Origin of the sequence: Kitasatospora sp. NPDC001261, assembly GCF_042896795.1 — a bacterium.
GTDB lineage: Bacteria > Actinomycetota > Actinomycetes > Streptomycetales > Streptomycetaceae > Kitasatospora.
Genome location: NZ_JBIAXP010000039.1, coordinates 56,563 through 98,633, shown reverse-complemented (window position 1 = coordinate 98,633; position 42,071 = coordinate 56,563). Strand labels below are relative to the sequence as shown.

At 72.2% G+C, this 42,071-nt stretch carries 39 protein-coding genes (1 of these 39 running past the window's edge); 6 read left to right on the top strand and 33 right to left on the bottom strand.

Annotated elements, in window-relative coordinates:
* Positions 1-186 precede the first annotated feature (186 nt).
* The 9 genes from ACFY4B_RS38445 to ACFY4B_RS38405 all read right to left on the bottom strand — a co-directional run bounded on the left by ACFY4B_RS38445 (position 187) and on the right by ACFY4B_RS38405 (position 10,724).
* Positions 187-1,710 carry a CoA-acylating methylmalonate-semialdehyde dehydrogenase gene (locus ACFY4B_RS38445; RefSeq protein WP_049660358.1) on the bottom strand — a complete coding sequence of 508 codons (1,524 nt, stop codon included), beginning with the start codon at positions 1,708-1,710 and terminating at the stop codon, positions 187-189.
* A 272-nt stretch (positions 1,711-1,982) separates the two neighbouring features.
* On the bottom strand, positions 1,983-2,756 hold the full coding sequence (locus tag ACFY4B_RS38440; protein ID WP_387975835.1) for a nucleotidyl transferase AbiEii/AbiGii toxin family protein: 774 nt from the start codon (positions 2,754-2,756) through the stop codon (positions 1,983-1,985).
* 123 nt (positions 2,757-2,879) lie between these two features.
* On the bottom strand, positions 2,880-3,311 hold the full coding sequence (locus tag ACFY4B_RS38435; RefSeq protein ID WP_049651908.1) for a hypothetical protein: 432 nt from the start codon (positions 3,309-3,311) through the stop codon (positions 2,880-2,882).
* A 226-nt stretch (positions 3,312-3,537) separates the two neighbouring features.
* On the bottom strand, positions 3,538-4,932 hold the full coding sequence (locus ACFY4B_RS38430; protein WP_375877701.1) for an NAD(P)/FAD-dependent oxidoreductase: 1,395 nt from the start codon (positions 4,930-4,932) through the stop codon (positions 3,538-3,540).
* Between the two features lie 63 nt (positions 4,933-4,995).
* Positions 4,996-5,799: an ABC transporter permease gene (locus ACFY4B_RS38425; protein WP_375877700.1), complete on the bottom strand. Its 804-nt coding sequence runs from the start codon at positions 5,797-5,799 to the stop codon at positions 4,996-4,998.
* Positions 5,799-6,728 carry an ABC transporter permease gene (locus ACFY4B_RS38420; protein WP_375877699.1) on the bottom strand — a complete coding sequence of 310 codons (930 nt, stop codon included), beginning with the start codon at positions 6,726-6,728 and terminating at the stop codon, positions 5,799-5,801. Before ACFY4B_RS38420 ends, ACFY4B_RS38425 begins: the two co-directional genes overlap by 1 nt.
* A complete protein-coding gene (locus tag ACFY4B_RS38415; RefSeq protein WP_074001531.1) occupies positions 6,725-7,867 on the bottom strand; it encodes an ABC transporter ATP-binding protein in 1,143 nt (380 codons plus the stop codon). The genes ACFY4B_RS38420 and ACFY4B_RS38415 overlap by 4 nt, the downstream gene beginning before the upstream one ends.
* Before the next feature lie 40 nt (positions 7,868-7,907).
* Positions 7,908-9,158 (bottom strand): extracellular solute-binding protein, encoded by a 1,251-nt coding sequence (locus ACFY4B_RS38410; RefSeq protein WP_375877697.1) that lies wholly within the window; start codon positions 9,156-9,158, stop codon positions 7,908-7,910.
* Positions 9,159-9,212: 54 nt separating this feature from the next.
* On the bottom strand, positions 9,213-10,724 hold the full coding sequence (locus tag ACFY4B_RS38405) for a gamma-aminobutyraldehyde dehydrogenase (RefSeq protein ID WP_049651902.1): 1,512 nt from the start codon (positions 10,722-10,724) through the stop codon (positions 9,213-9,215).
* 312 nt (positions 10,725-11,036) lie between these two features.
* On the opposite strand from ACFY4B_RS38405, the gene ACFY4B_RS38400 reads away from it, so the two are divergent.
* Positions 11,037-12,689 carry a PucR family transcriptional regulator ligand-binding domain-containing protein gene (locus ACFY4B_RS38400; RefSeq protein WP_074001528.1) on the top strand — a complete coding sequence of 551 codons (1,653 nt, stop codon included), beginning with the start codon at positions 11,037-11,039 and terminating at the stop codon, positions 12,687-12,689.
* A 3-nt stretch (positions 12,690-12,692) separates the two neighbouring features.
* Here ACFY4B_RS38400 and ACFY4B_RS38395 read toward each other — a convergent pair whose 3' ends face one another.
* From ACFY4B_RS38395 to ACFY4B_RS38385, 3 genes are all read right to left on the bottom strand, one after another.
* Complete coding sequence (locus ACFY4B_RS38395) at positions 12,693-13,895, bottom strand: spermidine/putrescine ABC transporter substrate-binding protein (protein WP_387975824.1); 1,203 nt, start codon at positions 13,893-13,895, stop codon at positions 12,693-12,695.
* A gap of 67 nt (positions 13,896-13,962) precedes the next feature.
* A complete protein-coding gene (locus ACFY4B_RS38390; protein ID WP_049651899.1) occupies positions 13,963-15,321 on the bottom strand; it encodes an aspartate aminotransferase family protein in 1,359 nt (452 codons plus the stop codon).
* Positions 15,322-15,465: 144 nt separating this feature from the next.
* Positions 15,466-16,959 (bottom strand): gamma-aminobutyraldehyde dehydrogenase, encoded by a 1,494-nt coding sequence (locus ACFY4B_RS38385; protein ID WP_049651898.1) that lies wholly within the window; start codon positions 16,957-16,959, stop codon positions 15,466-15,468.
* Between the two features lie 250 nt (positions 16,960-17,209).
* Here ACFY4B_RS38385 and ACFY4B_RS38380 point away from each other — a divergent pair, with 250 nt between their 5' ends.
* From ACFY4B_RS38380 to ACFY4B_RS38365, 4 genes are all read left to right on the top strand, one after another.
* Positions 17,210-17,683: an Lrp/AsnC family transcriptional regulator gene (locus ACFY4B_RS38380; protein ID WP_030306695.1), complete on the top strand. Its 474-nt coding sequence runs from the start codon at positions 17,210-17,212 to the stop codon at positions 17,681-17,683.
* Positions 17,680-19,074, top strand: coding sequence for an aspartate aminotransferase family protein (locus ACFY4B_RS38375; RefSeq protein WP_049651897.1), 1,395 nt, complete (start codon positions 17,680-17,682; stop codon positions 19,072-19,074). The genes ACFY4B_RS38380 and ACFY4B_RS38375 overlap by 4 nt, the downstream gene beginning before the upstream one ends.
* A 223-nt stretch (positions 19,075-19,297) precedes the next feature.
* Complete coding sequence (locus ACFY4B_RS38370; protein WP_387975821.1) at positions 19,298-20,053, top strand: ABC transporter ATP-binding protein; 756 nt, start codon at positions 19,298-19,300, stop codon at positions 20,051-20,053.
* 60 nt (positions 20,054-20,113) lie between these two features.
* The gene (locus ACFY4B_RS38365) at positions 20,114-21,265 is read left to right on the top strand and encodes a hypothetical protein (RefSeq protein ID WP_380741074.1); all 1,152 of its coding nucleotides are present in this window, start codon (positions 20,114-20,116) and stop codon (positions 21,263-21,265) included.
* Positions 21,266-21,291: 26 nt separating this feature from the next.
* On the opposite strand, the gene rlmN is transcribed toward ACFY4B_RS38365, so the two are convergent.
* The 6 genes from rlmN to rpsB all read right to left on the bottom strand — a co-directional run bounded on the left by rlmN (position 21,292) and on the right by rpsB (position 27,507).
* Positions 21,292-22,392: a 23S rRNA (adenine(2503)-C(2))-methyltransferase RlmN gene (rlmN, locus tag ACFY4B_RS38360; RefSeq protein ID WP_074001525.1), complete on the bottom strand. Its 1,101-nt coding sequence runs from the start codon at positions 22,390-22,392 to the stop codon at positions 21,292-21,294.
* An 83-nt stretch (positions 22,393-22,475) separates the two neighbouring features.
* The gene (locus ACFY4B_RS38355) at positions 22,476-23,693 is read right to left on the bottom strand and encodes a phosphatidate cytidylyltransferase (RefSeq protein ID WP_387975818.1); all 1,218 of its coding nucleotides are present in this window, start codon (positions 23,691-23,693) and stop codon (positions 22,476-22,478) included.
* A gap of 284 nt (positions 23,694-23,977) precedes the next feature.
* Positions 23,978-24,535 carry a ribosome recycling factor gene (gene frr / locus ACFY4B_RS38350; RefSeq protein ID WP_049657639.1) on the bottom strand — a complete coding sequence of 186 codons (558 nt, stop codon included), beginning with the start codon at positions 24,533-24,535 and terminating at the stop codon, positions 23,978-23,980.
* Positions 24,536-24,633: 98 nt separating this feature from the next.
* On the bottom strand, positions 24,634-25,398 hold the full coding sequence (gene pyrH, locus ACFY4B_RS38345; RefSeq protein WP_030056790.1) for a UMP kinase: 765 nt from the start codon (positions 25,396-25,398) through the stop codon (positions 24,634-24,636).
* A 261-nt stretch (positions 25,399-25,659) separates the two neighbouring features.
* A complete protein-coding gene (gene tsf, locus ACFY4B_RS38340) occupies positions 25,660-26,499 on the bottom strand; it encodes a translation elongation factor Ts (protein WP_074001524.1) in 840 nt (279 codons plus the stop codon).
* Positions 26,500-26,628: 129 nt separating this feature from the next.
* Positions 26,629-27,507 (bottom strand): 30S ribosomal protein S2, encoded by an 879-nt coding sequence (rpsB, locus tag ACFY4B_RS38335; protein ID WP_049657635.1) that lies wholly within the window; start codon positions 27,505-27,507, stop codon positions 26,629-26,631.
* Between the two features lie 665 nt (positions 27,508-28,172).
* On the opposite strand from rpsB, the gene ACFY4B_RS38330 reads away from it, so the two are divergent.
* Positions 28,173-28,868, top strand: a complete 696-nt coding sequence (locus ACFY4B_RS38330) for a murein hydrolase activator EnvC family protein (RefSeq protein WP_387975815.1) — start codon at positions 28,173-28,175, stop codon at positions 28,866-28,868.
* Positions 28,869-28,937: 69 nt separating this feature from the next.
* On the opposite strand, the gene ACFY4B_RS38325 is transcribed toward ACFY4B_RS38330, so the two are convergent.
* The 15 genes from ACFY4B_RS38325 to ACFY4B_RS38255 form a co-directional block, all read right to left on the bottom strand.
* Complete coding sequence (locus ACFY4B_RS38325; RefSeq protein ID WP_117491975.1) at positions 28,938-29,522, bottom strand: TetR/AcrR family transcriptional regulator; 585 nt, start codon at positions 29,520-29,522, stop codon at positions 28,938-28,940.
* Positions 29,523-29,721: 199 nt separating this feature from the next.
* The gene (gene whiG, locus ACFY4B_RS38320) at positions 29,722-30,645 is read right to left on the bottom strand and encodes an RNA polymerase sigma factor WhiG (protein WP_241852776.1); all 924 of its coding nucleotides are present in this window, start codon (positions 30,643-30,645) and stop codon (positions 29,722-29,724) included.
* 470 nt (positions 30,646-31,115) lie between these two features.
* Positions 31,116-32,312 carry a DNA-processing protein DprA gene (gene dprA / locus ACFY4B_RS38315; protein WP_387975812.1) on the bottom strand — a complete coding sequence of 399 codons (1,197 nt, stop codon included), beginning with the start codon at positions 32,310-32,312 and terminating at the stop codon, positions 31,116-31,118.
* Complete coding sequence (locus tag ACFY4B_RS38310; protein ID WP_387975809.1) at positions 32,309-34,024, bottom strand: YifB family Mg chelatase-like AAA ATPase; 1,716 nt, start codon at positions 34,022-34,024, stop codon at positions 32,309-32,311. Before ACFY4B_RS38310 ends, dprA begins: the two co-directional genes overlap by 4 nt.
* A 1-nt stretch (position 34,025) precedes the next feature.
* A complete protein-coding gene (locus ACFY4B_RS38305) occupies positions 34,026-34,529 on the bottom strand; it encodes a YraN family protein (protein WP_387975806.1) in 504 nt (167 codons plus the stop codon).
* A gap of 168 nt (positions 34,530-34,697) precedes the next feature.
* The gene (locus tag ACFY4B_RS38300) at positions 34,698-35,024 is read right to left on the bottom strand and encodes a DUF2469 domain-containing protein (RefSeq protein ID WP_030056781.1); all 327 of its coding nucleotides are present in this window, start codon (positions 35,022-35,024) and stop codon (positions 34,698-34,700) included.
* A 55-nt stretch (positions 35,025-35,079) separates the two neighbouring features.
* The gene (locus tag ACFY4B_RS38295) at positions 35,080-35,553 is read right to left on the bottom strand and encodes an NUDIX hydrolase (protein ID WP_387975803.1); all 474 of its coding nucleotides are present in this window, start codon (positions 35,551-35,553) and stop codon (positions 35,080-35,082) included.
* Between the two features lie 112 nt (positions 35,554-35,665).
* Positions 35,666-36,418, bottom strand: a complete 753-nt coding sequence (gene lepB, locus ACFY4B_RS38290; protein WP_082345436.1) for a signal peptidase I — start codon at positions 36,416-36,418, stop codon at positions 35,666-35,668.
* A 160-nt stretch (positions 36,419-36,578) separates the two neighbouring features.
* Positions 36,579-37,586 (bottom strand): signal peptidase I, encoded by a 1,008-nt coding sequence (gene lepB, locus ACFY4B_RS38285; RefSeq protein WP_375877487.1) that lies wholly within the window; start codon positions 37,584-37,586, stop codon positions 36,579-36,581.
* A gap of 242 nt (positions 37,587-37,828) precedes the next feature.
* Positions 37,829-38,593 carry a signal peptidase I gene (gene lepB, locus ACFY4B_RS38280; protein WP_387975801.1) on the bottom strand — a complete coding sequence of 255 codons (765 nt, stop codon included), beginning with the start codon at positions 38,591-38,593 and terminating at the stop codon, positions 37,829-37,831.
* Positions 38,594-38,825: 232 nt separating this feature from the next.
* Entirely contained in the window at positions 38,826-39,743 is a 918-nt protein-coding gene (gene lepB / locus ACFY4B_RS38275) for a signal peptidase I (protein ID WP_387975798.1), read from the bottom strand.
* 78 nt (positions 39,744-39,821) lie between these two features.
* Positions 39,822-40,172 (bottom strand): 50S ribosomal protein L19, encoded by a 351-nt coding sequence (gene rplS, locus ACFY4B_RS38270; RefSeq protein ID WP_030306736.1) that lies wholly within the window; start codon positions 40,170-40,172, stop codon positions 39,822-39,824.
* Positions 40,173-40,326: 154 nt separating this feature from the next.
* Positions 40,327-41,145 (bottom strand): tRNA (guanosine(37)-N1)-methyltransferase TrmD, encoded by an 819-nt coding sequence (gene trmD / locus ACFY4B_RS38265; protein WP_375877492.1) that lies wholly within the window; start codon positions 41,143-41,145, stop codon positions 40,327-40,329.
* Positions 41,146-41,246: 101 nt separating this feature from the next.
* Complete coding sequence (gene rimM / locus ACFY4B_RS38260) at positions 41,247-41,819, bottom strand: ribosome maturation factor RimM (RefSeq protein WP_074001521.1); 573 nt, start codon at positions 41,817-41,819, stop codon at positions 41,247-41,249.
* Positions 41,820-41,991: 172 nt separating this feature from the next.
* Positions 41,992-42,071 carry the 3' end of an RNA-binding protein gene (locus tag ACFY4B_RS38255; protein WP_030056773.1) on the bottom strand. It continues 160 nt past the right edge of the window, so 80 of the gene's 240 nt are visible here — the last part of the coding sequence; its start codon lies beyond the right edge, outside the window — the gene reads right to left on this strand; it ends in the stop codon at positions 41,992-41,994.

Genomic DNA, 42,071 nt, shown 5'->3' with positions numbered 1-42,071 from the left:
GCACGAACCGGAAGTGGTGTTTCAGAGGATTGGCCACCGCGGGACCGTCCGCGCAGATGCGTGTCCGGTGCTCCCTGCCAGGCAGCTCGAAGAACTGTACGCGCTTCCACGCACCGATGCAAACGTCGTGCAAAGACGGCCGGCCGGACCCCGGGGAGAGGGGTCCGGCCGGTGGTGCCGTGCGGATCAGCTGTTGGTGGGGAAGCCCAGGTTGATGCCGCCGTGCGACGGGTCCAGCCAGCGCTGGGTCACGGCCTTGCCCCGGGTGAAGAACTGCACGCCGTCCGGGCCGTACGCGTGGGCGTCGCCGAACAGCGAGGCCTTCCAGCCGCCGAAGGAGTAGTAGGCGACCGGGACCGGGATCGGCACGTTGATGCCGACCATGCCGACCTCCACCTCGAACTGGAAGCGCCGGGCCGCGCCGCCGTCGTTGGTGAAGAGGGCGGTGCCGTTGCCGTACGGGTTGGCGTTGATCAGCGCCAGGCCCTCCTCGTACGAGTCGACGCGCACCACCGAGAGGACCGGGCCGAAGATCTCGTCGTTATAGACGGACATGCCGGGCTTCACGTGGTCGAACAGCGTGGGGCCGAGCCAGAAGCCGTCGGCCGTCGGGGAGCCGTTCCGGTCCTCGGCGGTGACCGGGTGCTTGCGGCCGTCCACCGCGAGCTCGGCGCCGTCGGCGACCCCGGACTCCACGTAGGAGGTGACCTTGTCCCGGTGCTGGCCGGTGACCAGCGGACCCATCTCGGACTCGCCGTTGCAGCCGGGGCCGACCTTCAGGGTGGCGATCCGCTGCTTGATCTTCTCGACCAGCTCGTCGCCGATCGGGTCGACCGCGACCAGCACGGACACCGCCATGCAGCGCTCGCCGGCCGCGCCGAAGCCCGCGTTGACGGCGGCGTCGGCGGCGAGGTCGAGGTCGGCGTCCGGCAGGACCAGCATGTGGTTCTTGGCGCCGCCCAGGGCCTGCACGCGCTTGCCGTAGCGGGTGCCGGTCTCGTAGACGTAGCGGGCGATCGGGGTGGAACCGACGAAGCTGACGGACTTGACGTCCGGGTGCTCCAGCAGGCGGTCGACGGCCACCTTGTCGCCGTGCACGACGTTGAAGACGCCGTCCGGCAGGCCGGCCTCCTTCCACAGCTCGGCGAGGAAGTTGGCGGCGGACGGGTCCTTCTCCGAGGGCTTCACCACGACGGTGTTGCCGGCCGCGATGGCGATCGGGAAGAACCACATCGGCACCATGGCCGGGAAGTTGAACGGCGAGATGATCGCGACCGGGCCGAGCGGCTGGCGGATCGAGTAGACGTCGACGCCGGTCGAGGCCTGCTCGGTGAAGCCGCCCTTGACCAGCTGCGGGATGCCGCAGGCGTACTCCACGACCTCCAGGCCGCGGGCGATCTCGCCGAGCGCGTCGGAGTGCACCTTGCCGTGCTCGGCCACGATGATCGAGGCCAGCTCGTCGCGGCGGGCGTTCAGCAGCTCGCGGAAGGCGAACAGCACCGTCGTCCGCTTCGCGATCGAGGCGGTGCGCCACTCGGTGAAGGCCGAAGCGGCGGCGGCCACGGCCTGGTCGACCTCGGCGATCTCGGCGAAGTCGACCTGGCCGGCGACCTGGCCGGTGGCCGGGTCGAAGACCTCGCCGCGACGGGGGGCCGCACCGGCGGTGGCGACGGGCTTGCCGCCGATCCAGTGAATGATGTGCTTGCTCAAGGTCCGTCTGCCTCCGAAGTCCCGGGCGGCGTCCTGCCACCGGTCCGGTCTGGCGCCGCCCGCACGTGGGCCGGGCGACGGGAATCACGGGGCTACCGCGCTCGTCTCCCAGTCTGGTGGCCGCTCCGGCGCAGCTCAACGAACAGGCTGACGGGGATCGTGGATTCAGCCTTACAGGTCGTCCGGTCACTCGCCCGAACGTGTGAACCCACCACGAATGCCCCCAACGGCACGGGCACCCAAACACCGCGGGCACCCGCGGGACCAGGGCGTCAGGACTCCCCGTTCTCCGGCTCCTCCAGGTACGGGTCGTGCAGCCCGTCCGCCGCCTCCCGGGTCTCCAGCAGGTCCAGCCGCAGGTCCTGCGCCCAGGCCAGCGCCCACCGCTTCCGCTCGGCCACCTCCCCGGCCGGCACGCCCCGGGCGCGGAACCGCCCGTCCGCCGCCTCGGCGAGCGCCTCCAGCCGTTCGGCCAGCGCCGCGGGCTGGAAGTCCGGGTCCAACTCGGCTGCCAGTGCTAGCAGCTCGCCCTCCCGGTAGCAGCGGGTGAGGGCGTGCACGTCGATCAGGTCGCGGGGCATGCCCCGGTCCACGAGCAGCGCGGTGGTCAGCGCGGCCGCGTCCTCCAGGGCGACGACCGGCAGCACCGCCGGGGGCTCGTCCGGTCCGGGCGCACCGAGGTCGAACCGGACCGGCCGGTGTCCCAGCGGTTCCTTGCGCAGTTCCACCGAGTGCGACCGCCCGCCCAGCGCCAGCCGGACGGTGAGCTGTTCCAGCCGCGGTGTGCCCGGCCGCTCGACGGCCCCGCCGCCCGCCGCCCGGTACGCCTCGCCCAGCGCGGCGGCCACCTCCGGCAGGTCGGCGCCGCCGGTCGCCAGGGTCAGCCCGTCCTGCGGGCAGGCCGCGACGCCGTGGGCGCGCAGCGCGTGCCCTCCCGCCAGGGCGAGGCCGTACCGGTCGCAGACGGGTGCGGCCAGCGCGGCCAGGCGCAGCTGGGCGGGGCCCGGGCGGAGGGACGCGTCGACGGCGTGCGGGACGGTGGTCACGCCTCCAGTCTGACGCGACCGCCCGTTCCGCGCGCCAGTTGCCGGGCGCCCGGAGCGCTACCGGGCGCCCCCGGGCACCTCCTCACGCCCCCGGGCCCCCGGTTCCGCACGAGACGGCGCGGCTCACCAGCCGCCGAGCCGGGCCGCCGCCTCGTGCAGGGCGAGCTCCAGCAGCACCGGGTCGGTGAGCCGCCCGGAGCCGTCCGGCGGGACCAGCCAGCGCACGCCCCGGCTGCGGCGCCCGGGGTGCGGGACGACGATCCAGGTGCCCTCCCCCGCACCGCGCACGCCGGTGCCGATCCAGCGGGCGGCGGTGCCGACGGGCACCAGGAAGCTGACCTGCCCGCCCCCGAAGTCGGTGAGGACCGGACCGCGGGTGCGCGGGTCCAGGACCTCCGCGGCCGGGCGCCCGAGCCGTCCGGGGACGGAGAGGACGTCCCAACGCCGGCCGGCCGGCAGCAGCACCAGGCCCAGCCCGGTGCGCTCCCACTGGTCCCGGAAGGCCTCCGGGTCCGGTGCCGCCTGGGCGAGCCAGTGCAGTCCGGTGGTCTCCATGTCGTGTCCCCGCTTCTTGCCGTTCGTACTGTTCGGAGACGGCGGGAAGAGCGAGACCCGCCGTCACCAAGGAGAGGCGGACGGCGGGTCCCGATTACACGACTAGGGGCACCCGGCTACGGGCGTTCGTGGTTTCTACGGTTTCAACGGTTTCAACGGCTTCAGCCGTTTCGGCAGATCAGCGGTTCAGCATTTCAGCGTTCCAGTGGTTCAGCGTTTGAACGGTTCAGCTGTCGAAGCCGAGCCCCAGCCGGTCGAGGGTGCGCAGCCAGAGGTTGCGGTGGCCGCCGTTGCGGTCCGCCCGCTCCAGCGACCGGGTGGTGAGCTCGATCCCGGCCCAGCGCACCGGCTCGGGCGGGAACGGCAGCGGCTTGCTGCGCACCATCTCCAGCGAGGTGCGCTCGGTGCGCTCGCCGGCCAGCAGGTCGAGCATCACCTCGGCGCCGAAGCGGGTCGCGCCGACGCCGAGCCCGGTGTAGCCGACCGCGTACGCGACCTTGCCCCGGTACCCGGTGTCGAAGAACGCCGAGAAGCGGCTGCAGGTGTCGATCGCGCCGCCCCAGGCGTGGGTGAAGCGCAGGCCCTCCAGCTGCGGGAAGCAGCGGAAGAAGTGGTTGGCCAGGGTGCGGAAGGTCTCCGGCCGCTGGTCGTACTCGTGCCGGACCCGGCCGCCGAAGTGGTAGACCGCGTCGTAGCCGCCCCAGAGGATCCGGTTGTCGGCGGAGAGCCGGAAGTAGTGGAACTTGTTGGCGCTGTCGCCGAGGCCCTGGCGCCCGCGCCAGCCGATCGCGGCGAGCTGCTCCTCGCTGAGCGGCTCGGTCATCAGCGCGTAGTCGTACACCGGGACGACGTACGGGCGGACCCGCTTGAGCAGCGACGGGAACACGTTGGTGCCGAGCGCGACCTTGCGGGCGAAGACCCGGCCGTACGGGGTACGGACGGCCATGCCGCTGCCGTGCTCCCGCAGGTCGGTGGCCCGGGTGTGCTCGAAGATCCGCACGCCCTGGCCCAGGCAGGCGTCCTTGAGGCCCCAGGCGAGCTTGGCGGGGTGGACCATCGCCACGCCCTCCTTGTCCCAGAGGCCGCCGAGGAAGGTCGGCGAGTCGACCTCGGCGCGCAGCTGGTCGGCGTCCAGGACGGTGATGTCGAAGCCGTACCGGGCGACCGCCTCGGCGATCTCGTGGAGCTCCTCGACCTGGTGGGGCTGGGTGGCGACGTCGATCTCGCCGGTGCGCTCCCACTCGGCGTCGATGCCGTAGCGCTTGAGGGTGGCCTCGATGCCGTCGAGGTTGGCGGCACCGAGGCGTTCCAGCTGGGCCAGTTCGGACGGCCAGCGGTCCAGGCCGTTGCCGAAGCCGTGGGTCAGGCTGGCCGCGCAGAACCCGCCGTTGCGCCCGGACGCGGCCCACCCGACCTCGTTGCCCTCGACCAGCACGACGTCCAACGAGGGGTCGCGTTCCTTGGCGATGAGGGCGGTCCACAGGCCGGAGTAGCCGCCGCCGACGACCAGCAGGTCGCAGGTGGTGTCGCCGACCAGGGCGGGCAGTGCCGCCGGCCGGCCGGGATCCTCCAGCCAGAAGGGGGTGGGCCTGGCGTCACTGAGTGCGCGGGCGGAGTCCATGCATTATCAGCCACTTTCTACGAATAGGTGATGGTTGTACTGGCCACCGTCGTCGACCGTACGTCAGGCGGTGGCCTTCCGGCGGTTGCCCAGCCACTGGCCGACGACGGTCAGCAGGACGGCGGCGAGGAACATCGCGGTGCCGATGACGTTCACCTGCACCGGGATGCCGCGCTGCGAGGCGCCCCAGACGAACATCGGGAAGGTGACCGTGGTCGGCCCCGAGTTGAACTGGGTGATGATGAAGTCGTCGAAGGAGAGCGCGAAGCTGAGCAGCGCGCCCGCCGCGATGCCGGGCGCCGCCAGCGGCAGGGTGACCCTCAGGAAGGTCTGGACGGGGGTCGCGTAGAGGTCCTGGGCGGCCTGTTCGAGCCTCGGGTCCATGCTCATCACGCGCGCCTTGACCGCCGTCACCACGAAGCTGAGGCAGAACATGATGTGGGCGATGAGGATGGTGGTGAACCCGAACGGGATGCGCATGTTGAGGAAGAGCGTCCCGAGCGAGGCGGCCATGACCACCTCGGGCATGGCCATCGGCAGGAAGATCATCGCGGTGGTGGCCGAGCGGCCGCGGAAGCGGTAGCGGGCCAGTGCGAAGGCGACCATGGTGCCGAGCACGGTGGCGCCGACGGTGGCGAGCACCGCGATCTGCAGGCTGAGCGAGAGCGACTGGCACATGTCGGCCACGCCGCAGGGGCTGGTCCAGGCGTCGGTGGAGAACTCGTTCCACTCGTAGTTGAACTTGCCCACCGGCTTGTTGAACGAGAAGGCGAGCACGACCAGGTTGGGCAGCACCAGGTAGGCGAGGGCCAGCAGGCCGGCCAGCACCACCAGGTGGGCGCGGATCCACTTGGAAATCCGGGACATCAGACCAGATCCTCCGTCCCGGCCTTGCGCATGTAGACCGTCACCATGCCCAGGATCAGGGCCATCAGGATGAAGCTCAGCGCGGCGGCCGTGGGGTAGTCGAGCACGTTCAGGAACTGCTTCTGGATGCCGTTGCCGACCATCTGCTCGCTCGGCGAGCCCAGCAGCTGGGCGTTGATGTAGTCGCCGGAGGCGGGGATGAAGGTCAGCAGGGTGCCCGCGACCACGCCCGGCAGCGAGATCGGGAAGGTGACCTTGCGGAAGGTGGTGAACGGCCGGGCGTAGAGGTCGCCGGCCGCCTCGTGCAGGCGCGGGTCGATCCGCTCCAGCGAGGTGTACAGCGGCAGGATCATGAACGGCAGGAAGTTGTAGGTCAGGCCGCAGACCACGGCGAGCGGCGTGGCCAGCACCCGGTCGCCGCTGGTCAGGCCGAGCAGGTTGGTGACGTCCAGGACGTGCAGCGCGTTCAGCGCGCCGACCACCGGGCCGCCGTCGGACAGGATGGTCTTCCAGGCCAGCGTGCGGATCAGGAAGCTGGTGAAGAACGGCGCGATGACCAGGATCAGGATGACGTTGCGCCAGCGCTTGCTCGCCTTGAAGGCGATCGTGTACGCGAGCGGGTAGCCGACGGCCAGGCAGAGCACGGTGGCGACGGCCGCGTAGGAGAACGAGCGCAGGAAGTGCCACCGGTACTCGACCAGGGCGTCCCAGTAGGTCGATATGTGCCAGGTGACCTTGAAGCCCTCTTCGAGCGAGCCGCTCTGCAGCGAGGTCGACGCCTGGTAGACCAGCGGGACGGCGAAGAAGACGACCAGCCAGGCGATGCCGGGAAGCAGCAGCCAGTACGGGGTGAGCTTGCGCCTGGGCTTCGGCGCCGGTCCCTCCAGCGGTATGACCTGGGGTGGCGCGGCCGGGGTGGTGGCGGTCATGCGGCCTCCTCCGCGGTGCCCGCGTCGATCGCCTGGGCGGCGTCGAGGGCGAAGGAGTGCGCCGGGTTCCAGTGCAGCTGGACGGCGGCGCCGGGGACGATCCGCGCGTCGCGCTCCATGTTCTGCTCGAAGACGGTGACCTCCTGGCCGCCGTCGGTGCGCACCACGTACTGGGTGGAGACGCCGATGAAGCTGGAGTCGAGCACCGTGCCGGCCAGCCGGTTGCGGCCGTCGGCGACCTGCTCGGAGGCGTGGGTGATGGTGATCTTCTCCGGGCGCACGCCCAGGTGGACGCGCTTGGCGTCGGTGGCGCAGCGCGCCTTCGGCACCGCGAGGCGGGCGCCGGCCGCGCTGAGCAGCAGGTCGCCGCCCTCGGTGCCGGTGACCTCGGCGGGCAGCAGGTTGGACTGGCCGAGGAAGTTGGCCACGAAGGTGGTGGCGGGGTTCTCGTACAGGTCGGCGGGGGCGCCCAGCTGCTCGACCCGGCCGCCGTTCATCACCGCGATGGTGTCGGCCATGGTCATGGCCTCCTCCTGGTCGTGGGTGACGTGCACGAAGGTGATGCCGACCTCGGTCTGGATCCGCTTGAGCTCCAGCTGCATCTGGCGGCGGAGCTTGAGGTCGAGCGCGCCGAGCGGCTCGTCCAGGAGCAGCACCTGCGGGTGGTTGATCAGTGCGCGGGCGACCGCGACGCGCTGCTGCTGGCCGCCGGAGAGCTGGTGCGGCTTGCGCCGGGCGTACTGGCCGAGCTCGACCAGCTCCAGCATCTCCTCGACCTGCTTCCTGACGTCCTTCCTGCCGCGCCGGCGCAGGCCGAAGGCGACGTTCTCGAAGATGTCCAGGTGCGGGAAGAGCGCGTAGCTCTGGAAGACGGTGTTCACCGGCCGCTTGTACGGGGGCAGGGCGGTGACGTCCTGGCCGCCGATCAGGACGGTGCCGCTGGTGGGCTCCTCCAGGCCGGCGATCATGCGCAGGGTGGTGGTCTTGCCGCAGCCGGAGGCGCCGAGCAGGGCGAAGAACGAGCCCTGCGGGACGGTCAGGTCGAGCGGGTGGACGGCGGTGAAGGAGCCGTAGGTCTTGCCGATGCCGGTGAGCCGGACGTCGCCGCCGACGGCCGCGTCGCGCTGCTGGTCTGTCATGGGGTGGTGTCTTCCTGGGATTCTCTGCCGGGAGCGGGGGTCAGGCGCCGATGAGCTTGGAGAACTTCTGCTCGAAGTCGCTCTCCTCGCTCTCGGAGAGCGTGCGGAACACGTGCGCCCTGCCCGCCATCTCGGGGGTGGGTACGACCAGCGGGTTGGCCGCGGTGTCCGGGGCGATGCCGGCGAGCTCGTCCTTCATCCCGGTGACGGCGGAGACGAAGCCGATGCCCGCGACCAGCTGCGCCGCGATCTTCGGCTGATAGTAGAAGTCGATCAGCTTCTCCGCGTTCGCCTTGTGCTGGGCCCTGGCCGGGACCAGCATGTTGTCGGTCGAGGCGATGTAGCCCTTCTCCGGGATGACGAACTCGATGTCCGGGTTGTCGGCGCGCAGTTGGATCAGGTCGCCGCCCCAGGCGATGCAGGCCGCGATGTCGCCGGCGGAGAGCTCCTGGCCGTAGTCGTTGCCGGTGAAGCGGCGGATCTGCTTGCTGTCGACGGCCTTCTGGAGGCGGGCGACCGCGCCGTCGAAGTCGTCGGCGGTGAACCTCTCGGTGCTCCTGCCCTGGTCCAGCAGGACCATCCCGATGCTGTCGCGCATCTCGGAGAGGAAGGTGACCCGGCCCTTGAGGTCGGGATCGTCCAGCAGCTGGGAGACGCTGGTGACCTCCTTCCCCCTGGTCGCCTTCCGGTTGTACGCGACGACGGTCTGGATGCCGGCCCACGGGTAGGAGTAGAGCCGCCCCGGGTCCCAGTCGGGGGCGCGGAAGCGCGACTCGATATTGGTGATCGCGGTGGTGACGTTCGCCGGGTTGAGCTTCTGCACCCAGCCGAGCCGGATCAGCCGGGCGGCCATCCAGTCGGTGAGCACCATCAGGTCGCGGCCGGTGTCCTGGCCGGAGGCGAGCTGCGGCTTGATCTTCCCGAAGAACTCGACGTTGTCGTTGACGTCCTCGTTGTACTTCACCTTGATCCCGGTGGCCTCGGTGAAGGCCTCCAGGGTGCCGTGCTTCTCCTTGTCCTTCTCGTCCGTGTCCACGTACAGCGGCCAGTTGGAGAAGTCGACCTCCTTCTGCGTCTCCGAGAGGTCCTTGGCGGCGTTCGCGGTCGAGTCGCCGGTCGCCCGGGGGGCCGCCGGGATCCCGCAGGCGGCCAGGGTGCCCGCTCCGGCGCTCAGCGCGGCGGCGCGCAGCAGGGTGCGGCGGCCGAGCGCGGCCCGGCCGCTGGTCAGACTGCGTTCCCAGGCCCTTCGGACCGGTTCGGGCAGACCGTCGGTGAGCTCGTTGAACGCCATGGAACGGGCCTCCTGGGGGAGATGGGGTGTGGGGGCACCCGCGTGGTCCGGGGGTTATCTGTCTCCGAAGACGGTGCGGTGCCAGTCCTTGCGGGCCACCGCGGTGGTGTCGAACATGACGTGCTTGACCTGGGTGTACTCGTCCAGCGAGTACTGGGACATGTCCTTGCCGTAGCCGGACGCCTTGTAGCCGCCGTGCGGCATCTCGCTGATGATCGGGATGTGGTCGTTGACCCAGACGCAGCCGGCCGCGATCTCCCGGGTGGCGCGCAGCGAGCGGTGCACGTTGCTCGTCCAGGCGGAGGCGGCCAGCCCGTACGGGGTGTCGTTGGCCAGCCGCAGGCCCTCGTCGTCGCCGTCGAAGGGCAGCACCACCAGCACCGGGCCGAAGATCTCGCCCTGCACGACCTCGCTGTCCTGGGCCGCGCCGGTGATCAGGGTCGGCCGGTAGTACGCGCCCCGGGTGAGGTCGGTGCCGTCGTGGCCCTTCTCCGGGGCCCGGCCGCCGGTGACCACGGTGGCGTACGAGCGGGCGCGCTCCACGAAGCCGGCCACCCGGTCCCGGTGGGCGTACGAGACCAGCGGGCCGAGGTCGGTGCGCGGGTTCAGCGGGTCGCCGATCCGGATCGCCGCGTACAGCTCGGCCACCCCGGCCACGAAGGCGTCGTACAGCGGGCGCTGGACGTAGGCGCGGGTGGCGGCGGTGCAGTCCTGGCCGCCGTTGATCAGCGAGGCCGCGACCGCTCCGTGCACCGCGGCGTCCAGGTCGGCGTCGTCGAAGACCACGAACGGGGCCTTGCCGCCGAGCTCCAGGTGGGTGCGCTTGACGCCCGCGGTGGCGATCTCGGCGACCCGCTTGCCGACGCCGGTGGAGCCGGTGAAGGAGACCATCGCGACGTCCGGGTGCCCGACCAGGTGCTCGCCCGCGGTGCGCCCGGCGCCGGTGACCACGTTGACCACGCCGTCCGGGATGCCGGCGGCGGTGCAGGCCCGGGCGAACATCAGCGAGGTCAGCGGGGTCAGCTCGGCCGGCTTGAGCACGATGGTGTTGCCCGCGGCGATCGCCGGGAGGATCTTCCAGGCGGCCATCTGCAGCGGGTAGTTCCACGGCGAGATCGAGCCGACCACGCCGACCGCCTCGCGCCGCACGTACGAGGTGTGGTCGCCGGAGTACTCGCCGGCCGCCTTGCCCTCCAGGTTGCGGGCGGCGCCGGCGAAGAAGGCGGCGTTGTCGACGGTGCCGGGCACGTCGAACTCGGTGGCCAGCTTGACCGGCTTGCCGGTCTGCGCGGTCTCCACCCGGGCCAGGTCGTCGGCCGCCCCGGCCAGCACGGCGGCCAGCCGGGTGAGCGCCTCGGAGCGCGCACCGGGGGTGGCCGAGGACCAGCCGGGCAGGGCCGCCCTGGCGGCGGCGACGGCGGTGTCCACGTCCCCGGCGGTGGCCAGCGCGACCTGCTCGACCACGCTGCCGTCGGCGGGGTTGACGACCTGGAAGGGCTCGCCGCTCCCCCTGGTCTGGCGTCCCGCGATGTACTGCGCGCCCGGGCCGAAGTCGGTCAGGTCCATCTGGTTCCTCCAAGTGCCGTGGTTCGACCGCTGCGGGGTCACGCGTCCGCGGTGGGGGTCTGCGGTCCCGCTGACCTTGCCTGCTGCGGGGTTGGGGTGACAAGGGTCACTTCGACAACCTCGGCACGAAGGGCCTTACAGGGTGCAAGGGTGCGGGCAGGGCAACAGGTCGTCGGGGGGATGGATGATTTACCTGACACCCTGACTGCACGACCCTGACCGCACACCCCGACCGCGTCACCCTGACCGCGTCACCCGAAACCAGAACGCCCGGAGCCCCGGCTCCGCTCTCCACAGCCCCGGAGGCCCGCGATGCTCCCCACCGTCGCCCGAGTCCTCGACCTCGACGTGATGCGGCGCGGCCTGCCCCAGGTGGTGGCCGGCGCCGACCACCTGGAGCGGCCGGTCCGCTGGGTCCACGTCAGCGAACTGCCCGACGTCGCCGGGATGCTCCGCGGCGGCGAACTGGTGCTGACCACCGGCATCGCGCTGCCCGAGGACCGCGAGGGCCTGGCCCGCTACGTGCGCGAGCTGGACGAGGTCGGGGTGGCCGGCCTGGTCGTCGAGTTCGGGCGGCGCTACTTCGACTCGCTCCCCCGCGCCCTGGTCAACGCCGCCGAGCAGCGCGGACTGCCGCTGATCACGCTCCGCCGCGAGCTGCGCTTCGTCGCCGTCACCGAGGCCGTGCACGCCCTGGTGGTCAACTCCCAGCTGGAGCAGCTGCGGATCTCCGAGTCGGTCCACCAGGTCTTCAACGAGCTGGTGGTGGAGGGCGCCGAGCCGCCCGAGGTGATCCGCCAGGTGTCCCGGATGGCCGGCGCCCCCGTCGTCCTGGAGAACCTGGCCCACCAGGTGCTCGCCCACGACGCCGCCGGACGCCCGGAGGCCGAGGTGCTGGAGGACTGGGAGCGCCGCTCGCGCGGCGTCCGTCCGGCCGGGCGCACCGGCCACGACCCGCGCAGCGGCTGGCTGGTCACCACCGTCGGAGCCCGCGGCCAGGACTGGGGCCGGCTGGTGCTGGTGCAGGAGCCCGGCCCGCTGCCCGAGGGCGAGGCCCACCCGCACACCATGCTGCTGGAGCGCGGCGCCTCCGCACTGGCGCTCAACCGGCTGGTGGTGCGCGACCGGGAGAGCCTGGAGCGGCAGACCCACCGCACCCTGCTGTCCGGCATCCTCACCCATGCGCTGACCGTCTCCGAGGCGGCGCTGCGCGCCCAGGCCCTCGGCATCCCGCTGGAGGGCCGCCGGCTGGTCGGCGTGGTGCTGCGGCAGCGGCGCGGCCCGATCCCGGCCGCGCTGGAGGCGCAGGCCCGGCTGCGCGACTTCACCGAACTGGCCGCCGGCGCCGTCCGGGCCTGCCGGCTGACCGCCCTGGTCGGCGCGCTGGACGACGAGGCCGTCGGGCTGCTGATCACGCTCGGCACCCAGCAGGACGAGCACGCCTCGCTGGACGCCCTCTCCGCCGCGCTGCGCCGGATGTCCGCCGAGGCCGGACGGGAGGGCGGCGACCCGGCGGGCCCGGTGGTCGCGGTCGGCTCCTCGGTCGGCTCGGTGCGCGACGCCCGGCGCACCCTGCTGGAGGCCACCCAGGTCGCCGACGCCGCCCTGCACGACGCGCCCGGCGGCCGCAGCTCCTCCTACTACCGCCTGCCGGACGTCCGGCTGCGCGGCCTGCTCCACCTGCTGCGCGACGACGCCCGGCTGCAGACGTACGTGGAGCGGGAGTTGGGCCCGCTGCTGGCCCACGACGCCGAGCACAACGGCCAGTTGGTGCAGATGCTGCGGATCTACCTGGAGCAGGGCCGGAACAAGTCGGCCGCCGCGGACGCCGCGCACCTGTCCCGGCCGTCCTTCTACGACCGGCTGCACAAGGTCGAGCGGATCCTCGGCGTCGACCTCGACCAGGTGGAGTCCTGCCTCTCCCTGCACGTGGCGCTGCTCGCCCTGGACGCCGTCCGGCGGTAGCGGTCACACCCCGGTGATGCGCCCCCAGACCTTGTGCAGCTCGGGCCGCTCGGCCGAGGTGACGTCGCGCATGGTGTGCAGCCGGGCGCGCATCCCGTCGGTCGGGAACACCAGCGGGTTCTCGGCGAGTTCGGCCTTCTCCTTGTCGCCGCTGGCCGCCAGCACCTCGCGGGCGGCCGGCACCGGGCAGATGTACTGGACGAACGCGGCGAGTTCGGCGGCCACCTCGGGCTGGTAGTAGTAGTCGATCAGCAGCTCGGCGTTGCGCTTGTGGGCGGCCCGGTTGGGGATCATCAGGCTCTCCGCCCACAGCTCGCCGCCCTCCTCCGGCACCACGAACTCGATGTCCGGGTTCTCGGCGGTGAGCTGAACGGCGTCGCCGGAGTAGGCCTGGCAGGCGAGCGCCGCACCGGAGGCGAGGTCGCTGGTGTAGTCGTTGCCGGTGAAGCGCCGGACGTGGCCGCTGTCCACCGACTTCTGCACCAGGTCCATCGCCCGGCGCGCGTCGTCGTCGGTGAACTTCGCGATGTCCGCGCCCTGGGAGAGCATCAGCAGCCCGAGCGCCTCGTCCAGCCCGGCGAACAGCGTGACCCGGCCCTTGAGGTCGGGCGCCCACAGGTCGGCGGTGGACCTGATCTCCCGGCCGAGCGCCTTGCGGTTGTAGGCGATGCCGGTGATCCCGGACTGCCACGGCACGCTGCGCCGGCGCCCGGGGTCGAAGGCCGGGTCGGCCAGCTGCGGGTCCAGGTTGGCCGTGACGTTGGGCAGGTTGGCCCGGTCCATCGCCTGCACCCAGCCCAGCGAGACGTACCGCCCGGCCATCCAGTCGCTGATCACCATCAGGTCCCGGCCGGGGGCGGCGCCCTGGGTGAGCACCGGGCTGATCTTGCCGAAGAACTCGTCGTTGTCGTTGATGTCCTCGGTGTAGCCGACCGCGATCCCGGTCTTCTCGCTGAAGGCGTCCAGGGTGGGGCGCCCGCCCGCGTCGTCGGTGTCGATGTACTGCGTCCAGTTGGAGAAGACGAGCCGCTTGTCGTCCTCCGAACGGTCCGGCGCCGAGCGGCGGTCCTCGGCCACGTACGCGGCCGGGATGCCGCAACCGGTCAGCACGCCGGCGCCGAGCAGCGCGGCCCCGCCGAGCACGGAACGCCGGCGGACGGGGCTGGAGGCGGGAGGACGGCGGGTCAGGGTGGAGCTGCTGGGCATGAGCGGCCTTCCGGAGCGTGGGACGGCCCCGGGCACGCGGGTGCTCGGGGCCGTCCTGGTTGGTACGTCAGACAGTGTGCGCGTCGGTGAGCGACAGCACCTCGTCCAGGACCGCGAGGCCGGTCTTGGCCTCCTCCTCGGTGACGGTGCACGGCGGGACGACGTGGAAGCGGTTCATGTTGACGAACGGCCAGAGCCCGCGCTGCTTGCAGGCCGCGGCCAGCTCGCCCATCGGCGCGTTGGCGGCGCCGGCCGCGTTGTAGGGCACCAGCGGCTCGCGGGTCTCCCGGCTCTTCACCAGGTCCAGCGCCCAGAACACGCCGAGGCCGCGGACCTCGCCGATCGACGGGTGCCGCTCGGCCAGCTCGCGCAGGCCGGGGCCGAGCACCGTCTCGCCGATGTGCTTGGCGTTCTCGACGATGCCCTCCTCCGCCATGGTGGTGATGGTCGCCACCGCGGAGGCGCAGGCCAGCGGGTGGCCGGAGTAGGTGAGCCCGCCGGGGAAGGGCCGCTCGGCGAAGGTGGCCGCGATCTCGGCGCTGATCGCCACGCCGCCCAGCGGCACGTAGCCCGAGTTGACGCCCTTGGCGAAGGTGAGCAGGTCCGGGGTGACGCCCCAGTGGTCGGCGGCGAACCACTCGCCGGTGCGGCCGAAGCCGGCCATCACCTCGTCCAGGATGAACACGATCCCGTAGCGGTCGCAGATCTCCCGCACCCCGGCCAGGTAGCCGGCCGGCGGGACCAGGATGCCCGCGGTGCCGACCACGGTCTCCAGGATGATCGCCGCGACGGTGCCGGGCCCCTCGAACGCGATCACCTGCTCCAGGTGCTCCAGCGCGCGCTCGCACTCCTGCGCCTCGTTCTCGGCGTGGAAGTTGGAGCGGTAGGCGTACGGCCCCCAGAAGTGCACCACGCCGGAGACGCCGCTCTCGTTGGGCCAGCGCCGCGGGTCGCCGGTGAGGGCGATCGCGTTGGCGGTGGCGCCGTGGTACGAGCGGTAGGTGGACAGCACCTTCTGCCGGCCGGTGTGCAGCCGGGCCAGCCGGATGGCGTTCTCGTTGGCCTCGGCGCCGCCGTTGGTGAAGAAGATCTTGTCCAGGTCGCCGGGGGTGCGCTCGGCGATCAGCCGGGCGGCCTCGCTGCGCGCCTCGACCGCGAAGCCGGGGGCGATGGTGCAGAGCTTCGCCGCCTGCTCCTGGATCGCGGCGACCACCTTCGGGTGCTGGTGGCCGATGTTGGTGTTGACCAGCTGCGAGGAGAAGTCGAGGTAGCGGTTGCCGTCGTAGTCCCAGAAGTACGAGCCCTCGGCGCCGGCCACCGCGAGGGGGTCGATCAGCGCCTGGGCGGACCACGAGTGGAAGACGTGCGCGCGGTCGACGGCCTTGACGGCCTGGCCGGCGGCTGAGTCAGCGGTGGGAATGCTCATGCCGGTAAGGCTAGGGCGGGCCCGTCCCCGAAGGGCAGTTCCATCCTGTCAGCCGGTCGCGCCAACCGTCGACAGGGTGCAAAGACACAGGGCCCGGGTCGAGAAGACCCGGGCCCATGGTCGGTTCAGCCGGTGATCAATTGATCAGATCGCGGTCATGACGTGCTTCACCCGGGTGTAGTCCTCGAAGCCGTACGCCGACAGGTCCTTGCCGTAGCCGGACTTCTTGAAGCCGCCGTGCGGCATCTCGGCGACCAGCGGGATGTGGGTGTTGATCCAGACGCAGCCGAAGTCCAGGCGGCGCGACATCCGCATGGCGCGGGCGTGGTCCTTGGTCCACACCGAGGAGGCCAGCGCGAACTCGACGCCGTTGGCGTACTCGACGGCCTGGTCCTCGTCGGTGAACTTCTGCACGGTGATGACCGGGCCGAAGACCTCGTTCTGGATGATCTCGTCGTCCTGGTTCAGGCCGGAGACGACGGTCGGGGCGTAGAAGTACCCCTTGTCGCCGACCCGGTGGCCACCGGCCTCGACCTTGGCGTGGGCGGGCAGCCGCTCGATGAAGCCGGAGACCTGCTTCAGCTGGTTGGCGTTGTTCAGCGGGCCGTACAGCACGTCCTCGTCGTCCACGCCGCCGGTCTTGGTCTCGGCCGCGGCCTTGGCCAGCGCCTCGACGAAGGCGTCGTGGATCGACTCGTGGACCAGCACGCGGGTGGCGGCCGTACAGTCCTGGCCGGCGTTGAAGTAGCCCGCCACCGAGATGCCCTCGACGGCCTCGGCGATGTCGGCGTCCTCGAAGACCACGACCGGGGCCTTGCCGCCCAGCTCCAGGTGGACGCGCTTGACGTCCTTGGAAGCGGACTCGGCGACCGAGATGCCGGCGCGCACCGAGCCGGTGATGGAGGCCATCGCCGGGGTCTTGTGCTCGACCATCAGCTTGCCGGTCTCGCGGTCGCCGCAGATGACGTTGAAGACGCCGGCCGGCAGCTCCAGCTCCTTGAGCACGCCGCCGATGATCTCGGCCAGCAGCACGGTGGAGGCCGGGGTGGTGTCGGAGGGCTTCAGCACGACGGCGTTGCCCGCGGCGATGGCCGGGGCGAACTTCCAGACGGCCATCATCATCGGGTAGTTCCACGGCGCGACCTGGGCGCAGACGCCGACCGGCTCGCGGCGGATGATCGAGGTCATCCCGTCCATGTACTCACCGGCGGCCTTGCCCTCCAGCATGCGGGCCGCACCGGCGAAGAACCGGATCTGGTCCACCATCGGGCCGATCTCCTCGGAGAGGGTCAGCGCGCGGGGCTTGCCGGTGTTGCGCACCTCGGTGTCGACGATCTCGTCGGCGCGGGCCTCGACCGCGTCGGCGATCTTGAGCAGCAGCTTCTGCCGGGTGCTCGGGGTGGAGTCGCGCCAGATCGGGAACGCGGCGGCGGCCGAGGCCATGGCGGCGTCCACGTCAGCGGCACCGGACAGCGGCGACGTCGCGTAGACCTCGCCGGTGGTCGGGTCGACGATGTCGAGCGTGCGGCCGTCGACCGCGTCGACGAACTCACCGTTGATGTAGTTGCGCAGCGTGCGAAGGTCGCTCACGGATCTCTCCTCGGTCTGGGCCTGCGGCGTTGCAGATTCCGGCGCCATGGTACGTCGGCGGGTCCGGCGTACGAAGGGTCCCGAGTGGCCGCACCCGGAGCGGCGCGGTCCACTGGTGGCGGTACGTGCGGCGGCCCTCGGGGGCGCGCGCGTACGGTGCCAGGGTAGCCGCACGACTGCTGGTATCGACAGGCGGAGTGCGCTCCGGCAATGAAATCCGCATACGTTTTCCAAGATCACGACGAAATCAGCAGTTTCCACGCTTGCGAACGCGCGAACGATCAGGCACAGTGGCCGCGTGGCCAACCGCGACCGGAACGCCAGCGTTCCCCTCGACGCCGCCTCCAAGGCGATCATCGAGCAGCTCCAGGAGGACGGGCGCCGCCCGTACGCCGCCATCGGCAAGGCCGTCGGCCTGTCCGAGGCGGCCGTGCGGCAGCGCGTCCAGAAGCTGCTCGACCAGGGCGTGATGCAGATCGTCGCCGTCACGGACCCGCTCACCGTCGGCTTCACCCGCCAGGCGATGGTCGGCATCCGGGTCGAGGGCGACATCGAACCCGTCGCCGACGCGTTGGCCGCCCTCGACGAGGTCGACTACGTCGTCTGCACCGCAGGCTCGTTCGACCTCCTGGCCGAACTGGTCTGCGAGGACGACGAGCACCTGCTCGAAATGATCAACAAGCGCATCCGCGCGCTTCCCGGCGTGCGGAGCACCGAGAGCTTCGTTTACCTGAAGCTCCGGAAACAGACCTACACCTGGGGCACCCGATGACAGCCGACCCGGCGCAGAAGGACCTTTCCAAGACCGCCTACGACCACCTGTGGATGCACTTCACCCGCATGTCGTCGTACGAGAACTCCCCCGTGCCGACGATCGTCAAGGGCGAGGGCACCTACGTCTGGGACGACAAGGGACGCAAGTACCTCGACGGCCTCGCCGGCCTGTTCGTCGTCCAGGCCGGCCACGGCCGTGAGGAGCTCGCCGAGGCCGCCGCCAAGCAGGCCAAGGAGCTCGCCTTCTTCCCGGTGTGGAGCTACGCCCACCCGAAGGCCGTCGAACTGGCCGAGCGCCTGGCCAACTACGCCCCGGGCGACCTGAACAAGGTCTTCTTCTCCACCGGTGGCGGCGAGGCCGTCGAGACCGCCTGGAAGCTCGCCAAGCAGTACTTCAAGCTGACCGGCAAGCCGACCAAGTACAAGGTCATCTCGCGCGCCGTCGCCTACCACGGCACCCCGCAGGGCGCCCTGTCGATCACCGGCCTGCCGGGCCTGAAGGCCCCGTTCGAGCCGCTGGTCCCGGGCACCCACAAGGCGCCCAACACCAACATCTACCGCGCCCCGGCCTTCCTCGAGGGCCCCGACGGCACGGTCGACCCCGAGGCCTACGGCCGCTGGTGCGCCGACGAGATCGAGGTGGCCATCCTCAACGAGGGCGCCGAGACCGTCGCCGCCGTCTTCGTCGAGCCGGTGCAGAACGCCGGTGGCTGCTTCCCGCCGCCGCCCGGGTACTTCCAGCGCCTGCGCGAGATCTGCGACCGCCACGACGTGCTGCTGGTCTCGGACGAGGTCATCTGCGCCTTCGGCCGCCTGGGCACCATGTTCGGCGCCGACAAGTTCGGCTACCAGCCCGACATGATCACCTGCGCCAAGGGCATGACCTCGGGCTACTCCCCGATCGGCGCCACGATCATCTCGGACCGCCTCGCCGAGCCGTTCTACAAGGGTGACAACACCTTCCTGCACGGCTACACCTTCGGTGGCCACCCGGTCTCCTCCGCGGTGGCGCTGGCCAACCTCGACATCTTCGAGCGCGAGGGCCTGAACCAGCACGTGCTCGACAACGAGTCGGCGTTCCTGGGCACCCTGGACAAGCTGCGCGACCTGCCGATCGTCGGCGACGTCCGCGGCAACGGGTACTTCTACGGCATCGAGCTCGTGAAGGACAAGGTCACCAAGGAGTCGTTCAACGACGAGGAGGTCGAGCGCGTCCTCTACGGCTTCCTGTCGAAGGCCCTCTTCGACAACGGCCTGTACTGCCGCGCCGACGACCGTGGCGACCCGGTCATCCAGCTGGCCCCGCCGCTGATCTCCGACCAGTCGACCTTCGACGAGATCGAGCAGATCCTGCGGACCAGCCTCACCGACGCGTGGGCGAAGATCTGATCCCCTGAGCCTTCTTCCCCACCCTCCGCCGAAGGGCGGCCCCGCTCCCCGCGGGGCCGCCCTTCGGCGTCCCCGGTCCGCTCAACATCACAGTCGTACGACCAAACATGCCTGAATGCGGGTGATTTGCCCGTGATGGACCAGTGCGCCGCAACCGCGACCCGGCCCCCTCGTTCTAATCTGACGACTGTCATATCCCTGCGGCCACCCAGGATGGATCCTCATGTCAGCGGCACCGCCTGACAACGACGTGCTGTGGGCCCGAGGGATCGTCAAGTCCCATGACGGCACCCCCGCCCTGCGCGGCATCTCGATCGGCGTCCGCGAGGGCGAGGTGCTCGCCGTCACCGGCCCGCGCGGCTCCGGCAAGAGCACCCTGCTCGGCTGCCTCTCCGCGCAGCTCCCGGTCGACGAGGGCGAGGTCTGGTTCAACAGCGCCCCCGTGCACACCCTCGCCCGAGCCGGCCGCGAACGGCTGCGCCGCGACCGCTTCGGCTTCGTCGGCTCGGAGCCCCACCTGGTGCCCGAACTGACCGCCCGGGAGAACGTCGCCCTGCCGCTGCTGCTCGCCGGGGCCGGCAACAAGGCCGCCTACACCGCCGCCGACGAGTGGCTGGAACGCCTCGACGTCGGCGACTGCGCCCGGCTGCGCCCCGATCGGCTCGTCCAGAGCCGGCGCCAGCGGGTCGCCGTCGCCCGCGCCCTGGCCCCGCTGCCGCCCGTGGTCTTCGCCGACGACCCCACCGCCCCGCTGCACCGCGAGGCCGCCGACCAGGTCATGCGGATACTGACCAGCGCGGCCCGGTCCCACCAGCTCACCCTCGTCCTGGCCACCCACGACGCCGAACTCGTCCGGTTCGCGGACCGCGCTGTCGCCCTCGTCGACGGACGGCTCACCGCCCCCGTCGCCCCCGTCCCCCGCGGCACCACCGCCCCCGGGGCCAACGGGGCGCCCGCCGTCACGGCCACCCGCCGCTGACGGCGCCGGGCCGCCGAACGCCGAGCCACCGAACGCCGCCGAGCCGCTGAAAGAGTCGACGTGTTCTATTTCCGTCTGGCCCGGGGCTACCGGGTGCCCGACCTCGGCCGCTGGCTGCTCACCGCGCTGGCCGCCGCCGTGGTCGCCGCCTTCCTGCTGCGCTCCCTCGGCCGGGCGATGAGCGACCCGGCCGGCGGCGCCGGCCCGCTGGCCCGGCTGCTCTGGTGCCTGCCCCCGCTCGCCGCCGTCGCCTGGTTCGCGGCCGTCGCCGCCCGCGCGGTGCCCGCCCGGCGACCCGAGCGGATCGCCGGCCTCACCGCCGCCGGAGCCGGCTCCCACCGGATCCGGACGCTGATCGCCGGCGAGGTCGCGCTCGCCTCCACCCTCGGCAGCGTGCTGACCCTGCTGGCCTTCCTGGTGCTGCGCAACGACGTCGCCGGGCCCGGGCTCGCCCCCGACCTCGGCATGGGCGTGCCGCTGCCGGCCGCCGCACCGGTCGCCCTGCTCGCCCTGGTCCCGCTCACCGCCGGCACCGCCGCCGCCTGCGCGGTGCCCGTCACCGAGACCCTGCCCGGCGGCCGCACCCAGGCCCCGACCGGCTTCGGCGTCTGGCGGATCGCCCTGGCGACCGGACTGGGCGTCATCGGCGCCGCGCTCGAACTCATCGCCCTGCGCCCCGGCGCCGCCGCCGACGGCCGCCCGATCCACCTGCCCGCCGGGCTCGGCAGCACCAGCACCGCCGCCCTCGGCGGCTGGGCCGCCAGCGCGCTCGGCCTCGCCCTGCTCACCGGCCCGCTGCTGGGCTGGGCCGGGCGGCTGCTCGCCGTCGGACGGCCCACCCCGCTGCGGCTGCTGGCCGGGCGCGGGCTCACCGCCCAGGCCCGGCGGCTCGGCGCACCGCTGGCCGTGCTCACCCTCGCCGTCGCGCTGGTGCTCACCACCGTCCGCTACTGGATCGGCACGCCCGACAGCGCCGACGCGCTGCCCGCGGTCGAGGCCTGCCTGGTGCTCGGCTGCGCGGCCGCCGCGGTGGTCACCCGGCTCGCCGAGGTCCGCACCGACCGCCGGGAGGTCACCGACGCGCTGCTGCGCCTCGGCACCTCGCCCCGGCTGCTGTTCGGCGCGGTCGCGCTGCGCACCCTCGCGGTGGGCAGCACACTGCTGCTGACCGGCGGGGCGACCGCCGCACTGGCGGCCGCCGGCCTGCGCTGACCCGCGCCACGCGCCTGGCGCCTGTCCTAGCCCGCCGCGGCGAGCTGGCCGCAGGCGCCGTCGATCTCCTGGCCGCGGGTGTCGCGGACGGTCGTCGGCACGCCGTGCGACTGGAGGCGGCGGACGAACTCGCGCTCGTCCTCGGGCCGGGAGGCCGTCCACTTGGAACCCGGGGTCGGGTTCAGCGGGATCAGGTTGACGTGCACCCGGTGGTTCTTGATCAGGCGGCCGAGCAGGTCGGCCCGCCAGGCCTGGTCGTTGATGTCCTTGATCAGCGCGTACTCGATGGAGATCCGGCGGCCGGACTTCTCCGCGTAGTTCCAGGCCGCGTCCAGCACCTCGGCGACCTTCCACCGGGTGTTCACCGGGACCAGCTCGTCGCGCAGCTCGTCGTCCGGGGCGTGCAGCGACAGCGCCAGACGGCAGCTGAGGCCCTCGTCGGCGAACCGGTTCATCGCCGGAACGAGGCCGACGGTGGAGACCGTGATGCCGCGCTGGGACAGGCCGAAGCCGTCCGGGGCCGGGTCGGTCAGCCGGCGGATCGCGGCCAGCACCCGGTTGTAGTTGGCCAGCGGCTCGCCCATGCCCATGAAGACCACGTTGGACAGCCGCGCCTCGCCGCCGGGGATCTCCCCCGCCTTGAGCGCGCGCATCCCGGAGGCGATCTGCTCGACGATCTCGCCGGTGGACAGGTTGCGGGTCAGACCGGCCTGGCCGGTGGCGCAGAACGGGCAGTTCATGCCGCAGCCGGCCTGCGAGCTGATGCACATGGTGACCCGGTCCGGGTAGCGCATCAGCACGGATTCCACGAGCGTGCCGTCGAACAGCTTCCAGAGCGTCTTGCGGGTGGCGTCGTCGTCGCAGGAGACGTGCCGGACCACCGACATCAGCTCGGGCAGCAGGCTCCCAGTGAGCTTCTCCCGGCTGGCGGCGGGGATGTCCGTCCAGCTCGCCGGGTCGTTCGACATCCGGCCGAAGTAGTGGTTGGAGAGCTGCTTGGCGCGGAACGGCTGCTCGCCCAGCTCGGCGACGGCCTCCTTGCGCTCGGCGGGGCTCAGGTCGGCGAGGTGTCGCGGGGGCTTGGCGCCGCGCGGCGCGACAAAGGTGAGTTCTCCGGGCTTAGGCATGGTTGTTCCAGTGTCGCAGACGCGCGAGGGCCCCGGACGCCTGGCGTCCGGGGCCCTCACCTCGTACGTCCCGCCCGGGCGGGTCAGCTGCCGACGAAGGCCGCCAGCAGCAGCCAGACCACCGGGGCGGTCGGCAGGAGCGAGTCCAGCCGGTCCATGATGCCGCCGTGGCCGGGCAGCAGCGTGCCCATGTCCTTGATCCCGAGGTCGCGCTTGATCATCGACTCGCCCAGGTCGCCCAGGGTCGCGGTGACCGCCGCGCAGCCGCCCAGGATCAGGCCCTGCCACCAGCTGCCGCCGTCGATGATCAGCTCCATCAGCAGCGCGCCCGCCAGCATCGACAGGCCGATGCCGCCGGCCAGGCCCTCGCGGGTCTTGCCCGGGCTGATCGTCGGGGCCAGCTTGGTCTTCCCGAACTTGTAGCCCACCGCGTAGGCGCCGGTGTCGCTGCAGATCGTCACGATCAGGAAGAGCACGATCCGCTGGGGGCCGTCGTCGGCCGCCAGCATCATCGCCACGAAGGTGGCCAGGAACGGCACGTAGAAGGCCGTGAACACGCCTGCCGTTATGTCCCGCAGGTAGTCCTCCGGCGGCTCGGCCATCCGCCAGACCATCACCGCCAGCCCGGTCAGCGCGAGCGAGGCGGCGGCCCACTGGATGCCGGACCAGTAGCCGGTGGCGACCATCGCGATGCCGCCCACGACCAGCGGGACCAGCGGCGCCTTGATCTGCTTGCGCTCGGCGAGCCGGCTGGTCAGCTCCCAGACGCCGACCGCGACCGCGGCCATCACGACGACCAGGAACAGCGCCTTCACCACGAACAGCGAGGCGATGATCACCGCACCGAGGCCGACGCCCACGCCTATGGCGGCCTGGAGGTTACGGCCGCCGCGCTGCTTGCGCGGCTGCGGCTGCGGAGCGGGCTGGGCGGCCACGGGTGTCTCCTGCCCTGGGAGGGACGACGGCACGAAGCGGGGCTGCCCGGCCGCCAGGTGGTTCGCCGGCGGCGCGGGATGCACCGGTGCCCCCGGGTGCGGCGGGGTGCCGTGACCGGGGGCGGCGTCGTCGGATATCGCGCGCAGCACGACCGTCTCCGTGACGCCCGGCGGCGCCGGCTCGGGCTGTTCGTCCCGGAACAGCGGGCCGCTCAGCCGACCGGCCCCCCGGGCCTGCCCCTCGGCGGGGTCGGCCGGGCCGCCGGTGGCGGGCCGCCCGTGGGCCGCGGGCCGACCACGGCCGGCCGACCGACCGTGGTCGGGCGTGCCGGGCGGCGGGCCGGGCTCGGCCGGTACGGGAGGCATGACCTGAGTCTCCTCCGCGTCGCCGCCCCAGTACACCGGAGGCTGCTGCGGCTGATCCGAACGGAGGCCCGGCGCTCCCGGGGGGACGCCCGGCGTGCCCGGGGGCACGGCGTGGCCGCCCGGGTGACCGGGATGCCCCGGGGCCGGCGCCGCAGGCCGCGCGCCGTACCCCGGCGCCGGGTGGGCCGGGACAGGGGCGGCCTGCGGGTGCGGCGCCGGGCGGTAGGGCTGGAACTGCTGGTCGGACGGGCCCCAGTAGCCGGGGGCGTCAGGGGCGTCGTTCATCAGACCTCGAGCAGCTCGGCTTCCTTGTGCTTCAGCAGCTCGTCGACCTGGGCCACGTACTTGGCCGTGGTGTCGTCGAGCTCCTTCTCGCCGCGGCGGCCGTCGTCCTCGCCGACCTCGCCGTCCTTCACCAGCTTGTCGATCGCGTCCTTGGCCTTGCGGCGCACAGCGCGGATCGAGACCTTGGCGTCCTCGCCCTTGGTGCGGGCGATCTTGATGAACTCCCGGCGGCGCTCCTCGGTCAGCTCGGGCAGCACCACGCGGATGATCGAGCCGTCGTTGGACGGGTTGACGCCCAGGTCGGAGTCGCGGATCGCCTGCTCGATGGCCTTCAGCGCGGTCTTGTCGAACGGCGAGACGACCGCCATCCGCGGCTCCGGCACCGAGAAGGAGGCCAGCTGGTTGATCGGCGTCACGGCGCCGTAGTACTCCGCGACGATCTTGGCGAACATCGCCGGGTGCGCGCGGCCGGTGCGGATGGCCGCGAGGTCGTCCTTGGCGACGCTGACGGCCTTCTCCATCTTCTCCTCGGCCTCGAGGAGGGTCTCTTCGATCACTGTGGTCTCCCTGTCCGGTTCATCTGCTGTTGTCCCGACCGGTGTCGGCGCGGCGGCCGGTCACGGCGCCGCCGCCGTCCCGTACGGCTGGTTGCTGCTCAGGCCCGGACAGAATCCTGGCTGATGAGTGTGCCGATCTTCTCACTCTTCACCGCACGCGCGATATTGCCCTCCGCCAGCAGCTCGAAGACCAGCATCGGCAGGTTGTTGTCCTTGCACAGCGTGATCGCGGTGAGGTCGGCGACCTTGAGGTCGCGCGCGATGACCTCGGAGTACTCCAGCGCGTCGAACTTGACCGCGTCCGGGTTGGTCCGCGGGTCGGAGTCGTAGACGCCGTCCACGCCGTTCTTGCCCATCAGCAGGACGTCGGCGTGGATCTCCAGGGCGCGCTGGACGGCCGTGGTGTCGGTGGAGAAGTACGGCATGCCCATACCGGCGCCGAAGATCACCACGCGGCCCTTCTCCAGGTGCCGGACGGCCCGCAGCGGCAGGTACGGCTCGGCGACCTGGCCCATGGTGATGGCGGTCTGGACCCGGGTCTCGATGCCTTCCTTGACCAGGAAGTCCTGCAGCGCCAGGCAGTTCATGACGGTGCCGAGCATGCCCATGTAGTCGGAGCGGGCCCGGTCCATGCCGCGGACCTGGAGCTCGGCACCCCGGAAGAAGTTGCCGCCGCCGATGACCACCGCGACCTCGGTACCGGCACGGACGACGGTGGCGATCTCCCGGGCGATCGCGTGCACGACGTCCGGGTCGACGCCGAGCCCGCCACCACCGGCGAAGGCTTCACCGGACAGCTTGAGCAGCACCCGGCGGCGCGAGCCGGCCTTGGGGTCCTGCGCGGTCTCCTGCGTCTCCTGCATGGACTTCTCCTTTTTGCACCTACTGGTCACAGACGCGGGTGTGCGGATGCCCGGCCTGCGCGTACACGCGAGGAGGCCACTGCCGCGGGAACCGGTTCGGTGTCCTGCACGGCAATGGCCTCCTCGTCGTTCATGGTGCCGACGCGAGCCCGCCCGTTGGCGGTAGGCGCGGGGTGAGCCCGTTCGGCGTTCCTCCCGCCCCGGTCAGCGGGCGGGGGCGGTTCCCAGCGTAAGGGGGCCGGGGACCAGGTGGAACGTGGCTCAGGCGCCGACGCGGAAGCGGGCGAAGCGCTTGAGGGCGACGCCGTTCTCCTCGAGGACCTTGGCGACGGTCTTCTTGTTGTCCTTCGCGAAGGCCTGCTCCAGGACGGAGTTCTCCTTCACGAAGCCCGTGACGCGGCCCTCGACGATCTTCGACAGGGCGGCCTCCGGCTTGCCCTCCTCGCGGGCGGTGGCCTCGGCGACGCGGCGCTCGTTCTCGAGCTCCTCGGCCGGGATCTCCTCGCGGGACAGGTACTTCGGCGCGAAGGCGGCGATGTGCTGCGCGACGTCCTTGGCGACCTCGGCGTTCTCCTTGTCCAGCTCGACCAGGACGCCGACGGCCGGCGGCAGGTCGGGGCTGGTCTTGTGGAGGTAGACCGCGACGAAGCCGTCACCGTCGAACTGGGCGAAGCGACGGAAGACGATCTTCTCGCCCAGGGTCGCGTTGGCCTCGTCGACGAACTGCTGGACGGTCTTGCCGGCCTCGATCTCGGAAGCCAGGGCGGCGTCCAGGTCGGCCGGGGCGGTCTTCGCGACGTGGGCGGCGATGGCGTCGGCGACCTGGACGAAGTTGTCACCCTTGGCGACGAAGTCCGTCTCGCAGTTCAGCTCGACCAGAACGCCGGACTTCTTGTCCTCGGCGATGAGCGCGGCGACGGCGCCGTTGGAGGCGTCACGGCCCTCGCGCTTGGCAACGCCCTTCTGGCCCTTGATGCGCAGGAGCTCGACGGCCTTCTCGACGTTGCCCTCGGCCTCGTCCAGGGCCTTCTTGCAGTCCATCATGCCGGCGCCGGTGAGCTCACGGAGCTTCTTGACGTCCGCGGCGGTGAAGTTCGCCATGGTGTGAATCTCTTCTCGCGTCTCGCGTGTCTGCGTGGGGATGCGCCGGGACCGCTGGTTCGGTCCCGGCGCGGGAGAGAGGGGCACCTGCCGGCTTCGTACCGGCCGGTGCCCCTCACCCTTGGTACGTCAGGCCTGCTCGGCCGGCGCCTCGGTGGCGGGGGCCTCGACAGCGGCCTCCTCGGCGGCGGGGGCCTCGGCGGCGGCCTCGGCGGGGGCCTCCTCGGCCTTCTTCTCGCCCTCGATGAGGTCCTTCTCCCAGGCGGCCAGCGGCTGGTCGGCGCCCGGCTCGGCCTTGGCGTCGCCCTTGGCGACACCGGCGCGGGACTTCAGGCCCTCGGCCACGGCGTCGGCGATCACGCGGGTCAGCAGGGTGACGGAGCGGATCGCGTCGTCGTTGCCCGGGATCTTGTAGTCGACCTCGTCCGGGTCACAGTTGGTGTCGAGGATGGCGACGACCGGGATGTTGAGCTTCCGGGCCTCGCCGACCGCGATGTGCTCCTTCTTGGTGTCCACGATCCAGACGGCGCTGGGAACGCGCTGCATGTCGCGGATACCGCCGAGGGTCTTCTCCAGCTTGTCGTGCTCGCGCTGGAGGACCAGGAGCTCCTTCTTGGTGAGACCGGAGCCGGCCACGTCCGAGAAGTCCAGCTCGCCGAGCTCCTTCAGACGCTGAAGGCGCTTGTAGACGGTCGAGAAGTTGGTCAGCATGCCGCCGAGCCAGCGCTGGTTCACGTAGGGCATGCCCACGCGGGTGGCCTGCTCGGCGATGGCCTCCTGGGCCTGCTTCTTCGTGCCGACGAAGAGGACGCTGCCGCCGTGGGCAACGGTCTCCTTGATGAACTCGAAGGCGCGGTCGATGTAGTTCAGCGACTGCAGGAGGTCGATGATGTAGATGCCGTTGCGCTCGGTGATGATGAAGCGCTTCATCTTCGGGTTCCAGCGGCGGGTCTGGTGACCGAAGTGGACGCCGCTCTCCAGCAGCTCCCGCATCGTGACGACGGCCATTGCCGTACTCCTTGGTGTTACGGCCCGGCAGCGGCACTGCGTCGCAGCGATAGCCCACAGCCGGGTCAGTCTCGGTTTGTCCGTGGCGGCCAGGTGACAGCCACGCCTGACGCCCCGAACGTGCCGAGCCGCTACCACCCTTCCGGCCCGGGGGCCGGTCGGGCTCGGCGGACCGAGCGGCACTCGCACCTGGCGGGGCTGCGGACGAACCGCGTCCGGCCGCCGGTGGCGGGGCGTGCGAAGTCGACCCGGCGGACCGGGTCGCGTGTGAAGTGTACGGGAAGCGCCGAGGGGCGGGCGACTCCACGCGTGGCCGGGGGCCCGCCGAGGACCTGGGAGGAGCCCGGGGAACGGCCGGGGTGGGCGGGTTCCGGTGGGGCGGCGGCAGCGTTCCCGTGGGACGGCGGCGGGGTCGGGGCGGGTCGCGCGGGGCGGCCGGGGGTGGAGTCGGAGGTGGAGCTCGGCGTGGGCGCGGAGGCGGGTGCGGGGGCGGACGCGGGTCGGTCGACCGCCTGCCCCGGGTCCGTCACCGGTATGCCGTTTGTACACCGGATGGCGGCGCCCGTACACCCGCCCGGGGGATGGCGCTCGGGCGTGGGGGCGGTTTGTCCACAGGAATCCGAATGTGGGTGGTGCGGGGGCGGCGCGGGGGCGAGCCTGCGGGCATGACTGGTCGCGGGTGGTTCGGTGGGGTGATCGGGGTGATCGGGGTGATCGGGGTGGGCCAGGTGGGTCGGGCCGGTCGGCGGGCTCACGGGGTGCTGCCGCTGTGGGTGGCGGTGGTGCTCGTGGTCGTGCTCGCGGCGCCGGGGGCTTCCTATGCCTCGGGCGTCTCAGGAGCCTCACGGGCTTTGGGAGGCTTCGGTGCCGTCGGTGCGGTCGGTGCGGTCGGCGTCCCGGGCCCGGGCGGCGAGGCCGGGCGGGGTGGTGCGCGGGCCTGGCCGGTGGGTGGCCCGGACGGGGTGCTGGGCCGGTTCGAGCCGCCGGCGAAGGTCTGGGCCGCCGGGCACCGGGGGGTGGACCTCGCCGCCGCACCCGGGGCGGAGGTCCGGGCGGCGGCTCCCGGAGTGGTCACGTTCTCCGGGCCGGTGGCGGGACGGCCGGTGGTGACCGTCTCCCACCCGGGCTCGGGCTCTCCCCCGCTCCGGACCACCTATCTGCCCGTCACCGGCACCGTCCCGGTCGGCACCCCGGTGGCCGCCGGACAGACGATCGGACTGCTCGCTCCAAACGGGCGGCACTGCGCCGGGCGCGACTGCCTGCACTGGGGGCTGCTGCGCGGAAACCGCTACCTCGACCCGCTGGCCCTCTTCGGCGCGGGCACGGCCCGGCTGCTGCCACTGGACGGCGGGGACGGGTAGGGCGCCGGGCCGGGGGTGGGGTGCGGGTCAGGGCCTGGGCCGGGGTCGAGGGCAGGCCCGGAGCCGGGCTCAGGCGCGGACGAGCCCGCGCAGCACCATCGCGACGGCGGCGTCGGCGATCTCCTCGGGGCTCTCGGTCGCACAGCCGGCGCGGCCCCCGGTCGCGGCCTGCTCGGCCCTGCGGGTCGCCGCCTCCACGACGCCCTGGACCAGGGCCGCGGCGAGCCGGGGCTGCTCGTGGCCGAGTTCCTCCAGCGTCCGGCCGACCAGACCGGCCAGCCTGCCGTGCGCCGCCCTGATCCGCTCACGCGCGGCCTCGTCGAGCTCCAGCGCCGAGATCGCCACCACCGCGCGGTGCCGGGGGTCGGCGGCCAGTGCCAGCTGGCCCCGGACGTAGGCCTCGATCCGCTCGACGGCGGTGTCGCAGCTCGCCATCCCGGCCTCGATCTCGGCCGCCCAGAGCGGGAGGTCCACCTCACAGAGCGCCTCGACCACGGCGGCGCGGGAGCGGAAGTACTCGTAGACCGAGGAGCGCGCCAGCCCGGCGCGCGCCGCGAGCGCGGGGAAGGTCAGGGCCTCCATGCCACCCTCGGTCAGCAGGATGCGGGCAGCATCGAGGAGGGCTGCCCGCTGGAGCTGGCGATGCTCGGCCACCGTGGCCGCTCGGATCTTCGGCACGGTCCCACTGTACGGAGCCCTACCTCCGGCCGGTACGGCGCCGCGCATCGGAACGGGGCCCGGGCCCGGCGACCGGCTTCTGACGACCGACGGCAGACACCCCTCCGGCCGGCACCTTCGCTGCCGGCGCCCTTGCTGTCGGTCCCCGGCTGCCGGCGCCCTTGTCGTCGGCGCCCTACCGGATGTCCGACAGCTTGGCGCGCAGCTGGAGGACGGACTTGGTGTGGATCTGACTCACCCGACTCTCCGTCACCCCCAGCACCTGCCCGATCTCGGCGAGGGTGAGACCCTCGTAGTAGTAGAGCGTCACCACCGTCTTCTCCCGCTCGGGGAGGGTGTTGACCGCCTGGGCCAGCAGTCTGCGCAGCTCGCGGTCCTCGGCCACCTCGACCGGGTTGTCCGCACCGTGGTCGACCAGGGTGTCCATCAGGCTCAGCCGGTCGCCGCCCTCCCCCACCGGGTGGAGCAGTTCGTCCAGCGCGACCACGTTGGCGAGCGACAGCTGGCTGAAGATGGCGTGCAGGTCCTCGATCGCGATGCCCATCTCGGCCGCGACCTCGGGCTCGTGCGGCGTCCGGCGCAGCCGGGCCTCCAGCGTCGCGTACGTCCGCTCGACCGCCTTCGCCTTCTGCCGCACCGAGCGCGGGATCCAGTCCAGGGCGCGCAGCTCGTCGATGATCGCGCCCCGGATGCGGCTGATCGCGTAGGTCTCGAACTTGATGGCGCGGTCGATGTCGAACTTCTCGATCGCGTCGATCAGCCCGAAGACCCCCGAGGAGACGAAGTCCGCCTGTTCGACGTTGGAGGGCAGGCCGACCCCGACCCGCCCCGCCACGTACTTGACGAGCGGTGAGTAGTGGAGGATCAGCTGCTCCCGCAGCCGCTGGTCCCCGGTCTCCTTGTAGGAGCGCCAGAGCTCTTCGAGGGCGGTGCGCCCCTGGGCCGCGACCTCCCGGACATCCTGCCCCTGGCCGCCGTCCGCCGCCTTCTCCCGGCGGAGCGGGGACACCGGCGAGGCGAGCGCCGGAGAGGTGGCGCCCCGGGCCGGCGCACTGCCGGGCGGCCGGGGCGCGCCGGCCGCGACCGCGCCGGGGGGCACACCGGCGGGCGCCCCGACAGGCGCGCCGTCGAGGTCGGCCGCGCCGGCGCCCGGGGCCGGCTCGGCACCCCGGGCCGCATCCGTAGGCTGGGGCACCACCGTCGGCCGCCCGCCCTGGCGGGACAGGCCTCCCATCGTCCCCGCCGACTTGGACGGGTAGTCGGACGCGGGGCGCCGCTCGGTCCGCGGCCCTCCCGAGGACCGAGCGCCACCGGTCACTCTGTGTCCGGGAATGTGTGTGGGCATGCGTTGGTCTGCGCCGTTCTGCCGAGTCATGTGCTGATAGGGAAGGCATGTGGAGCGTAGCGTGACCAACTCACTGCAAAGCGCTACCGCCACTCGGTCGTCCCCCGATCCGGTGGCGTTCGCACACCGGATCCGGGCGACGGACAGCAGAACCGGATCGGCAGGTCAGCCGGGCGGATCCGACATGCGTTCCCTCTACCCAAACGTGTTCCCGGTCCCAGCGCTCACCTCCTCCGCACCACGCGCCAGTGCGCGCCGTGCCGCTCCACGTAGCCGAGCGACCCCAGCTCGTAGAGCCGTTGCAGGACTTCGTCCGGCGGGAGGCCGGACTGCCGGGCCAGCCGCTCGACCGGCGCGCCCTCCGCCGTCGCCGGTACGGCCTCCAGCACCCGGGCCACCGCCGGCTCCAGCAGGTCGCGCGGGAGCACCGGGCCGCTGCGCTGCGGCGCGAGGTCCTCCCCGATCGCCCCGATCAGCTCGGTGATCTCGGCCGCGTCGGTGACCAGGGTGGCACCGCCACTGCGGATCAGGGCGTGCACCCCGGCGGAGAGTTCCGAGGTCACCGGGCCCGCGACACCCATGGTGTGGCGGTTGAGGTCCCGCGCCCGTCGGGCCGTGCTCAGGGCACCGCTGCGCACCGCCGCCTCGACCACCACCGTCCCCCGGGTGAGCGCCGCGATGACCCGGTTGCGGAGGACGAAGCGGAAGCGGTTCGGGTGCTCCCCGGGCGGGAGTTCGCTGACCAGCAGGCCCTGGACGCCGATCCGCCGGATCAGTTCGGCGTTGCCCTTGGGATAGGCCACGTCGACGCCGCAGGCGAGTACGGCGGCGGTCGTCCCACCGACCGCGAGCGCCCCACGGTGCGCGGCCGCGTCGATCCCGTAGGCGGCTCCGGAGACGACCACCCAGCCGCGCTCGGCCAGTTGGGCGGACAGCTCCCCCGCGACGTGGGCGCCGTAGGCCGTACAGGCGCGGGAGCCCACCATCGCGACCGAGCGGAGCGCGAGCAGCCGCAGCGAGCCGGTGCCTGTCACCCAGAGCCCGATCGGGCGTCCGTCACCCAGGTCGTCGAGTTGGCTGGGCCATTCCGTGTCCCCCGGAATGATGAACCGCCCACCGACGTCCCGTACCCGATTCAGGTCCATCCGCGGGTCCAGCCCCGGGAGCCGCGCCTGGTACCCGGACAGTCGGGTGGCGTCCAGTCCCGGGTGGTCTGGCACCGTCCCGTCCCGGATCGCCTTCACCACGTCGACGGCGGGAAGTTGAGCGAGCCATCGACCGACCACCGCGTCGCCCGGCTCGCTGAGTCGGCCGAGCAGCACCCGGGCGAGGCGTTCCGGCTCGGTCTCGGTGGTGGCCCCGGGGCCGGGCCCGGCATCGGAACCACCGGGAATTCGAGGTTGTCTCAGCAACTGGTTCATGCCTCACCCTTCTGGTTTCGCGAACGCTCGTCAGGCGCCTCGGACTCCCCGGACAAGTCGCCGTCCGGGCTGGCGCGCTGGGCCGGGATCCCGCCGAGCCGCCCGAAGACCCGCTCGGTCAGCGGCAGTCCGTGCTCCACCCCGGTGCGCAGGACCAGGGCGGTGCGCACGTCCCGTTGGTCCGGCCGGTCGCGGCCGGCGAGGTCGGCCACCGTCCAGGCGACCCGGAGCACCCGGTCCAGCCCCCGGGCGGTCAGCAGCCCCCGCTCCAACTGCCGTGCGGCGTCGTTGAGTGCGCCGGCCGTGAGCTGCCAGCGGGTGCGCAGCTCGTGGCCCGGGACCTCCGCGTTGGTCCGCCACGGGGTGTTCGCCAGCCGGGCCGCCGCCCGCTCCCGCGCGGCCAGCACCCGGGCCGCGACGGTCTCGGTGGTCTCCGCCGTGGTGTCCCGGTCCATGAGCTCGACCCTGGTCACCGGGGCCACCTGGACCTGGAGGTCGACCCGGTCCAGCAGCGGCCCGGACAGCCGCCCCTGGTAGCGGCTGACCATGGCGGGGGTGCACTCACAGCCCTCGCCCCGCCGCGAGTACCGGCCGCACGGACAGGGGTTGGCCGCCAGGCAGAGCAGGAAGCGGGCCGGGAGCCGCAGTGATCCGGCCGAGCGGGCGATCACCACCTCGCCCGACTCCAGCGGCTGGCGCAGCGCGTCGAGCACCCGGACCGGGAACTCCGGTGCCTCGTCCAGGAAGAGCACGCCCCGGTGGGCCAGCGAGACCGCTCCCGGTCTCGGCATACCGCTGCCGCCGCCGACGATGGCCGGCATCGTCGTGGAGTGGTGCGGGGCGCAGTAGGGCGCGGTGTCGATCAGTGGGCGCCCGGCCGGGAGCAGCCCCGCCACCGAGTGGACGGCGGTGACCTCCAGCGCCTCCTTCTGGGTCAGCGGCGGGAGCAGCGCGGGCAACCGCTCCGCCAGCATCGTCTTGCCCGCGCCCGGCGGGCCCTTCAGGTAGAGGTGGTGCCCTCCGGCCGCGGCGATCTCCAGCGCCCGTCGGGCCTCGTACTGGCCGGCCACGTCCGCCATGTCCAGCCGGGCCGCCCTGTCGTCGGGCAGGCCCCGCACGCCGGCGCTGGGCAGCATCAGGCCGGCCATCAGCGGATCGGGCCTGCCTCCGATCGGATCGGGCGGCTCCTCCGGTGCCGCCGCGCCGGTCAGGATGGCGACGAGCTGGCGCAGGCTGCGGACGCCGATCACCGTCACCCCGGGGACGAGCGAGGCCTCGGGTGCGGTCTGCTCGGCGACCACGACCCGCTGGTACCCGGCGTCGGCGGCGGCCAGCACCGACGGCAGCACCCCTCTGACCGGCCGCACCCGGCCGTCCAGCCCCAGCTCGCCGATGATCAGCAGGTCGGCGATCGCGGAGGGGTCGAGCCGTTCGGCGGCGGCCAGCACGGCACAGGCCACCGCGAGGTCGAAGCCGCTGCCGCTCTTGGGCACCGAGGCGGGGCTGAGGCCGACCGTCAGCTTCCGCTGCGGCCAGGCCTCGCCGCTGTTCACGACCGCGGCACGGACCCGGTCGCGGGCCTCGGTGAGCGCCTTGTCGGGCAGGCCGACCAGGGTGAACGCGGCCACCCCGGGCTCCAGATCGGCCTGGACCTCGACGATCACTCCGTCGACGCCGACGAGCGCGACGGAACAGGTACGGGCGAAGGCCATCTCAGACCACCCCCCGCAGGTGGTCGACCAGGGCCGCACCCCGCGCCCGGTTGACCACCGCGACCAAGTCGATCCGCACCCCGCCCGGTGGGGCGGGAGGCCACTGCGGATCGGTGGGCCCCGGGTCGTAGCCGGGGCCGGCCAGCCGGGCGAAGTGATCGGGCCAGCGCTCGGCCATCCAGCGCTCGGCCAGGCGTTGCAGCCGGGCGGCCTTGGCCCGGTCGATGGCCTCGGTGGGCTGCTGGAAACCCCGCTCGGAGCGGGTCTTCACCTCGCAGACCGCCACGATGTCGCCGTCGAGGGCGACGATGTCCAGCTCGCCCTCGGCGCAGCGCCAGTTGAGGTCCAGGATGCGGAGCCCGGCCTCCGCGAGGCGGCGGGCGGCGACCCGCTCCCCGTACCGGCCGAGCCCGTTCCTGGTGCTGCGGTCCGGGATCGCCCGCGGGGCCTTCCCGGCTGCGGCCGTGTCCGGTACGGCCTGGTCCTGCACGACGGTGTGCTGCATGGTGACCACCTCCGCCGAGGAGGCTGCCCCAACGCGCACGGCGAGGCCCGGGAATTCCCGTTCCCTGTGGATAACTCGGACCTGTGGACAACTCCTGTCACCCGCAGGGGTGAGAAGCCCCGTTCCCGCGAAATTCGGCTGGACAACGCGGGACGGAGTCGTCCAACGTCAGTTCCCGAAGCCGGACTCGTCCGAGGGCAGCTCCAGATCGCTCTTCGCGAGTTCCTCGATGTTCACGTCCTTGAAGGTCAGCACCCGGACCTTGCGGACGAACCGGGCCGGCCGGTACATGTCCCAGACCCACGCATCCGCCATCGACACCTCGAAGAACACCTCGCCCTGGACCGAGTGCACCTGCAGCTCGTAGTCGTTGGTGAGGTAGAACCGTCGTTCGGTCTCGATCACGTACTTGAACAGGCCGACGACGTCCCGGTACTCCCGGTAGAGCTTGAGCTCCATCTCGGTCTCGTACTTCTCGAGATCTTCGGCACTCATCCAGGCGTCCCCTCAACTTGTCACGTCCACCCATTGTGGACCACCGCACCCACGGTCAGAGCCGTACCGGATCCACCGGCGGGCCCTCGACCAGCAGCCGCTCCAGGAAGTCCGCCAGACCGACCGGATAGACCGTCTCGGCGGTCCCGCTCAGTTCCTCGACCGTCCACCAACGCGCCGCGAGCAACTGGGCGTGCTCGTCGGCGCCCATGCCCGAGTGGTCCAGCACCGTCTCCGTGGTCCGGGCCAGGTGGAACCACTGCTCCTGCTCGTAGCGCTGTCCCTGAAAGGAGAACGACACCGTGCCGTACGCCACCAAGGGCCCCAGGTCCACACCCCGCAGGCCGGTCTCCTCGGCGAGCTCCCGCTCGGCGGCCTCCCGCACGTCCTCCCCCGCCTCCAAGCCTCCCCCGGGCGTGAACCACCACGTCTCCCCCGGAGTGGCCGGGTCGGCCCCCAGGAAGAGGAGGATGCGGTCCAGCCCGTCCAGCAGCAGGATCCGCGCCGCTCTGCGGCGCCGTGCTGTCATGGCGGCGCTCCACGCTCCTTCCGTTCGCATCGGTGGCGTTACCGATCCTGCCACCCGGCGCGGTCGTCCGGGGCGATGTTCGACAGAGCGGCCCGCGGGGCGACGGCCCCGATCAGGAGCTGCGCCCCCGGAGCCGGCGGGCCAGACCCGCCGCCCCGCCCACCGCCGAGGTCACCAGGATCAGCGCCGCGCCCGCGACGGCGGCGTAGGCGGAGGGCTCCAGCGGCCCCGGCTGCGAGGCCTTCGGGCCCGCGAAGCCGTCGAAGTCCGTGACCCGGTCGAGCAGGCCCGTCCGGCCGAAGGGCAGCACGGTGGCCTCGACCCTCGCCTCGACGGCCTCGGCCGGGACGGTCCCGCCGTCCACCTCCAGGTGGGTGCGGGAGTCCAGCGAGCCCACCCGGTTGTCGCCGAGCAGGAACAGCCGGCCCTGCGGCACCGTCACGCTGAACGGCTGGCCCTGGCCGCCCTGCGTCGCGAGGTAGGGCTCGTCCACCGGCTGCCCGTCGACCGTCAGCCGGTGATCGGCCCCGCTGGTGGCGACGGTGTCCCCGCCGACCGCGACCACCCGCTTGACCATGAGTTCGCCGCCCCAGGCCTGGTCCCGGAAGACCACCACGTCGCCCCGCCCGATGTCGCCGCCGCCGACCTTGCGGGCGAGCACGGTGTCCCCGACGCGCAGCGTCGGGTGCATCGAGGCGGTGGGGATCTTGTACGGCCGGTAGTCGATCGCGATCAGCGCGAAGCCGCCGACCATCAGCACCAGCCCGAGTGCCAGGGCGACGCCCTGCAGCACCGCGGCGGGCCGACGGCCCGCACGGGCGGGCGCGGTCGGGTGGTCGGCCGTCTGCTCCACGACACTGCTCATCGACACCGTCCACCTCTGGCCGACCGGAGAACATCACTGGCACGCCGGAGGCTCGGGCGGAAAAGCCGGCGGGCCGTGGCACGTCCGAGCAGATTACTCGTCGGTACCACGGCCCGCGCAAGAGCCGGGGCCAACCCGGCGGAACACGATCCGGTGGAGCTCAGGACTCCTTGCGGCTCTCCGCCCGGCCTCGCACCCGCCGCACCAGCGGGAGCAGGGCGACGGCCCCCACCGCACCGGCCACGGGGGGCGCCATCGGCGCGGCCGCCGCCAGGCCCTTCTGGTCGAAGGTGTCCGGCACCGGCAGCGTCGACCAGTGGCCGACCGGCCAGGCCACCACGAAGGCACGCCCGATCACGTTGTCCACCGGGACGGTGCCGCCGCCCGGCTGGTCCATGTGGAAGCGGGAGTCCAGCGAGTTGGCGCGGTGGTCGCCCATGACCCAGATCCGGTCCTTGGGCACCTTGACCGGGCCGAACGGGTGGTCGCCGCACGGGGTGTTGCCCTGGTAGACGTACGGCTCGTTGAGCGCGACGCCGTTGACCTTGACCGGCCCCTCGCCCTCGCACTCGACGGTGTCCCCGCCGACCGCGATGACCCGCTTGATCAGGTCCTTCTCGTTGGCGGAGGGCATCAGGCCGACGAAGCTGAGCACGTCCTGCACACCGCGGAGGAAGGAGTTGCTGCTCTGCTGGGTCGGCTCGTCGCTCAGCCAGCCGCCCGGGTCGTGGAACACCACGACCTCACCGCGCTCGGGTTCGGCCCCGAACCACGGGGTCAGCTTGTCGACCAGGACGCGGTCGCCGACCTGCAGCGTGTTCTGCATCGATTCCGACGGAATGGAGAACGCCTGGACGAAGAACGTCTTGATCACCAGCGCGAGGATGAGCGCGATGCCGACCAGGATCGGCAGTTCCTTCCAGAACGAGCGCTGCTTGCGCGGCTTGGACGGAGCCTCCGACTCCGAGCCGTCCGCGGGCTCGGCCTCCGCGTGCTGGGAGCCCGGGGAGTCCTCCGACCCGGCACCGCCCTGCCCGTCGGCGGTCTGCGCCGCCGCGTCCTCGACCGAGGCCGAGGAGGCCGCGGACTCGGTGGACCGGTCCGCCCGACGGCCTGGGCCCTCGGGCTCTCCGGCGCCTGATCGGGCGCCGATCACCAAATCCCCCACAACGTCTCCTCCCTGCTGTGCGGACGCCCGCGCGCCCGCGCTCAGAGTGCCGCACAGCGGGCACCACGCTCACCACGACCATGAACGCCTCAGGGCTGCCCACCGCGGACTCCCCTGACACCAGCACAGCCTCGGCCCGCGACCAGGACCACTCCCGGCCGCACCTGCACTTCTCTATCACTCCAAGGCATCCGGCTCGCGGTCCCACACGCGAGGCCCGTCCGGTCGGCGGCCGGTGCGGCTCACTCCGGAGGCCGCCCCGACCGGCGAACGACGAGCGGAAGGATGCCCAACACCCCCATAACGAGCGGCGGTTCCGCAGGAACCGGCCCAACGCCCACCGATCCCGCGGCAGTTCCGCCAGCCTGCGGCATCCGGGCGAGAGAGGAGAGTGAACCGGGCGCATCGAGTTGATGGAAGCGGTTCAGCGGCCAGGCGGTCACGAACGCGCGACCGACCACGCCGCTCAGCGGGATCGTCCCCTGTCCCGGATTGCCCATGTGGAAACGGGAGTCGGCGGAGACGTCCCGGTGGTCACCCATGACCCACAGCCGCCCCTGCGGCACCTGGATCCTGAAGGCCTGCCGGGACGGCGGGTTGCCGGGCGCGAGGTAGGACTCCTCCACCGGGTGGCCGTTGACGCTGAGGCGCCCCTGCGCGTCGCAGCACTCGACGGTGTCCCCGCCGACGCCGATCACCCGCTTGATCAGGTCCTGCTCGTTGTCGGAGGGCAGCAGTCCGACGAAGGTCAGCACCTGCTTGGCCGCACCCAGCACCGGGCCGTCCTCGGACGGCTTGCGGTCGCGCTCCAGCCAGCCGCCCGGGTCCTTGAACACCACGATGTCGCCGCGCTGCGGCTCACTGCCGAACCAGGGGGTCAGCTTGTCCACCAGTACCCGGTCCCCGATCAGGATGGTCTGCTCCATCGAACCCGAGGGGATCACGAACACCTGGACCAGGAAGGTCTTCATCACCAGCGCCACCAGCAGGGCCACCAGGACGATCATGGGCACTTCGCGGACCAGCGAGCGCTTGCGCCGACGGGCGGCCTTGCGGGCACTGCGACGGCGCTCGGCCCGGCCGCGCGCCGACGGGGCCCCTGCCGGTCCACGGCCTGCCGCGCCTTCCTCCCCCGGTCCACCGCGCACCGGACCGGCCGAAGCCGGACCCCCTGCGGCCGGTCCCCCCGCAGTCGGGCCAGTCGGGCCTCCGGCAGCCGGGCGGTCGTCGAGCCGCCCCCTACCCCTGGTCCCCATGACCGCCTGTCCCCGCAGTCGCGGCGAAGGCCGCGGGCCGGTCCAGGCTGGTCCAGCGCGAGAACGGGTAGACCACCCAGTCCGCCCGGCCGATCACCTTCTTCTCGGGCACGAAGCCGCCACCGGGATCGCCGAGGTGGTCGCGGGAGTCCCGGGAGGCGCTGCGGTGGTCGCCCATCACCCACAGCTTGCCGGCCGGCACGACGATGTCGAAGGCCACGCTCGACGGGTCGTCGCCCGGGGACAGGTAGGAGGTCTCGTCGATCGGCACGCCGTTGACGGTGATCGGCGCGCCCGGCCCGGTGCTGGTCACCCGGTCCCCGCCGACGCCGATCACGCGCTTGACGTAGACGGTGTCCCCGGCCGGGGCCAGCCCGAGGTCCTGGGCGAACGAGCGCAGGCCGTCCCAGAAACCGGGCGGCTTCGCCGACTCGCGGAGGAAGGAGCCCCTCCCGTCGAAGACCACGACGTCGCCCCGCTGGGGATGGCCGCCGAAGGCGTAGGCGAGCTGGTACGCGACCAGCCGGTCGCCGGGACGCAGGGTCTCCTCCATCGACCCGGAGGGCACCGAGAAGGGACGCGCGACGAAGGCGTTCACCAGCAGCAGGGCCGTCAGGCAGATCCCGACCAACAGCAGCAGGTCCCGCGAACGCGAGCGCCCGGGCTCCTCGTCCTGCTCCGACTCGTCCGACCCGTCCGACTGGCTCGAGCCGTCGCCGCCGGAGCCGCCGGTCCGCTCCGGGCCCTCGGCCTGCTCCAGTACCTCAGCGTGTTCAGGCCCGTCGGCGCGCTCCGCGCCGACGACGCCACCCCCGGAAACGACCGCGGACCGCGACAGCGAGTCCGCACCGGTGGGTGCGGGACTGCCGTCGCGGTCCGCGGGTGGTTCGTGCGTGCTCATCGGGGGGTGAGCTTACCTTGCGGCCACTCGGCCCCCTCAGAGCGTTCCGATCCCCCGGCGAGGCCGGGGGCCGGTGGATCAGCGGTCGCGCTTCTCCTTGATCTTCGCGGCCTTGCCGCGGAGGTCACGCAGGTAGTACAGCTTGGCGCGGCGAACCGCACCGCGGGTCACGACCTCGATCTTCTCGACGACCGGGGTGTGCACCGGGAAGGTGCGCTCCACGCCGACGTTGAAGCTGACCTTGCGAACGGTGAAGGTCTCACCGATGCCGGCGCCGTGGCGGCGGATGACGACGCCCTGGAAGACCTGGACACGGGAGCGGTTGCCCTCGATGACCCGGACGTGAACCTTCAGGGTGTCACCGGCGCGGAAGGCCGGGATGTCGCTACGCAGCGAGGCCGCGTCGACAGCAGCGAGCTTGTTGCTCATGTTGCTCTCCATCGCAGGCGCCACGGGCCGCCCACGGAAAATCGTCACAATGGGGTTCGCTGCGGGCCGCATCGGCTGACGGCGATCCCCCCGTGGCGAGGGCGCCGGTCCACGTGTCCCCTACAGGAGGGAACCAGCGACAGACAGCAGCCGCCTATTCTTCCACATCAACGGCCGTGGACCGAAATCGGCCGAGCCCCTCGTCCCAGGCCAGGCCGAGGATGCTCAGCGCCTCGCGCTCCTTCTTGTCGAAGGCGCCGTACTGCCAGCGCTCGACCAGGTCGGGCCGGTTCGCCAGGGTCCGGGCGAAGGCCTGCTCGCGGCGCCAGCGGGCGATCTTGCCGTGGTTGCCGCTGAGCAGCACGTCCGGCACCGTACGGCCGCGCCACTCGGCGGGCTTGGTGTAGACCGGGCCCTCCAGCAGGTCGGCCATCGCGCCCGGCGCGAAGGAGTCGTCGCGGTGGGACTCGGCGTTGCCGAGCACTCCGGGCAGCAGTCGGGCGATCGCCTCGACCATCACCAGCACGGCGACCTCGCCGCCGGCCAGCACGTAGTCGCCGATCGAGGCCTCGACCACCGGCATCCGGGTGGCGGCCTCCTCGATCACCCGGCGGTCGATGCCCTCGTACCGGGCGGGGGTGAAGGCCAGCCAGGGGCGCCCGGCCAGTTCCTGGGCGAGCTCCTGGGTGAACGGGCGCCCGCTCGGGGTCGGCACGACCAGGGTGGGCACCTGGCCCTCGGGGCCGCCGGCGACCACCGCGTCCAGCGCCTCGCCCCACGGCTCGGGCTTCATCACCATGCCGGGGCCGCCGCCGTACGGGCTGTCGTCGACCGTGCGGTGCACGTCGTGGGTCCATCCGCGCAGGTCGTGGACGTGCACGTCCAGCTGCCCGCGGGCGCGGGCCTTGCCGACCAGCGAGACGTCCAGCGGCTCCAGGTACTCCGGGAAGATCGTGACGACGTCGATCCGCATGCCGCTCTGCACCCCGCCGGACACCGCACCAGTCGACACCGCACCGCTCGACGCCGCCTCGGCGCCGACCTCGACACCCGCCCCGGCGCGCTCCTCGACGGTCACTCCGACTCCTCCGAGTCCTCGCCGCGCTCGGCCGAGGAGGTCCCCGCGACCTCGGCCTGCTCCATGTCGATCAGCCCGGGCGGCGGGGTGATCACGGCGCGCTGGTTCTCCAGGTCAATGGTCGGCACGATCTGGCTGACGAAGGGCACCAGCACCTCCGTCCCGTCGGCCTTCTTGACCGTGAGCAGGTCCTGGTAGGGCAGGTGGACGATCTCGGTCAGCTCGCCGACCGGGGTGCCGTCCAGCAGCACCACGTCCAGGCCGATCAGCTGGTGGTCGTAGTACTCCTCCGGGTCCTCGGGGCTCTCCTCCGGGTCGACCTCGGAGATGAGCACGGTGCCACGGAGGGCCTCGGCCGCGTTGCGGTCCTTGACGCCGGCGAAGCGCAGCAGCAGTCGGCCGCTGTGCACCCGGCCGGACTCGACGGTCAGCGGTCCGGTCGACGCGGGGTCGGTGAGCAGGACGGCACCGGGGCCGAGCCGGAGTTCCGGCTCGTCGGTGCGGACCTCGACACTGACGTCCCCCCTGATGCCGTGGGCACGGCCGATCTTGCCGACGACGAGCTGCACGGTGATCGTTCTCCTGGAGTTCCTGAGCCGCAACGAAAAGCGACGGGCTGCGAAGCGACGGACTGCTAAGCCATGAAGCGACGGAAATGCTGACGGAAATGCGAAAGGCCGACCGGGACGACATGCGTCCCGGTCGGCCTCACAAGCCCTGACGGCTGAACGAGCAGCGGCGTCAGCGAATGTTGTCCACGTCGACCAGGTCGACCCGGACGTTGCGACCGCCGAGGGCGCCGACCACGGTGCGCAGAGCGC

What these genes read in the sequence shown, in the direction of transcription:
- pyrH (WP_030056790.1), bottom strand. Translation starts at nt 25,398, where the DNA reads ATGCAGGAGACGCAGGAGACCGCGCAGGACCCCAAGGCCGGCTCGCGC.
- lepB (WP_387975801.1), bottom strand. Translation starts at nt 38,593, where the DNA reads ATGATCGTCCTGGTGGCCCTGCTGGTGGCGCTGGTGATGAAGACCTTC.
- lepB (WP_387975798.1), bottom strand. Translation starts at nt 39,743, where the DNA reads ATGAGCACGCACGAACCACCCGCGGACCGCGACGGCAGTCCCGCACCC.
- ACFY4B_RS38435 (WP_049651908.1), bottom strand. Translation starts at nt 3,311, where the DNA reads ATGGAGACCACCGGACTGCACTGGCTCGCCCAGGCGGCACCGGACCCG.
- ACFY4B_RS38295 (WP_387975803.1), bottom strand. Translation starts at nt 35,553, where the DNA reads ATGACAGCACGGCGCCGCAGAGCGGCGCGGATCCTGCTGCTGGACGGG.
- ACFY4B_RS38355 (WP_387975818.1), bottom strand. Translation starts at nt 23,693, where the DNA reads ATGCCTCCCGTACCGGCCGAGCCCGGCCCGCCGCCCGGCACGCCCGAC.
- ACFY4B_RS38410 (WP_375877697.1), bottom strand. Translation starts at nt 9,158, where the DNA reads ATGGCGTTCAACGAGCTCACCGACGGTCTGCCCGAACCGGTCCGAAGG.
- ACFY4B_RS38405 (WP_049651902.1), bottom strand. Translation starts at nt 10,724, where the DNA reads ATGGACCTGACCGACTTCGGCCCGGGCGCGCAGTACATCGCGGGACGC.
- trmD (WP_375877492.1), bottom strand. Translation starts at nt 41,145, where the DNA reads ATGCGGATCGACGTCGTCACGATCTTCCCGGAGTACCTGGAGCCGCTG.
- ACFY4B_RS38400 (WP_074001528.1), top strand. Translation starts at nt 11,037, where the DNA reads ATGCTCCCCACCGTCGCCCGAGTCCTCGACCTCGACGTGATGCGGCGC.
- tsf (WP_074001524.1), bottom strand. Translation starts at nt 26,499, where the DNA reads ATGGCGAACTTCACCGCCGCGGACGTCAAGAAGCTCCGTGAGCTCACC.
- ACFY4B_RS38375 (WP_049651897.1), top strand. Translation starts at nt 17,680, where the DNA reads ATGACAGCCGACCCGGCGCAGAAGGACCTTTCCAAGACCGCCTACGAC.
- ACFY4B_RS38390 (WP_049651899.1), bottom strand. Translation starts at nt 15,321, where the DNA reads ATGAGCATTCCCACCGCTGACTCAGCCGCCGGCCAGGCCGTCAAGGCC.
- dprA (WP_387975812.1), bottom strand. Translation starts at nt 32,312, where the DNA reads ATGAACCAGTTGCTGAGACAACCTCGAATTCCCGGTGGTTCCGATGCC.
- ACFY4B_RS38415 (WP_074001531.1), bottom strand. Translation starts at nt 7,867, where the DNA reads ATGACAGACCAGCAGCGCGACGCGGCCGTCGGCGGCGACGTCCGGCTC.
- ACFY4B_RS38330 (WP_387975815.1), top strand. Translation starts at nt 28,173, where the DNA reads ATGACTGGTCGCGGGTGGTTCGGTGGGGTGATCGGGGTGATCGGGGTG.
- ACFY4B_RS38425 (WP_375877700.1), bottom strand. Translation starts at nt 5,799, where the DNA reads ATGTCCCGGATTTCCAAGTGGATCCGCGCCCACCTGGTGGTGCTGGCC.
- rpsB (WP_049657635.1), bottom strand. Translation starts at nt 27,507, where the DNA reads ATGGCCGTCGTCACGATGCGGGAGCTGCTGGAGAGCGGCGTCCACTTC.
- rlmN (WP_074001525.1), bottom strand. Translation starts at nt 22,392, where the DNA reads ATGCCTAAGCCCGGAGAACTCACCTTTGTCGCGCCGCGCGGCGCCAAG.
- ACFY4B_RS38395 (WP_387975824.1), bottom strand. Translation starts at nt 13,895, where the DNA reads ATGCCCAGCAGCTCCACCCTGACCCGCCGTCCTCCCGCCTCCAGCCCC.
- ACFY4B_RS38385 (WP_049651898.1), bottom strand. Translation starts at nt 16,959, where the DNA reads ATGGCGCCGGAATCTGCAACGCCGCAGGCCCAGACCGAGGAGAGATCC.
- ACFY4B_RS38305 (WP_387975806.1), bottom strand. Translation starts at nt 34,529, where the DNA reads ATGCAGCACACCGTCGTGCAGGACCAGGCCGTACCGGACACGGCCGCA.
- lepB (WP_082345436.1), bottom strand. Translation starts at nt 36,418, where the DNA reads ATGAGCAGTGTCGTGGAGCAGACGGCCGACCACCCGACCGCGCCCGCC.
- ACFY4B_RS38430 (WP_375877701.1), bottom strand. Translation starts at nt 4,932, where the DNA reads ATGGACTCCGCCCGCGCACTCAGTGACGCCAGGCCCACCCCCTTCTGG.
- ACFY4B_RS38370 (WP_387975821.1), top strand. Translation starts at nt 19,298, where the DNA reads ATGTCAGCGGCACCGCCTGACAACGACGTGCTGTGGGCCCGAGGGATC.
- ACFY4B_RS38420 (WP_375877699.1), bottom strand. Translation starts at nt 6,728, where the DNA reads ATGACCGCCACCACCCCGGCCGCGCCACCCCAGGTCATACCGCTGGAG.
- ACFY4B_RS38310 (WP_387975809.1), bottom strand. Translation starts at nt 34,024, where the DNA reads ATGGCCTTCGCCCGTACCTGTTCCGTCGCGCTCGTCGGCGTCGACGGA.
- rplS (WP_030306736.1), bottom strand. Translation starts at nt 40,172, where the DNA reads ATGAGCAACAAGCTCGCTGCTGTCGACGCGGCCTCGCTGCGTAGCGAC.
- ACFY4B_RS38300 (WP_030056781.1), bottom strand. Translation starts at nt 35,024, where the DNA reads ATGAGTGCCGAAGATCTCGAGAAGTACGAGACCGAGATGGAGCTCAAG.